Origin of the sequence: Fructobacillus cardui, assembly GCF_963580785.1 — a bacterium.
Classification (GTDB): domain Bacteria; phylum Bacillota; class Bacilli; order Lactobacillales; family Lactobacillaceae; genus Fructobacillus; species Fructobacillus cardui.
The window spans coordinates 55530-112415 of the sequence record NZ_CAUZLS010000002.1 but is presented as its reverse complement, the minus strand read 5'-3'; the positions used below and the strand labels follow the sequence as shown (position 1 = coordinate 112415).

The window sequence follows — 56886 nt, the reverse complement described above, 5'->3', positions numbered from 1 at the left end:
GTAATTGCTGTAAATTACCATTGTGATAAAAAACAAAGCACAACGCTAATTCAGCATCCCCAGTTTGTTCATAATCACAGTAAACAAGATTCTCTTGCCCTGGCTGATAGTCACCCGGAAAAGTTTTAAGCGTTCCAATTTGCTGGTAATCATCGCCAAAATCGCCGCTAATCGCGGTTGAAAATCGGCCCGACCGTTTAAGCTGCCAGCAATAATTTTTGACCGGCAAAAATTGCGTTTCAGAGAAACGAGTTGGAAAACCTGCTTGTCCCAAATACAAATCGCGAAAAATTCGATTAGCCACCTCTTCTGGCTTTTTTTCATGAAAGTAAAAAGCACCACGATCATCTAAAGCCTGCTTCAACTCCCAATTGAAACCAACGGCATTTCCCAAATAAATAACTCGATAAGCTGGCCACTCCCTGATTTGACGTGCCAAAACAGTCGAATCAATCACGGAATCGGTCAACAAAACATATGTATAAGCTAAAAAACTGGGATCTTGTTGCCGAGCCAACAAGAAAGGCAAGTCCCAGCTAGCAGTATAATGCCAGTCCAAATTTTCGTTTTGAACCTGTTCAGTCCAATCTATTTCTCCAATTTGTAAAATTGACATCTGGGCCATCGCGATCCTCCTTCAAAAGTTATTCAATACTTAGTTGACCTTCATCGATTCAACCAAGCTAGTCCCGTTCAACTCAATTACCTTCTGACAGATAACTTTTTATTTAAAATCAGCGTAACTCAAGCCGCCACTTAGCAGCCAAAGCGTCACTAGCATAGTCCGATTGAACCTTTATCAAGGAATCCTGAACTCCCTGCCAATTTTGCTGATCAAAGAGCCAATTCAAACTAGTAACAATATCGCTTACACTTTGAATATGCTTCGTCTCTGATGCCTGGTAAGCCGTTTGGGTTTTAGTCAGAGAAGGCAGGCCGTGCGCCAAAGCTTGCGCCTGAAGTGACAAATCGACCTCATCGGCCAAATCAATAACAGCCGATGCGGTTTGCAGATACTCCTGCCGCTTTTTAGGCGCCTGCCAATCAAGTAGAACAAACTGGGCAGGTAATGTCTCTAATCGTTCGAAAGGCAACGTTTGGCTCTGCGCCAATTGACCTAATTTTTCGGTTAACAATTGCTGAAAGCCAACTTGCCACATGTCATTTTCAACAATAATTACTAAATCTTCATGCTCAATTGCTAAGTCGAAAAGTGTGGTAAAGATATGGTTGGCATAATCAACTGAAAGCGAACCCAAGCGCCAGTAGCAAACAAAGTGCTTTTTCGGTACAGCATTCTTAGTCGCCAAATCAACTGCAAAAGGACCTAGTACAATTGGTTGGTGGGCTAGGTTGAAAGCTGATGAAAGTGGCACTTGCCCCGTTATAGTCTGGAAAGATAAAAGATCATTTGGACGTAATTCCTGACTAATTTCAGCCCCATAAAAGGGATAGTCCAAGACTAGGACTCGCTTATCTTCTTGAATTTGCTGGGCAATTGCCAGGTTTTCTACCGAAGGTTCTACCAAAAGTGTTTGATCTGAAAGCAATTGAATATGTAAAACCACCAGGTGTTCAATCAGGGCGCCCATCTCAGCAAAAGTTTGCTCAGAACCATCCGGTAACAGCGCCTGGACCTGACCAGTCTGACAGTTTTCAGTTGCAACCACCGCGCCGCTTTGACTAAGATAGTCAATCGTCTTCAATGATTCCTCTTGGTAAGTCAATACTCGCGAAACAAAACCCCGATCATCAATCGTGAGTTGTTGCGCCACTTGACCGTTTTGAAGCAAATCAATTCGATCAATCAAATCTGCTTTGGGATAAGTAAAATAAATTGTCGCGTAGTGGGCTAAATCAACCAAGACCACAATTCGATCGTACATACGAACAAATTCAGCATTCTTTGGCCAAGTAAAATCAGTTAAATCAAGTGGCTGACGATCCTTTTGTGTCACTTGCTGCAACTCGTCATAAGCAGACCAATACTGAATGGCTTCAATCTGAGCCTGACCAAGCCAGGTCCTCAATCGTGGCAAGTAATTGGCAAAAATAACCGTCACCTGGTCTTCGGCACGCAAAAAGAGCTTGGTCAAAGCCAGACTACTATCAACCTCGTTTTTTGAGTTCGAATTTTCTTGCCAGGTTGGCAATAAGGATATGTTCAAGGCTTCTCTCCTTTATCAACCTTAAGCTAACAGTTCAACCTTATCTAAGGGTAGCCCTGCCTTCTTTAGTTTTTCTCGGTCAATTTCCGCCACCAATACACGGCTAACAGCATGATTTTGATTCGTTAGGACCATGACTAAATCAGGCCAGACATTCCCCTGGTCATCCAAAACACCCTGTGGGAGGGCCAAAGTGGTCCCAGTAGGTGCCAAAACCAAACAACGGTCGACTGTACTAATGTGGACATCGCAGCGTCCCTGCTTTTCCATCACATGTTTTAAGTAATTCTCTGCAGAGTCATAATGACGCTGATTTTTATCGAGGACAAAGTTACGCATCCCTTGAAAATAAAAGTCTTGGCAAACCATCTGATCAAAGCCAACGTAAAAATCAGATTGGAGCAGTTGACCGTTACTGAAATATTGTTTGGCAAACAACCGGCCATTGCGTTGGTAAATATCTTTGCGGTCCGCTTGACCGCCTTCATTTTGCCAAGTCACTGCTTGCACGAGGCGGTTGGAATTAGCAAACCAGCGTACGTCAGCCACCAAGTGACCCGCTACGGAAATACTCTTCGTCCAGTCCTTATTGACGACCAATTGACCCTGGTTAGGAACTTTTAAATCATAAAACCAGACGCCCTCACCATCTGCTTGATCGGCTAGATAGCTTTGGCTACAAAGATCAAAAACTTGGTGTAACTCCAAGCCAAGATCACGGGCAATTTGAACAGCATCTTCATGAGGGGTTGCTAGCCAAAGTTCATCCAATTCACCAGCTAGCACCTGATTAATTTGCCAAGCAACCGCCTGCTGGTTTCGTTCATCAAAACTATTAATTAATGCAACTTTCATGATAGTTCATCCTCCAGTTGTGCCCATTTTTCAGCAACATTTTCTGTCAAAAATGGCCGGCAAGAAGCGATTGCACCAGCCGAAAGCCAATCATAGTCCTGGAAACAAGACAAAATGGCATCCGCAAGCTGGGCCACATTGTTTTTCCGGTCAGCATCGGTTGTCAAAAAATCAGCCAAATAACCATTTTCCCCAGGATGAATCAATTCCTTGGCGCCAAAGTTATTCGCATAACTAGCGACTGGCAGCCCCTGGCTCAAGGCTTCCAGATAAGTCAGGCCAAATCCTTCCGAGTATGATGCGGAAACAAAAACATCATGACGTTGCAAATCCTTGGTCACATGCTGAGACAAACCAGCTAAGACAACTCGATTGGTCAAACCAAGCTCCTTAATTTGCTTGGCTAATTTTTGATCCTCTGCTCCGGCGCCATAGATGGTCAAATTGACGTCATAACCACGCCCCACAAGAACTTGAACAGCGTCAATAATTTGATCAATGTGCTTTTCTTCGTGCAAACGAGAGGCTGTTACCAAATTTAATTTTTGATTTTTTCTGGTCTTTGCATGGCCAAGTTTTGTGACCCCACCAACAGGAATGGCATAGATCTTATCAAGGTTTTTCTCTGCCGTATAACCTTGCAAATCAGCCTTTAGACCAGCTTTTTGTGCCTTGGTTGCCACAACAACCGCATCATACTGGTCTAAATGATCCAGTGTGTACTGATAAAAATTATTAAAAAGAATGTGCCCGTTCTCTTCGCTCACCTTATGGTTCGCATGGACCATGCCAACAATTTTCTGCGTAGAACCAGCTGCCTTTTGTCGAACCAAAGTTTCATCGTAGAACGTGCCCCGGTCAACAAAGTACGTATTTTGTCCGAAATGTGCTGCCAATTGATCTAAGAAAAAGGTCACTAATTCATCAAAGGTCAAGAAATAGTAATTTTCCCCCAAGAAATTAGTCAGATGAATGTCCTGCATGATTTTTTCACCTGGACCCTGTCGATATGACCACTCAATCTGATGTGTGCCCTTCGTCAAAGAAACATGGGCATCATCAACGATATAAATATTTTTTTCTGTACTAAAAATCTTATCGCGTAAACGGCGAATTTGGTAATTACCAGAGCTTTGAGCCGTGATAATCCGTTGCGTATCGGTTTGATCAATTAGAATCTTTTCATGACTGTTTTGCACTTCGTCTGCGGGCAAGCCATTATCCAAGTAATCCAAAGGGTCAGCGGCTAACAAAAAATCATAAAGGCCAATAACCTGATTTTCCGGCAAATGCCATTCACGCATATGAATATGCAAATCCTGGAGTAAATCAGTAAAGACAATTTTGAATGGTAATTGTCGATCTAAGAAGCATTGAGATCGATAAAACTGAGCATGTTCGACGCCCGAATTTCCGTGACCCATACCTTGGTTAAGAAAAAAATTCATAAACACTTATACCGCTTTCATTCAGATTTTTGTTGAAATAATGGCAAGAAAGGGCTAACCAAGGACTCGGTTACCCCTTTAAAACGATGATTAACGCTGTGCCAAAGCTTGAGCTGCTGTGATGATGGCTACCTTGACCACGTCATTCTTAGAAGCACCTCTGGAAAGATCTGAAACTGGCTTGGCCAGTCCTTGCAAAATTGGGCCAATCGCCTCAAATCCGCCCAAACGTTGGGCAATTTTATAGCCGATATTGCCCGCCTCCAAGCTTGGAAAGACAAAGACGTTCGCCTGACCAGCCACCGTCGAACCGGGTGCCTTGGCATTGGCCACCTTTTCAACAACGGCTGCGTCAAATTGCAAATCGCCATCAATTTGGTCAGCTAATTCCGGTGCCAATTCCTTGGCTAATTTTGTAGCTTCCTGAACCTTTTCAACTTGGTCACCCCTAGCAGAACCCTTCGTTGAAAACGAAAGCATCGCCACCTTTGGATTGATACCAAAAATTTTAGCAGTACGAGCTGATTGAACAGCGATTTGAGCCATCGTTTCGGCATCAATCTCGATGTTAATCGCGCAGTCAGCAAAGACAAAACGCTGGTCGCCCTTCTGCATAATAAAGGCACCAGAAATTCGTCGAGAACCAGGCGCTGTCTTAATTAATTGGAGAGCAGGACGAACCGTATCACCAGTTGGATGCACTGCCCCAGAAACCATCCCCTCAGCGGCACCCATTTGGACAAGCATCGTGCCGAAGTAGTTGTCATCTTGAAGCCACTTTTCAGCTGTTTTTTCGTCTGTTTTACCCTTACGGCGCTCGACTAGGGCCTGAATCATCTTAACGCGTTGATCTGTTGGAACGGTTTTGATATCAACAATTTCAACCTGATTTAAACTCAATTGAAGCTTTTTTGAAAGGGCAACGATCGCCTCTTTTTCGCCCAAAACAATTGGGCTGACCAAGTCCTCTTGGGCCAACTCAACAGCGGCTGTCAAAACCCGTTCATCCGTTCCTTCGGGAAAGACAAGGCGGATTTTTTGACCCTTAATTTCTGTTTTAAACTGATCGAAAAGTGACATATTTGCGCTCCCTTTTTACTCGTTAGTCTTTTCTAAAGTATACCAAAGTTTCTTTCTTTTATTAGCCCTTTACGGTCAAATTTCAAACTTATTTCAACCAGTTAACAGGGACTTCTTGGTGCCTTTCTAAAAAGGCATTGGCCTTGGAAAATGGTTTAGAACCAAAGAAGCCCCGATAAGCGGCCAATGGGCTTGGGTGTGGCGCCATTAAAATCAGATGCCTTTCAGTATCGATTAGCCGCGCCTTTTGCTGGGCCGGCTTCCCCCACAAAATGAAAACCTTTAGCCGTTGATCAGCGCTAGCCGCCTTAATCGCTGCATCTGAGAGTTCTTCCCAGCCTTGTTTTTGGTGGCTATTAGCTTGACCAGCAGCCACAGTGAACACCGTGTTAAGCAACAAAACACCCTGACTTGCCCATGTCGTTAAATCATGACTGGGTCGCACGCTGCCAATATCACTGGCTAACTCCTTTAAAATATTGCGCAGTGATGGCGGAGCTGGTAGAAAATCAGGCACCGAAAAGGCCAGGCCTTGGGCCTGATTTTCGCCATGATAAGGATCTTGACCTAGAATAACTACTTTCGTTTGCGCTAACGGAGTTTTCTCAAAAGCCAGAAAAACGTTTTCGCGCTTGGGGTAAACTGGTTTTTGGGGATCTTGATAAACTTCATTTAAAAATGATTCGGCCTGCTGTTGATAGCCCGCGGGCAAAAAAGGTGCTAAAGCCTGATCCCAGTCAGTTTTGGTCAAAGAAAAATCAACCATGGTGTATACTACTCCTAATAAGACATTTCACTAACACTGTACCAAAGAAAAACACAAGAGAAAACGCTACCAGACACGTTTTTACCCAATCTTAAGGACTCTTTATGCTCAGTCGAGAAAAACTACTTAATTTAAAAAAACAATACATGACCGATTCACAGTCACTAGCCAAAATCGATGTGGTGATTCAAACTCTTGCTGCCCTCGATCACCAACAGCTACCACTTCACCGTCTCCCCAACCTACTAGAAGATGTCAAGTCCTTAAGTCGCCATCCAGAACGACTCCTTCTCGATGATGCATTAGCAGAGCTAAGAGAAACACTGATTGTCAACTATGGGCTCTGGTTTTTACCAAACACAGATTGGGTCAAGGATTTAGCCCGCTTCGCCGGCCCCAGACCGATTGTTGAGCTAATGGCCGGTAATGCCGCACTATCCGCTGCACTAGAAGCACAAGGACATGTTGTGAAAGCCGTTGATAACCTTGATTGGAGCGGACAAGATAATGAACGTCCTGTCCCCTGGACAACCGTCAGCAAACAAGCTGCCCTAACGGCTGTAAAAGAGAGCTTACGTAAAGCCGATGATCCAAATTCTCAACCAATTTTTGTGATGGCTTGGGCACCAGATACTAACGACGATGACTGGCAAATTTTACAATACCTTCGGAGCCAATCCCAACCTTTTCACTTAATTGTCATTGGTGAAAAAAATGGTGCCACCAATTCAAAGCAATTCTGGCAGGAGGCTGATTTGGAATTAAATGATGTTTTAAATCAGCATTATCAGGCCTTTGACATGATTCAAGATGCCGTTTATCTGGTGCATTGATAGTCAAGCAAGATACAATTTGATTGATTCTAACAAAAAAGAAGGCTCTCGCCTTCTTTTTTTATCGACCTAATTTTAGAGACGGCCAATCTGATTTTTATAAAATTGGTGCTAGTAACCTAGCGACATACTGTTTAAAGACCAGCCAACGGCCCTGTTGGGCAAAACTGGTCACCGTCTGCTCACTGGAAACAGTTAAATCATGCTTAAAAACATGGGCAAGATGATGAGCTAAGTCAGAATCGTATAGAAAGGCATTCACTTCAAAATTTAGCTTAAAAGAGCGAAAATCCAAATTGGCCGAACCAACAGAAGCCAAATGATCATCGACTACCATCGTCTTGGCGTGCAAGAAACCATTTTGATAATAATAAATCTTAATTCCATACTTGGCTAACTGCGCAGCGTAATACTGAGTGGCTCGATAGACAAAGGCATGGTCAGGCATGCAAGGCACCATAATCCGAACATCAACGCCCGAATTAGCGGCAATTCGCAAAGCATCAAAAGTTGAATCATCCGGAATTAAATAGGGCGTTTGAATCCAACAGCGCTTTTTGGCCAATTGAATTAAGCGGATATAGCCCATCTTAATCTGTTCGTCATCCGTTTCAGGACCGGAAGTAACAATTTGTAAATTCGATTTACCCTGCAAAGCCAATTGCAATGGTGGAAAGTAACGGTCTGACGTTACCGCCATCGGTCTCTTGGGTTCAGAAGCGTTCCAATCCAACAGAAAATGAGCTTGGAGTGAGTAAACTCCGGAACCCGTCATCCGTAAATGCGTATCACGCCAATGGCCAAATTTTTTATCACGGCCAAGATACTGGTCACCAATATTAAAACCACCAACATAGCCAATTTGGCCATCAATCACCACGATTTTACGGTGATCACGAAAGTTTAACTGAAAATCAACCAGCGTCAGTCGACGCTTCAAGAATGGCGTAGCGTGACCGCCAGCATCTCGTAACGGTGCAAAGAACCGCTTGGTTGTACCAAAGGAACCCAAGGCATCGTAAATGACGTGCACCTCAACGCCAGCTTGAGCCCGCTCGACTAAAATGTCTCTGATTTCATGCCCTAACTGATCACTATAAAAAGTATAAAACTCAAGATTAATACTTTCCTGTGCTTGCTTCAGATCCTCTTTTAAGCGGCCAAAAAAATCCAAACCCGAAGTAAAGACTTTAACCTGATTTTTTGTCGCCAAGGACGTCTGATTAATATTTTGAAACAGCGTGACCAAAGAACGAGCCTGAACTAAGGAGGCTTGCGTTTCGTTCACATGTGTCACAAGGCCTTCCCTTTTACCGCGTTCATCAGCATCTTGAATCAAATCGGCGATTTTTTCATTCATCGCTGAAGTATCTTGCCCTTGATAGGCAAAAAGCCGGCGCTGTGACAGCTTCCGGCCCGCAAAAGAATAAATAATAAAACCAAGGACTGGAATTAAAATCAGCACTAAGATCCACGCCCAAGTAGCGGCGATATCTCGTGGCTCACGAAAAACCGTGATAACGGCCACGGTCGTGTTAATAATTAAAAGTACTACTAGTGTTGTTAGCATCTGCTTCCCTTTATTTCACCCTGTGAAAGTCCGGTTTTGTACCAGGTGCTAGTCCTTAGTATTCCATCAAAGCAACAAACGGTACTTCGCCGGCTTCCATAATCTTCTCTCGACCGTGGAGGTCCTCTAATTCAATAATAAAGGCTACTCCGGCCACCACGCCACCTAATTCTTCCACAATCTTGCGGGTAGCATTGATGGTGCCACCAGTTGCCAAAAGGTCATCGACAATCAAGACCCGTTGACCAGGTTGAATGGCATCCTCATGAATCTCCAACTCATTGACACCGCCATACTCCAATGTGTAAGATGCTGAAACAGCCTTACGGGGTAACTTACCAGACTTACGTGCTGGCACAAAACCAATACCCATGGCATAGGCTAATGGCGAACCAACGATGAAGCCACGTGATTCTGGCCCAGCAATCAAGTCGACATCCAAGTCTTTGGCAAAATCAACGATTTGGTCAATTGCTTGCTTATAAGCAGGCCCATCACCCATCAATGGTGAGATATCACGGAAAGAAACACCAGGTTCTGGATAATCTTCCACTGTGGCAACATAATCATGTAAATCAATTTTACTCATTTTTATTTCCTCAAGCCGGGTTCATTAACCGGCAAAATACCGCTGGTACGTGACAGAGTTTGCCAAGGACTTTTTACTGGTACTTGGTAAACACAAAATAGTCCCTGCATTCATTTTAACAAAACCGAGGTCCAAAAAGACCTGAATCATTAATTTAAATTGCTTTTCTTGCATTGAAAGTTCGGATAATACAACTTCCAAATGCCCGATAATGTCCAATTTTTGGTGTCCATACAAATATTTATATAATCTGGCAAAGTCTTGGCTACTCGTTTGACCGATTGCCTGCGCCAATGTTGTAGATGAATTTTTAACCGCAGCTTCTGCGGTCTGTGCCGTTTGGACCACTTGCTTTTTAACCTGACGAACGACTGGCTCCATTGACGTAGGCTGATTTTGCTCTACTTCGACAAAGGCCAAATCTTCCAGCATTAATTGCAGCCTAGTTTTGCCAGCAAAGGTGTTCACCCCAACCTTGCCCGCTAGGGTCGCCTGTGTTTTTTCTTGGGCTTCTTTTACCAAATCAGGCTGATTGAAGGCTAAGGCCTCGACAAAGCCCCGCCCGCCACGAATATTAAGCTTTAGATGCTGATTAAGCGCCCCCATCGATTGAACCGATTCTAGTGGCACATCCTCAACAGCAATAACGGGCTGTGGATTGCCCTGGCCAAATGGTTCAAGCAAAGCTAATTGCTGGTAAAAATCAGGTGTCAAAATCCGTGGCTGCACAACCAAGTTAACGGCTAACTTTTGATCGGCAAATTGCAGGTTAGCCCCATCTTGTTGAACCAAGTTTTGGACCACCGGCAATTCATCCGGCGTCATACTAACTCCTAAGGCACCGGCATGACCACCAAAACTAGTGAAGTAGTCAGCATAGGCCTGCAAGAAGGCGTGCAAATCAAAGTCCCCAAAGGAACGTCCAGAACCCTTATAAACGCCGTCAACGAGCGAAAGAATCACCACGGGTTTTTTCACTAATTCAGCCAAGCGGGCAGCAACAATGCCAAGAATTCCTTGATGCCAATTTTGGCCAGCAATCAGCAAGATGTTGGCCTTCTGATTTTTTGGGTCTAGGGCCTGCTCTTTTGCCTGATCAAAGACGGTATCCACTAAGGTCCGACGCTCATCATTGAGCTGTTCCACTTCCTTAGCAATCGCCTTGGCTCGCTCTGGGTCCTTCGTTAACAAGAGTTCTAAGCCTAGCTGACCATCGGCCATTCGACCAATCGCGTTTAACCGTGGCGCAATTTTAAAGCCAATCGTTTCGGCTAAAATTGCTTGCCCCTTGGCGTGCTTCGCGCTCTTTAATAGGGCAGCTAGACCGGGTCTGGGATTTTCCTCAATCTGTTTAAGACCCCAGGTCACAAAGGCCCGATTTTCATCGGTCAGGGAGACCACATCGGCCACCGCACCCATCGCAACCAAATCCAAAAATTCCACTGGTAAGTCTTTCAATGATTCGGCCGGTTGTCCATCGGCTAAGATTGCCTGAGCAACCTTAAAAGCAACCCCCGCTCCTGATAAATCAGAAAAAGGATAGCTTCCCTCTGGATGGCGTGGATGGATGATGGCATAAGCATCGGGCAGAGTCTCCGGTAAAGCGTGGTGGTCAGTCACGACCACATCAACACCAGCACCTTGCGCCCAAGCAATCGCCTCATGGCCACTGACGCCGTTATCAACCGTGATAATCAAGCTCGCACCAGTTTCTTCAACCAAGCGTTGGTAAGTCGTTAAATTGGGTCCATAACCATCTTCAAAACGGTTTGGAATGTAGGGTGTTACCTCTGCACCAAGCGAGGTCAGCGTTTCCACCATAATCGCGGTACTCGTAATACCATCGACGTCATAATCACCGTAAACCAAAATTGGTTCGGCAGTAAACACTGCTTCTTGAATCCGATCCACCGCCTTTTCCATATCGAAAAATTCGCTTGGGTCGTGAATACTTTGAAAATCAGGATGCAAAAAGGCCTGCGCCTCTTTCACATCCTTGATGCCTTTTTGCACCAAAAAACCTGCTGTAACTGGATTTAAATGTAATTGTTCCTGTAACCGTTGGCTACTCATTTGATCTGGTTGATCTAACAACCGCCAATTACTTGGTACCATGCTGCTCCTTCTTGAATGGGACATCAACAACGTCGAAGTCACGGGCAACATAGGTATTTGGGAACAAATGCTTCACATCGCTAATGAACTTCTTTAATAATGGGCCAATATACCGGGCAGAAATGTGGACCAAGACTAATTTACCAACATGACTGTCGAGCGCTAGGTGGGCCGCATCACGGGAAGTTGAATGTCCATGTGCCCGTGCTAATTTACTTTCTTCCTTACTTTGACCATAGGTTGATTCGTGAACCAAGACGTCTGCACCCTGCGCCAAAATCTTTGCTTGGTCATTTGGGAGAGTGTCCAAAATAAAGGTCACGACGCGTCCCGGTTGTGCTGGGCCAAGGTAATCCTGACCATTAATTACACGACCATCGTCAAGGGTCACCGTTTCACCGGCCTTCAAGCGACCATAGACAGGACCTGCTGGAATTTGATCAGCCTTTACCTTATCAATCAGCAATTCTCCTGGATGAGCCTTTTCTTCCACCCGAAAACCCCAGGCCTCAATCCGGTGCTTCAAAGGAGCCGCTACCACACGGAAGGTATCATCTTCAAAAATCGTCCCCACCTCAATTTCCACATAGTGAACTGGGTAAGACAAGTGCGTATCTGAAACCCGCAAAGCCGTTTGCACAAAAGACTTCAAGCCTTTAGGACCATAAATCGTCAGTGGTTCACTTTTATCAGCGCCCTGGAAAGACCGTGAGGACAATAAACCAGGCAAACCAAAAATATGGTCGCCATGCAAATGGGAAATAAAAATTTTTTCAATCTTCCGTGGGCGAATCGTGGTTTTCAAAATCTGGTGTTGGGTTGCTTCCCCAACATCAAAAAGCCAGACAGCATTGCGCTCATCAAGTAGCTTCAAAGCAATGCTGGCCACATTGCGAAATTTAGATGGTTGGCCCGAGCCAGTTCCTAAAAATTCCAGTTCCATCGGTCTTGTCCTTTATCCTGTATTCGATCTACCGATGTTTACTAGTACAAATTAATCGTCTGCTAATTCACTTTTAATATCATCCAATAGGTCGCGTTCTTCATTTGTAAATACCCGATTTTCTAATAAATCAGGTCGACGTAAGTACGTCTTTTTTAGCGCTTCTTTTAACCGCCATTCAGCGATTTTACCGTGGTTTCCAGAAGTTAAGACATCTGGTACGGTTAATCCACGAAAGTCTGCTGGTCGCGTGTATTGTGGGTATTCCAGCAAGCCATCAGCAAAGGAATCACCTTCTGCCGATTCAGCATTGCCCAAAACATGAGGCAAAAAGCGAACCGTTGCATCAATCATGACCATCGAGGCCAGTTCCCCACCAGTTAAAACATAATCACCCAGTGAAAGTTCTTCGTCTACCAATGTCTTGATTCGCTCATCATATCCCTCATAATGACCGGCAATAAAAGTTAAGTGGTCATAGTTGGCCAATCGTTTCGCATCCGTGTGGTCAAACTTCTTACCAGCCGGATCCAACAAGATGACATGCCCCGCACTTTTTTCAGGGCTATTTTTCTTGACGGCCTCTAAGGCATCAAAAATCGGTTGGGGCGTGAGCAACATGCCAGCCCCACCACCGAAGGGATAGTCATCAACATTGTTATGTTTGTTTGTCGTATAATCACGAAAATCAGTCACAGCAAAGTCAAGGTCACCACGATCGATTGCTTTACCGATAATTGACTGACGCATTGGTGCAAACATATCTGGAAAAAGGCTTAAAACATCAATCTTCATCGTCCAATAGTCCTTCCAAGACATCAATGGTAATCACCTTATCAGCCACATTGACCTCTTTTACGACATCATCGATCATCGGAATTAAGCCATCTTTGCCCTTGGGACGTTTCATAATCCAAACGTCGTTGGCACCAGTCGTCATAATTTCCTTGATTTCACCCAAAGTCTGCCCATCTAAGTCGACAACGGTGCAGCCAATGATTTCGTTGTAGTAATATTCACCATCATCAAGGTCATCCCGGTCTTCTTCATCAACGAAGACATCCTGGCCCTTAAAAATTTCAACTTGGTTAATATTATCAACACCCTCAAAGGTGACCAACCACATACCCTTATGAACGCGGGCCTTTGCAATCATTTCCTTGACGTATTGCCCCTTGTCCAAACGGTAAATCGCTTGCCCCTTTTGAAAGCGGTCGTCAGCAAAGTCCGTAATGGCTTTGATTTTCAACTCACCACGAATGCCATGTGTATTGACAATCGTTCCAATTTTAAAGTAATTTTTTGTTTCCATACTCTCTATTATAGCAAAGCTTTGCTTATCTTAGCCTGTTCAAAAAGAAAAAAACTACCAAATGAACTTTGGTAGTTTCCACTTTATAAACCAGTTTGTCTTAAACCAATTCCAACAAGTCAGCCTTCTTAGCTGATGCTGGGTAGTCGATACCTTGGGCGTCCAAGTATGCCTTGATTTCGGCAACCTTGTTCTTAGCCGTTGGCTTTTCAGAAGAAGCAGCTGCTTCTTCCTTAGCTGCTGGCTTAGCAGCAGCTGACTTCTTTGCCTTAGCAGGCTTTTCAGAAGCTGCAGCAGCCTTTTGTTCAGCATACTTAGCCATGATGCCAGCCTTTGACAACAAGTTACGAGCTGTGTCAGATGGTTGTGCACCATTTGCCAACCAAGCCAAAATCTTAGCTTCGTCCAACTGTACTTCTGCTGGAACAGCGATTGGGTTATAAGTTCCCACTGTTTCGATAAAACGACCATCACGTGGTGAACGTGAGTCAGCGATAACAACGCGGTAGAATGGACGCTTCTTAGCACCCATCCGCTTCAAGCGAATTTTAACTGCCATAATGTAATTCCTCCGTATTTCTTTACTTGTCTATTATGCCAAATAATAAAAGCGATGTCAAGTATTTTTACTTGACATCGTTTTTTAAATCAAAATAACTGATTTTTAAGCTTCAAAACCTTCTGCTAAGGCAGCTGGGTAATACTTGCGAACCAATGCAGCTTCAGCCTTTGACAATTCTGGAAAGGCCTCATCGACTCCCAAATCTTCGTGATAGCGACGGTCACGTGGTGACAAACCGCCGCGAGCCTTTTCAACTAAGACAGGAACGTCATCAAAGCTTGGCACAGCATCTGTTGCGTCTTCACGATCCTTCAAGTCCAATTGTGAGACCATCAAAATCAAACGAAAGTCTAAGTTCAAATCAGACAAAACGCTCTTCTGATCAGCCGTCAAGTACAGCGTCATAGCTGCTTCGGCATTCTTACCAACCAAGCCAGCTGTTCGGGCGGCTTCGATTGCCTTGTTGGCCGCCGAACGCAACGCAAAGACCGTTTCCCACTTAACCATCATGTCAGCATTTTCTGGCAATTCCTCTACAGTTGGCATGTCTTGCAAGTAAGCGTACTTCGTGTTGGTATGTGGAATATATGACCATATTTCTTCAGCCGTGTGTGGCAAAACTGGCAACATCAACTTCGTTAAAGCCGTCAAAATTTCGTAGAAGACTGATTGCATTGAACGACGCAAGGCAGAATCCGGTGCTTCAACATAAACAACGTCCTTGGCGATATCCAAATAGAAGGCAGACAAGTCCACGTTAATAAAGTTAATCAAACGTGAGTAGATTTCATTGAGACGGTAGTTGTCATAACTATCCTTCAAATCAGCGACCAAGTTGTTCAACAAGACCGTTGCATATTGGTCATGAGCAGCACGGTCTGCAAAGGCAACCTTGTCAGTATCGTAATCAAAGTCAGATGTGTTGGCCAACAAGAAACGCATGGTATTACGGATCTTGCGGTAAGAATCAGCAACTTGCTTCAAAATTTCATCTGAAACTGGCATATCTTGGGACGTATCAACTGAGATAGTCCACAAACGCAAAATTTCAACACCAAACTTGTTACCAACATCCAATGGTGAAATCGTGTTTCCCAATGACTTGGACATCTTGTTACCCTTACCATCCAAAGTAAAGCCTTGTGATAGCAAGTTCTTGTAAGGTGCCTGCCCCGTTACGGCCACAGAAGTAATCAATGAAGAGTTAAACCAACCACGGTACTGGTCAGAACCTTCCAAATACAAATCAGCAGGGTAATCCAATTGAGGGCGTTGACGCATCACCCCATTCCAAGAAGAACCGGAATCGAACCAAACATCCATGATGTCCTCTTCCTTCTTGAATTGGCCATTTGGTGAATGTTCGTTCGTATAACCTTCTGGCAATAAGTCCTTGGCTTCACGTTCAAACCAAACGTTTGAACCGTGCTTTTCAACCAATTGCGCAACGTGCTCAATAATGTCAGCATCCAAAATGGCTGTTCCATCCTCTGCATAGAAGATTGGCAATGGCACGCCCCAAACACGTTGACGAGAGATAACCCAGTCACCACGACCAGCAATCATGTTGTGCAAACGCTTTTGACCCCATGCTGGGAAGAAATTAACCTCATCAATTTGGTCCAAAATATCCTGACGGAAATTGTCAATTGACGCAAACCATTGTGGCACAGCTCGCCAAATAATTGGCTTCTTTGTTCGCCAGTCAAATGGGTATGAGTGGGTAATCTTTTCCTTCGCCAAGAACAACCCGGCATCCGTCAACTTCGTGATCACCGTTCCAGTAACATCATCATAGAACCGACCTTCAAAATCAGGACCCGCATTCTTAGTCATGTTTCCCTTTTCGTCAACCGTCACCACAACATCTAAGCCATATTCCTTTGAGACGTTGTAATCATCTTCACCAAAGCCAGGCGCCGTGTGGACCAAACCAGTTCCAGAATCCAAAGTAACGTGGTCCGCATTCATAACCACTTCTTCGGCATCGGCATCCCATGGATGGTAAGCCGTAATTTTATCCAAGTCTTGGCCCTTATATGAATCCAATACTTCATAATCTTCCCAACCAAACTTTGGTGCAACCGTTTCCAACAATTCCTTAGCCACAACATACTTCTTATCTTGACCAGCTGGCTTCACCAAAACATAGTCAAAATCAGGACCTAAGGTAATTCCACGTGAAGCGGTAACCGTAAATGGCGTCGTGGTCCAAACAACCAAGTAAGTATCACCATCCAAAATGCCTTTACCATCCTTCACACGGTTGGCATAGAACAATGAAGTTGACTTGATATCGTGGTATTCAATTTCGGCTTCAGCCAAAGCTGATTCAGATGACCATGACCAATAAACCGGCTTAGCTCCTTGGAAGATGAAACCCTTTTTAGCCATCGTACCAAAGACACGCAACTGTGCTGCTTCAAATTCAGGCTGCAAAGTAATGTATGGGTGGTCCCAATCGGCCATAATCCCCAAACGCTTAAAGTCATTGCGCTGCTTATCAACTTGCTCCAACGCAAAATCCTTAGCCAAGTTACGCCATTCGCTCTTTGGCATTGACTTCCGGTCGTGACCGGCCTTTGTCAATTGCTGCTCAATTGGCAAACCGTGCGTATCCCATCCAGGAACATAAGGTGCATAATAGCCGTTCATGTTCTTGTAACGGACAATAATATCCTTAGTAATCTTATTTAAGGCGTGACCCAAATGAATGTTTCCATTGGCATAGGGAGGGCCATCGTGCAAGTTAAAGTGTGGCTTTTGCTCGTTTTGTGCCAGTCGTTGTTCATAGAGGTTGTCATCGTACCAGCCTTGTTGCCGTTCTGGCTCCGTTGTTGGCAAAGAGCCTCGCATCGGAAATGCTGTTTTTCCTAAATTCAATGTGTCTTTATACTTCATAAGAGACTCCTTTCAATAAACGAAAAAACGTCCTGTGCCCCAAAATTTGGGACAACAGGACGTTTTTTACGTGGTACCACCTATTTTCCGCTGACTAATGGTCAACGCTCTAACTGGCGATAACGGACCAAGCCGTCAAACTTACTCTTAGTTCAGTTTGATGAAGGGTAAGGGATGTAAAAAAGCTGAGGGAATGACCATCTTACACCGGACATGGCTCGCTAACACTATCAACTTTTTTAAACTGGCTTACACCGTTAATCAATCATTTTTACTTTGGTTGCCCATTTTCAGGGAAAACGACCACCGTTGGATCTGCAACTTCCTCTTCAACCTCAACCTTTTCACTTTCAGCAGGCTTTTCTTCCCCTTCACTAGGTTCGATTGGGCCCTTAGCAAAACTTGGAACTTCTTTAATATCGGTTGGCAACGGCTTTTCTTCAGTACCATCTTGACTAGCAGCATCCGTTGGTGCCGGTACTGATGCTTCCGAAACAGGCTTCAACCAATGGTTCGTTTCACCCAAAACCTTTTCCGACAATTCAGAAGCAGGCAACTTATTAACTGCCTGTGACAATTGCCCCTGCTCAAGCAAGGCCTTTTGTTGGTCAATCAATGACAGGAATGATTGGCGGAAACTATCAACTCGCTGACGCAAGCGATTTTGCTCGTCAATCAAATCAACATTTTCTTGAGCCAAGCGGGCGGATTCTGCTTCAGCTTTTTGACGGGCGTCATCAACAATTTGCTTAGCTTCATCTTGGGCGTGGGTCAATTGTGATTTTACTTCAGATTCCGTCTCAGAGCGCAAACGTGAGGCAGCGCTTTGGGCGAACATGATTGATTCATTCACTTGATCACGTTCACCTTCGAGCTCATCAATACGGTTTTGTTGCTGACGGTTTTGTTGCTGTAATTTCTCAAAATCAGCCAATAAGGTACGATAATCATTATTGACTTCATCCAAGAAAGAATCAACTTCGCGCGCCACATATGCCCGTGAGCCCTTTCGGGTGAATTCATGGTTTAAAATCTCATCTGGTGTTAGTGCCATCTTATCTCTCTGCCTCCCGAATTCATCTCATCGATGAATAATATTAAAAACTGCTTTGATTTTATCCTTTTTGCTCTGCCCTGACAAGCTTTCTAAGCAAATTCTTCCATATTTTCTCACTGAAATCACATCTTTTAGAGAAATTTGCCGGTCTACCTGGTCACTAACAGTCCAATTAACTTGCACAGAGCCACTGGTAACTAAATCTTGTGCCTTTGCACGCGCAAGGTTGAATGACGCTGCTACAACCACATCAAGGCGCAATGAGTTGACTAACAAGAATTGGTCTTTTCCATCTTCTTCCTTTTGAAAAGCGCGGTCGAAGCTAATTTCTTGCCAGTCAGTCTTAACCTTACCAATGCGACCAATCTCTTGACGAATAAATCCGGCTAATAGCTGATCAACCGCTAATTGAACCAGTCCCTCATCTTCTTTGACGACAATATCGCCAAAGCCTGACCGGTCAAGCCCCTTATGCACCAATGCACCTAAGATATCCTTGTGACGCAAACTGACGAACTTGACCGGAAAGGCCAATTCTAACAAGACCAGTTGAAAATCACTTTCCTTAATCTCATAAAAATCAGGTGCAATCACAACTCGTTTCGACTCAACTTGGTCAAAAATGCCGTCTGCCACCATTTTTAGGCCTGCACGCTGATTCACTAACGTTTGCACAATATAGCGCTGACGTGGGTTTAAAAACTTGGTTAAAACCAATCGATAGTCGATTTCTGCCTGATTTACCCAGTCGAGGGCTTGCTTCACAAAATCGCCCTCACTTTCGTGAAAGTGCTGGGCGATGGCCTGCTGATTACTCATTTAAAAGAACCATGCCAAGGCGTATTGCGCCAATTCTAAGACGATAAAGGCGATTAATGGTCGTAGATCTAAGATACCAATTGGCTTGATAAAAGAGAACCAGGACAAATAAGGGGTCACAATCTTGCCTAATTCACGGCCAAACCAGGTGTTATAAGCACCAGGAAACCATGACATCAAAACATAGACAATCAGTGCATAAGAATAAATCTTAAGCAGCCACGCAATAATCGTGACTAGTAGTAGTCCAAACATAAATATTAATACCGACCTTGATTATCAAGGTTTTCACTCATGGAGCCTGCTACTTCATATGTTGATGGTGTCAACAAGAAAATTTTCTCACCAACTCGTTCCATCGAACCCGAAACAGCATAGACAGCTCCGCCGATATAGTCTAAGATTCGCATTGCTTGTTCCTCTTCCAATTGAGAAAAGTTAACAATCACAGCATCACCTTCAATCACTTGACTGGCGATTGCTCGTGAATCAGCGTAAACCTTTGGTTCAAAAAGAGCAATACGACCTTGCGCTACCCCAGCAGCTCCAGCTTGGCCCTGATTTTTAAAAGCAGTCATCTGCTTGTTTGCTGCAGGCTTTTGCTTTTGAACAGGTTGTTGCTCAGGAGCCTCTTCGTAGCCCTCTTCTTCATAGTAATCATCATCGCCCGAAAAAAGACGCTTAATCCCATCAAATGCCATCGCTCAATCCTCCTTATCGTTTCTTGAAGAATGGTGGCTTATCATCATCTTCGTTTGACAAGTCTAAATCAATACTTTGGTTAACCGGCTCAACGGGATCAAAAGCTTTCTTTTGAACACCATCGAATTGACCAGTTTGGTTACTTGGCCTTTTGCTAGTCGTGATATCCCAATTTTCAAAAGGATCATCCTTACCAGGCACGTTCTGATTTAAAGACTGGTCTTGACCAGTTCGAGCAAAAAGACCATTTTGAGCTGACTCGTTTGCTGGTTTTTCTTGTTGAACGGAACGCTTTAGAGGTTGAACACCGCCAGCCTGTAAGCCGGTAGCAATCACCGTGATTCGAATTGAATCGCCCAAATCTTCGTCCACAGAGGTTCCGAAGATAACGTTCACATCGCGGCCAGCCTCTTGGTTAATCACATCAGCAGCAGTCTGCGCTTCATACAGTGACAAATCAGGACCACCAGTGATGTTCAACAAGACATCTTCAGCACCAGACATATCCACTTCCAGCAATGGTGAGGAAATGGCTGCCTTGGTTGCATCACTTGCACGTGACTCACCATTGGCAACCCCAACACCCATCAAAGCTGGTCCGGCGTTTTGCATAACAGTCTTCACGTCGGCAAAATCCAAGTTAATGAAACCAGGATTGGTAATCAATTCTGAAATACCACGAACGCCCTGGGCAACAACGTCATCGACAATCTTGAAGGCTTCAGACAGTGGTGTCTTCAAGTCGATACGGTCCTTTAGCTTTTCGTTCGTGATCACAATCAAAGAATCAACGGATTCAGACAAGGCTTGTAAACCTTCAACCGCATACTTTGACCGCTTTGGCCCTTCCCATGAGAAAGGACGAGTAACAACAGCGACCGTCAAGGCCCCCATTTCTTTAGCTGCCTTAGCGACGATTGGAGCAGCACCATTTCCGGTTCCACCACCCATTCCGGCTGTCACAACAACCATATCGGCGCCCTCTAAGGCTGATTTAATTTCTTCTTCAGATTCTTCGGCCGCCTTAGCACCACGCTCAGGGTTTGAACCGGCACCAAGTCCACCTGTTAATTTAGGCCCAATTTGAACCTTTTGACGAGCCTTTGATTTATCTAAGGCCTGGACATCAGTATTGGCAACAATAAAGTCAACCCCTTGGATGCCTTCGTCAATCATATGGTTGACCGCATTAGATCCACCACCACCAACACCAATGACCTTGATGATAGCGCCGGCTTGATCCTGCGTTTCGTCGATTGTAAAATCCATGAAAGTTACTCCTTTGGGAATGTTTTATTCGTTGTCGTCTGGTTCTGCAAACAAGGAGGCGAGCGTCGACTTTACTCGTGAAAATACTCCTGGTTTCTTTTCAGCTGGATCGAGGTAAACCCCTTCCTCGCCTTGTGCTTCAATTACATCGGTCTCACCATCGTCAACCAAGTGATAATGACTAGCCTGGTCCTTTGTCGCTTCTTCAACCTGCTGTCCCATCAGCACCGCCTTGATTTCCAAGGCTAAGTTACTTTGGAAAGCCTGATGAGAGGCATAGGCAAGGGCACGGGCGAAGCTAGGATGGCGCAAGCCAATTTGTGTTGGCTGCGCAACCTGAACATTTGAACCAAAATGTTCTTGAGCCTTAGCAAGGACCCCAGGTGTTGCTGCGTTTCCGCCAGTTATGAGAAAACCACCAGGTAGTTCTTCAGCACCAATGGCTTGTAATTGCTGGTCTAGACGATCAAAAATTTGGTCGTAACGCGCTGCCATAATTTCAGACAAATACTGCTCGTCAACCGCCTTTTTCTCCGTTAAGCCTACGGCATTCACATAGAATTGCTGTTTAGCCGATGCCTGGTAAGGGTCGGCTGACCCGTACTTTTTCTTAACAGATTCAGCCTCATCCACACTAATACCAAGGACAGTCGAGATGTCCTTAGTTACCTGGATACCACCCTCGTAGTCCACGGTCATATACTTTACCTTGTGATCATGGACAACAGAAGCAGTTGACTGACCACCAGCTAAGTCAATTAGAATAGCACCAAAGTCCTGTTCAGCATCATTTAGAAAAGCTGGTGCCAAAGCAATTGGTGCTAACACCAGCGACTGCATTTGTAGGCCAGCCTTCTTGACAGCAGTCTTCATCGTATCAACGACTTTACTTGGTGCCAAGTAAGCTAACCCTTGGACCTCTAAGCGAACACCAATCATATCGGTTGGGTCCTTAATACCATCAAAACCATCGACAATAAATTCGTTCGGTAAGAATTCAACAACCGTTTGGTCTTGAACTGAAAGCGAATCGAGAGCCTGGTGTGTCACATTGACAACATCTTGGTTTGTAATTTGTTTATTTTGATTTTCAATCGAAACAAGGCCGGTCACCGTTTGGATATCCATATGGTTAGCTGGTAAACCAACAACCACCTCGTTAATCTCAATATTTGCCTTTGCGGCAGCCTGTGAGACTGCTTGTGAAATGGCCTCAGCCGTTTGGTTGATGTCAACAATCACGCCACGGCGTAAACCAGCACCAGGGGCACTGCCCGTAGCAATGACGTTGAAGCGACCATTTTCGCTTTGGGCAACGACCACTTTGACCATGGTTGTCCCGATATCTAATCCAACTATCACGCCATCTTGGGTCATGTAAATTTCCCCTCTTTTAATAAAAATTTAGAAACTAAACCTAAAAATAATCTTATCATATTCTACCTTAGTCTGGTAGGGCTTAGAGCCAATTTATGAGCAAGTTTTTTCCATTATGAACCGTTATACGGATATGAGTATGATCCATACTGCAAATCAACAACTCCAGTCGAAGACATTTGCGCCACAATCCCAGCATAATAGCGCATTTTATCAGCCAATGTATTCTGGCTGGCATAAACTGTGTTGCCATCATTCATTGACAAGACTAGTTTATCGCTATTATTTGTATCCGGCGCAAATTTAATCTCACCGATATCCTGGCGGATTGTTTTGTCCAAGGAAGAAACTGCCCTAGCAACCTTTTTAATCCGTGTTACAGAGGAAAAGCCGCTATAGACTGGTCCCTGACCATCTACTTGGCTGATTTTACTCTGATTTCCAGCTGAATCAAGTTGATACCATTGGTCACCCTTCTTTAGAAAACCAGCATTAATTTTTTCTCCTGCTTCAATTGAAACCGTACTTTTCGTTAATGAAATCTTCACCTGCGAAACCTTATTGTTACTTTTTTTTAGTTTTCGTTCTAAAAACGTTTCTTGAAAGAAAACTTGGTAACGGTAATCACCTGGCTTAATTCCCACTTCTTTTTCAATTACTTCAGTTGGGATGTTACCAGCATCAACATTCACAGTCGTAATCTTTACCCAAGGTTGCCAAATCATTAAAATGACTGCGATGCTTGCCAAAAAAGCCAGAGCCGTAGCGGTACTGGTCTGCTCGGGGTGCATTCGCATTGTCATTTTAATTTTTTGCAAGGCAATTACTCCTAGTCTTTGATGACTGATTTAATCAAACGGTAGAACCGATCACCGGCATCGGTAATTCCAACAGCTGATGACTGAGCCTGCATGGCTTTTGCCTGTTGGTCATCCAGCAGCAAAGCATCGGCAGCCTTGATCAAAGATTCACCATTAAAATCAGGTTCCTTAATCGACAAAGCAGCACCCGCTTCTACCAAGGCACTCGCGTTTTTACTTTGGTGGTCACCCGTCACAAATGGTGAAGGTACTAAGATTGCTGGCAGACCCAGTGCCGTTAGTTCGGCAATGGATGTAGCCCCTGCTCGCGATACCAAGACATCCGCCTTTTTCATCACGGCCGGCATGTTATCAATATAAGGCAAGACCTTAATATGGTCGCCAAGTGTTAGACCACGTTCTTGTAACAAGCGGTTAAAGTTATCGATTCGCTTTGGTCCTGCAACCAAAACAACCTGGTAAGGACGATCATTGAATGTTGAAATAGCATCAAGAGTTGCCAGGTTAATGGCCGGTGCACCTTGTGACCCACCAAAAATCAACAACGTCTTTTTGTCATCTTCTAACCCATAGCTCGTCCATGAAAAATCAGACTGGAGGTTCGCTACTTCCTGGGCTCTTGGATTACCTATCACTTCAGTCTTATCGGCTGGGAACTGGTCCTTGGCTGCTTCAAAGCCCAAGCCAATTTTTGTTGCATTTTTAGCCAAAAACTTATTGGTCACACCAGCAACTGAATTTTGTTCATGAATAACCGTTGGGATGCCCATTTGTTGTGCGGCATACAAAACAGCGCCAGAAACATAACCACCAGTCCCGACAACGACGTCGGGCTGAAAGTTTTTTAAAATTTTCTTGGCAGCAGCAGTTGCCTTCAAAAACAGGTAAACCGTCTTAAAGTTGGTTAACGAGAGCGAACGTGAAAAACCTTGGACATCCAGTTGCATAAAGGGCAAGTTCGTCTTCGGCACGATTTGCTTCTCAACTCCACGGAAAGAACCAATATACAAAAATTCTGCTTCTGGTTCCTTTTCCTCAATGATTTTAGCCAAAGCTAAGGCAGGATAAATATGGCCACCCGTTCCGCCACCTGATAACACTACTTTCATTTTTGCTCTCCTTACCCAATCTGCAAACTATTTTTTAAGGCTTGTTCGTATGCATCCCCACGAATCTCAAAATTAGGATATTGATCCCAAGAAGCGGCTGCTGGTGAAAAAAGAACGACCTCTCCAGGTTTTGCCATTTGGACAGCCAATGGTGCCGCTTCTTCAACTGATTTCACAACCGTAACCGGTAAATGCAAGGATTCAGCCAATGCCTTGACCTTATCGTGCGTTTCACCAAAGGCAATCACCTGACGAACATGCTTTAAGTCTGGGGCCAAGCGGGACAAGTCATCCCCACGGTCTAGCCCCCCAGCCAGCCAAACGACTGGCTGGTTAAAGGCCGACAAGGCCGCTTGCGTTGCTTCAATATCAGTTGCCTTCGAATCGTTATAATACAAGACGTCTTGATTTTTAAACAAGAATTCCAACCGGTGCTTAACACCCGAAAAGGTCTTCAAGACATCAATGATGCCAGCTAGGTCGGCACCTGCAACCGTTGCCGCCGCCGTTGCCGCCAAAACATTTTCCAAGTTAGGTTGACCAACAAGCTTAACGTCTTTGAAAGGCATTAGTGTTTGTCCTGCAAAAACCAAGTCATCGCCACTTTGGTGGGCATAGGCTACTTGGTCTTGATCATCAAAGAGCAGTACCTGGGCAGCAGTCTTACTTTCAATTAATGGTGTATCTGGTCCCTGGCCATTTAAAATCAGCACTTGATCAGGGCGTTGGTCTTCTGTAACGTGAATTTTAGCGGCTAAGTAAGCCAATCGCGTGTGATGAAAGTCCATATGATTGGCAAAGACATTGGTAATCACGGCAATATCAGGCTGAATCATTGGAATCCCAACTAGTTGGAAAGAAGACAATTCTAAGACGAGCGTATCATCCTTCGTCATCGAACCCACAACTTGGCAAACAGGCGTTCCGATATTACCAGCGACGACGACCTTCCCCTGCTTTGGATCCGCTTGCAACATCTTCCCCAAAAGCGTTGTCGTCGTCGTCTTCCCATTTGAACCGGTAACAACAATCAAACGGCCAGTAAAAGTCGACAAGGCAACGGCTACTTCCGTCAGAATTGGAATCTTCAACCGCTCCGCCTTTTCCAACAATGGTTGTTCGTAATGAATACCTGGATTTTTAACGACAAAATCAGTATCCTCTGCCAAAGATTCTGCTTGGTCGTTTTCAGCAAAAGAAACACCAGCAGCTTTCAAGGCTTTGACATCAGCATCTTCCTCAATTTGGTCGCAATTGGCAACCGTAACCTGCGCACCAAGTTCAACCAGTCGTTTAGCAGCAGCCTTCCCTGATTTGGCCCAACCTAACACTAATACCTTTTTATTTTTAAAATCTAACTCTGCCATACCCTACTCCTTTTTCTGACACACACAGTGCTGATTTTTTATGTACAGTGGTTAACGTTATCAACCACTTTTAAATGTTAGTAAAAAATGAAAACGGCCAAAATGGCTAGGACCAATCCAACTGACCAAAAGGCAATGTCGATCTGCCACTCTGACCAACCAAACTTTTCAAAAGAATGGTGAATCGGTGCCATTGGGAAGACTCGTTTATGGAAGAAGTGATAAGAAAATGTCTGAATAATGACGGACAAAGTTTCAATCACGAAGACTAGTCCAATAATTAACAGGGAGATGACGGCGTGCAACAAAATGGATTCAACTGCCAGTCCAGCTCCCAAAGCAAGAGAACCCGTATCGCCCATAAAAATCTTGGCCTTTGGTAAATTGAATATCAAAAAACCAACTAACGTCCCAATCAAAATCAGGTTAAAGGAAACCATCGCCCAGTTAGCGGCCCAATAGGCCATGACGGCGTAGGCACCATAAGCAATCACGGCTAAGCCACCCAGAAGACCGTCGAGGCCATCGGTCAGGTTAGTAGCGTTTGACCAACCAACTAACCAGAACCAGATAAAGATGACATAGAAATAGCCCAGATAAACGACGCCAACAACCGGCAAATTAATGACGGCTGGCACCTTTAAGGCCCAAAGCAAAAACATTACGACAACGGCCGATAGCGTTTGCGCTGCTAATTTTGGCTTAAAAGCAAAGCCATCATCGGCATGTTTCAGTAGTTTCAAAACATCATCGACTGCACCAATCAAGGCAAATGAACCAATCGCTACTGAAAGGGTCAAAACCGTTGTGAAAGCGGTTGAATTTTCATAAGTTCTTGGCAAACAAAAAGCAACGATGATTGCCACCAAGACGAAAACAGCCCCTCCCAATGAGGGCGTACCGGCTTTTTGCTGGTGATCTGGACCCAAGACCCGAATCACGGCCTGTTCCTTACTTTGTTTCAATTTTTTGATCACCATCGGCATCAAAAGTGCTGTGATAGCCATTCCTAAGAGGAATTCTAGTACAACTGACATTACGTTCTCTCCTTAAAGTTGACGCTAATTTTACTTTGACCGGTTACCGCTGTGCCGGCTGTCACGCTTTGCTTTTCTCCATAACCAGACCCAGTTAAGGACATCTTGACCTTTGCTAAGTAGCCCCAAGTCAAAACATCGTTTTTGGTCCAGGAACTAAAATCAGGAACAGTGACTGAACCACTTGCTGTCACAAAGACGCGCTGTCCCTTAATAGCATCCTGATTGCCCTTGATTGATTGCGCTGAAATGGTGCCACTTGAGCCCAAAGTTGTTACAGATAGCCCTGCATTTTGCAGTGCCTGCTCCGCTTGACTAATCGACAAGCCTTTCACGTCTGGAACTGTCACCTGATTGGTCTTCGACTTAACACTATCATCCCCATCGTTTAGGGCCTGAAGTATCACTGGTCGAAAGACATTATTCAATGTAATTTGAATATTGGCGTCCGGGAAAACCTGCGGCTGGCGAACTGCTATATACATAATATACTTTGGATTTTGCTCCGGCACAATTGCCATCACCGAATGAATATCATTTGTTAACCCATCCAGGTACTTTCCATTCTCGGAAATCTGCGCAGTTCCAGTCTTAGCAGCGACCTGGTAACCAACATCAGACAAACTATATTGTTTAGCCGTTCCATCATCCGCATTCACAACCCCAGCCATCAAAGACAAAACTTGCTTGGCTGTACTTGCTGAAATTGGATTGGCGACCTGAGTGGTCTTGCCCTGGTAAATAACTTTTCCCGTCTCCGGATTTGTCACTCGGTCAACCAGGTAAGGTTTGATTTCCTTGCCCCCGTTGGCAATGGCCGTATATGCTTGAAGTAGCTGAGCAGGGGTTACCCGAATAGCCTGGCCATACGCCGTGTTGGCCTGATCAATCGGCTGTTCAAAGGACATCGATCCGGATTCTTCGTTGGGCAAATCCATTCCGGTCTTCTTTAGGAAGCGGAACTTGTTGATATATGATTCCCAAGTACTTGCACCAAGAGCTTGTTCAAGGTGAGCAAAACCAACGTTTGATGATCGCTCATAGGCCTGGCGATAAGTTAGAATACCCTCACCGTTACCAAAAGCATCAACAACCTTCTGGCCGTTAATATCGTAAGTTCCAGATTGGTAAGTAGCATTTGGATGCCACTTGCCTTCTTGAATAGCGGCTGCCAATGTAATGGTCTTCATGGTTGAACCTGGCTCAAAGGATCCTTGATTAATCAGGTTTTCCCAAGCGGATGAAAGTCCGTCTTGTGTATTTGGATCAAAATTTGGTCGTTGCGTAGCAGCCACAATCTTACCTGTTTTCGCTTCCATCAAAACGGCGACTGCTGATTTTGCTTTTGTACCGGCGAAAAGGACGTCCATCCGGTTTTCAAGCGTTGCTTGCAACTTTTCATTCAGCGTTAAGGTCACGTTATTGCCATTTTCAACCTGATTCTTTTTAGAAGTCTCATTCTGATTTCCAAGAGAAGTCTGAATACCATCCTTACCACGTAAGGTACTGTTTTTAAAGGCTTCAATGCCTAAAATACCGCCAAGTGTTCGCTGACCGGCAGAGTTCTGCGTTGAATTTGTTAGACCAATAATATGTGAGGCCATCCGGTTATTTGGATAATAACGGGATGGCTGGGAATTAAACTTAATGCCCGTCAAATTTAAGGCCTTAATCTTATTGTAAGTATCGACACTTAAGTTTTTTGCCTTCGGACCAAATTCGACCTGAAGCTTGTTAGAGGTCAACTGAGCATATAAGTCATCATAGCTGATGCCAAGAATGACACTCAGTTTCTGCGCGGCATCCTTCTTATCAACCACGTAGTCAGGCTTGCCTGTCTTCGTTACTTGCTTTTTATCCAAAACGGCATACATATCATAAACCGTTGAGTTGTCCGCAAGAACTTGACCATCCGAATCCAAAATTTGCCCACGAGTAGCCGGCACTGTTTCCTTTTGCATAAAGATTAGTCGAGTGGCAGCGGTTAAGTTATGGTTGTTGACTACCTTAAAACCAGCAATCTGAAAAAGGCGACCACCCATGATTAAAATAACAAAGAAAGCCCCCACAAAGAGGAGGGCACCGAAACGCTTACCGTTCCGTGTTATTTTTTTCCCGAGTTGTCGTCTTTTCTTCTGCTTCATCTGCTTACTGGTTTACATTCCGAACGTTGTTAGTACTCTGTTCCATATTAGCTGATTGGGCAACCTTTTCCAAGTTGTCACGATTCGTTTTTGATTGAATGTCACCACGATAAGAGTCGTTTTCCTCTTTCACATTGGTCACCTTCTGGGAGATCTGTTCATTTTGAGCATCAACTCGTTGCATGGTCACAGTTGTTGCCACTGTTCCCATCATCAACAGCAATACAATAGTGGCCATAAAAATAACCAAGCCACGCTCCCGTTTCGTCCAGACAGCTGCCTGGTAGCGCTTTTTGGTCCGAACTCTCTTGGCAGACGGTGTGGTAGGCTGCTCAGGTAAAGCAGTCGCCAAATCTTGGTAGCGATAAGCGTTTTGTGCCATTTTTGAACTCCTTTACTAGTATCTTTTTCAAACAAAAATCATCACATTACCTGCTGAAAGCGTTAAGAATCTTCCCGCTTCAACCGGACAATGCCTCTTAATTGTGCCGAAGCAGACCGATGATTTTCTGCTTGCTCTTCTTCACTTGGCTTAATCGCCTTACGTGTTAATAATTCATAATCTGCTTGCATTTGTTCAGGCAAGAGTGGCAAGCCACGTGGTAAATCAGGTGTGGCTGCCTTTTCACGAAACATCTGTTTAATCAAGCGGTCTTCTTGGGACTGGAATGAAATTGCTGAAATCCGTCCTTGAACAGCCAAAAGGTCTAAGGCCTGCGTCAGTGAATCCTCTAAAGCCCCTAATTCGTCGTTAACGGCCACTCTCAGAGCCTGGAAGGTCCGTTTTGCCGGATGCCCCCCATGGCGCCTAGCTGGTGCTGGAATCGCTTCTTTAATAATTTCAACCAGGTCAAAGGTGGTTTCAATTGGCTTGACTGCCCGAGCCTGTTCAATCTTACGAGCGATGGCTTTCCCAAAGCGGTCTTCCCCATAACGAGTCAAAACTCGGACCAAATCAGAAAATGGCCAGTCATTGACAATGACCTTTGCCGTTAAGTCCTGGCGACGATCCATGCGCATATCCAATGGCGCATCATGGTTATAAGAAAATCCTCGATCGCCTTGGTCAAACTGAACGGATGACACGCCCAAATCATACAAAACACCATCAACTTGGTAAACACCACGGTCATTTAAGCTTTGCTTCAATGTGCGAAAGTTCTGGTAGACCAAAACTAATTTACCATCAGCAATTTCTTGCTCATACTGCTTTTGATTATGTAAGATAGCGGTCTGATCTTGGTCAAAGGAATAAAGAGTCCCAGTGGTCAATTCCTTAAGAATTTCGCCAGTGTGACCCCCGCCCCCCAAAGTCGCATCGACGTAAATGCCGTCTGGCTTGACCGCCAGCAATGCAACCGCCTCTTTTTGGAGGACCGTTACGTGTTCAAATGCCATTTTATTGTCCTCCTGTTTAATGCTTTTCTCATCCATCAGTCTATTCGCGTTGAATAGACGACTTTAAAAATCAAAATCGACTAATCCCTCAGCAATTTCATCAAAGTTTTCAGCAGTATCCTCTGTATAGGCCTGCCAATTTTCCTTAGACCAAATTTCAAAGGAATCGCCGGCACCCGTCACAACCACTTCTTTGTCAATCTGGGCATAGTCCTTCAGGTTGCCATCAACAATGATGCGCCCCTGCTTATCAAACTCTGCTTCTTTAGCACCGGCTAAAACAAAACGCTTAAAGGCCCGAGCTTCTTTTTTCCCGATTGGCAAAGTATTTAATTGTTCCTCTAAGTTTTGCCAAACCGACATCGGCATGGCCCGTAAAGCATGTTCCATCCATCGGACAACCACGAAGGATTCACCCAATTGATTTCGAAACTTAACCGGAATGGTGAGCCGGCCCTTGGGGTCTAAATTATGTGAAGATTCCCCCATGAACATCGGCACACCCTCCTTTCTTAAAGATAACTTAACAATAATTTACCACATTCCCCCACATTCCTCCACTCTTCTTGTAATTTTTTTAAACCGCTAGTAATAAAAAAAGCTTAAACCCTAAAAAATCAGGATTTAAGCTTAGTGGGGAATTTCCCCTATCTTTGTAAAATCACAGCCAGAACACACAAGACAAGTAGCAAAATAATGCCAATAATGCCAGTCGCCTGCCAATAACGATGGCAGAAGAAAGCAAGTCGTTGGCGATGCCACAAAGCAATCGAACTCCAAATTGCCCCAATCAATAACCAAACAACTAAGACAGCTAACAAATCAGACCGATAAAAGGCTGCACCCCAGGTTAAATGTGCGAAAACAAATGCCGGAATAACAGCAAGGTCCAGGACCCCAATTTGTGGAAAAGAGCGATAAAAAAGTCGCCACAAAATAATTAAAAAGAAAGTGGCTAACCAAATGGCAGGCCAATAAAACCACGTCATAAACATTCACCTCTTCGTCAACTTTACCAAGGTCAGTTGAGAATTTCAATTTCACCCTTGCATATGTTATGATAAATTTAAATTACTCAGGAGAATGTTGCTACCAATCATGGCCAAAAAAAAAGCTAAGAAAAAAGTAAGTCAAACACCCGTTCAAAAAAATACAAACGTTGATACCGAGCTCCAAAAAGAAGTCATCCGCCAATTAGATAAACGACCAATCCCAAAGGTTGAAAAGAAACAGAAGAGTAAATTCCAGGTTTGGACTTGGATTATGTCAATCTTCATGGTTGTTGTCATGGCTGGTTCCGTCATCTACGCCGCCATCGCCGCCATTGGCCACTAAAAATTAATCAAAAAACGCCGACCAATTTCTATGGTCGGCGTTTTTATTATGTTTATTGATTTTATTCAACAGACAACAAAAATGGGTAAAGGTCCTGACCACCGTCATGAACTTCGCATTCCAAGTCCTCATCAAGCTCAGCAACCGCTTCCGTCAAAGCTTTGATATCTTTCTTCTTGGCATCCTTACCAGTAATGATCGTGACAATTTCACTATCATCGTCTAACATCTTTGCTAAAGTATCCTTGACTGTTTCCAATAACTTTTGGCCAACCACAACGATTTCGCCATCAACCATTCCAAGCCAATCACCCTTTTTAATGGTTTGGCCATTCAGAGTTGTATCACGAACCGAATGAGTAATCTGACCAGAAACAACTGTTGCCAACTGTTCAGTCATGGCTTCTTGGTTATCTGTTACCGAAGCAGCTGGATTGTAACCCAGCATTGCCGTTAGACCTTGTTGAATCGTCCGCGACTTCACCACTTCAACAGGGATATCAACCAAGTCTTTTGCCTGGTCAGCAGCCAAGAAGATATTTGAGTTGTTTGGCAAAATAATTGCCGCTTTTGCCTGTGACTTTTCAATGGCTTCGACAAAATCAGCCGTTGAAGGGTTCATCGTTTGGCCACCAGTAATCACCTGGTAAACACCCAAAGAATCAAATAATTGTGCAACACCATCACCAGCTGCTACTGCAAAGACCGCTACATCAGGTGCTGGCTTTTGTTCTTGTGCCGTTTGCTGGTTCTTTTGATCTTCTTTTTCCTGTTCATCGATTACGGCCTGCTGTTGGTCACGCATATTGTCAACCTTGACCTTGACCAATGAGCCAAATTCACCACCCCAATGAATGATTGCCCCGGGATCTTCCGTGTGAACGTGAACCTTGACAACATCTTCATCATTAATAACCAAGAGCGAATCACCCTTGTCGGCAATGAAATCGTAAAAGGTTTGGTAGTCAAATGGCTTTTCAACCGTCGTCCCCTTGCCAATCTCGACCATGACTTCCGTACAGTAACCGTACTTAATGTCTTCTGGCCGTAATGATTCATTTGCTTGGGCACCCGCATGCAACTTTGAAACCATCTGATCAAGTTCCGCGTTATCAGGCGTTTGCAGGTTCTCTTCTGAAACCGTACCCGAAATCACTTCGGCAAAGGCTGACAAAACCAAAACAAGACCCTGACCACCAGAATCGACCACACCAACTTCTTTCAAAACAGGCAAAAGGTCAGGTGTCTTATCCAATGCCACCTGGGCAGCATGAGCTACTTGATCCATCATCGTTGGTAAATCAGCACCAGCATTGGCCGCTTCATCAGCAGCCGCTGCGGATTCGCGAATCACCGTTAAGATAGTTCCTTCTGTTGGCTTCATTACTGATTTATAAGCAACTTGAGCAGCCATCATCAAGGCATCGGCCAAATCTCTGGCTGAAAGGTTATCCTTGTCAGCCAAAGAATCAGCCATGCCACGGAAGATTTGCGACAAAATCACACCAGAGTTCCCACGAGCTCCCATCAAAAGGCCCTTTGCCGTCGCCTTCGCTAAGGCCCCAACCGTTTCTTCCTGGGCATCACGCTCATATTGAGCACCTGAAGCCATTGACATGGCCATATTGGTCCCCGTATCCCCATCAGGAACAGGGAAAACGTTTAACTTGTTAATGTTCTCCGCATTCGCAGTCAACTTGGCCGCGGCGGCATTGACCATCTTGCCATAATCGGCAGCAGTGATAGTCATTATTTTTTCTGCAGTCATCTTCTTTTTAATCCTTGGTTTCAATTCCTTGGACAATCACGTTAACTTCGGGTACATGAATTCCCAAATAACTATCCAAATAATACTTGACCTTGCGTTGAACCGATGTGGAAATTTCTGCTAACTTCATGCCGTAACGCACAACGATATAAACATCCACAATAACACCAGCGTCCGTTTGCGAAACAACAACGCCTCGGCCATAATTTTCCCGATTCAAAATTTGGTTAACACCATCACGCAAAGCAGCCCGTGAAGCCATTCCAACCACACCTGGGTTGGCAATTGTGGCCCCACCAACAACCGACGCGATTACGTCGTTTTCAATTTTGATCTCGCCATTTTGAGTTTGAATCTTAATTGCCATCACGTTGTTGTGGGACAAAAAGCCCCACGTTCCTTTCTGTTTACGATAATCCTATTTTACCATGTTCTAAGAAAAGGTTCTAATTTGCCAACCGGCGGCTTCATGCCTTTTGTCATACTCTCTATTGCTGGTAAAAAATTAGTTGCCAAATGGCTAAAACCAGTTAGCACCTACTGATAATAAAAAAACCACCGTCAAGTGGTGGTTTTTAAACACGTTCGATTGAGCCGTTCTTCAATCCGGCCTTCAAAGTACGTGCCGTTAAGTAAACTTTCTTAGGTGCGGAACCGTTAATCTTAACAGTAACCTTTTGCAAGTTTGGCTTCCAGCTACGACGACTTGAATTCAAGGCGTGTGAACGTTGATTACCAAAACGGGTGCGTGCACCAGTAATTGCATCTTTTGCCATGTCTGACCCTCCTATCCGAGCCGAGGTATTGTTCATGCTCTTCTTATCAACAATACAATATTTTACCAGAATAAAAGACCTTTAGCAAGAGCAGAAATCGATTTAACCATTGGTTCCACCTCAAATTCAAAGGCAATTCGCTCTATACGAGTCTTTTACCACTGTTTATCCAGAAAATTACTTATACTAAAGTTTTTCCTAATCCAGTATAACGAATTCGAGCAATAAAGGCAAAGCAAATCGTCTGCTTTGCCTTTTTACCTGATTTACGCTGGCAATCAACAAGACTAATTTTCAATCATCTTATTCAATCTCATTCATTAGTAGAGCAAGCACTAAAAAGGAGGTGTCAGCACAATCACTGCCGCCCCCCAATTAAATTTAAAATTATGCGTACTTTTGCAAAATTTGAGCTAATTGCTCTTTGTTATGGAAACCAGTAATTCGTTCTACGGCCTGACCATCCTTTGTCACGACCAAAGTTGGAATTGCACGGATGCCAAAGTTAGCAGCCGTTTCCTTGTTTTCATCAACATCAACCTTATAAAAGTTGATATTCTTAGTAGCATCTTCATCAGACAAAGCATCTAAAACAGGTGATTGCATCTTGCACGGTCCACACCAAGTTGCCCAAAAGTCCGTAATGGCAACGCCAGTAGCGGTTTCCTTTTCGAAATTTGCGTCAGTAATTGCTGTTACAGCCATTTACTTACCTCCATCTTTGCTCTGAGTAACAATCATGATCCCACTGTCAAAAGACAAGTGGACCAATTCATTAATAAATTCATTCGATGACCACATTATAGCCTTACTTTCTGGCTGTGTCAAGGTATACTTCGCATCGATAATTTTCAAATTATCAACTAGACCCAATGGCATAAAACCGAGATATTTCATACCACCAATGTGCTTCACCACCTTTTGTCCAGGCAACAAATAGGAAACAACATTCTGCTTATCAACCAGCGCGACTCGTTCTACTAAATCTGGCAAATCGATTTCTTGTGCCAATTCGGTAAAGCCCGCCATTGCTGGAAAAGTTAAATTAGCTAAAAGATGATCCAGGCGGCCACCGGTGGCCCCGTAGACCCTGATTTCATCTGCGCCAAGACTAGCAGCGGCTTTAATCGCTAACTGCGTATCAGTAAAGTCCTTTTCGGGTGGAAAGCGGTAAACATGGTTGGCTTCCAAATGACTGATAACCGCCTCAAACTCCTCTTTTGTCAAAGAGTCAAAGTCACCCACCACCGTTTGAAAGTCCATCCCGGCTTGCATCAGGTACCAGGCGCCACGGTCAGCACCCAGCCACTGCCCCTCTTGCTCAAAAATATCGTCAGGCCAAAATTCAGTCGGACCTCCGGCTAAGATATTAATTCGCATCCATTCATCCTTTCTTTTCGAAAAAAGCCAAGCAAAAATTTGCTTAGCCCTTTTGGATTATTATTTAATAGCGAGATTGTTTTACTTAGTTAAATCCAACAACTTGGCAACCTTAGCAGCTGGATCTTTCTTATCGTAAACATATGAACCAGCAACGAAGACGTTGGCACCGGCCGCAGCCGTCAACGCAATGGTCTTTTCATTGATACCACCATCAACTTCGATATCGTAGTCCAAGCCATTGTCTTGCTTATAGGTAGACAATTCCTTAATCTTTTCGACCATTTCTGGCAAGAAGGCTTGACCACCAAAGCCAGGGTTAACCGTCATGACCAAGACCTGGTCCACCATGCCTAACACAGGAATAATTGCTGATACCGGTGTTCCAGGATTAATAACCACTTCTGCCTTCACACCAGCAGCTTTAATCATTTGCAAAACACGGTGAATATGTGGCGTTGCTTCCACGTGAACACCAATCAAATCAGCACCAGCTTCAGCCAATTCTTCAACATGGTTTTCTGGGTGGACAGCCATCAAATGGACATCCAAGAACAAATCAGTTTGTGGCCGTAATTGCTTCACCCAAGCTGGACCATAAGCCATCGATGGGACAAATGACCCGTCCATCAAATCGACGTGCAAATACTTTGCACCAGCCTTTTCCACCAAGGCGACATCTTCGCCTAACTTTGTGACATCTGCACTCAAAATTGATGGAGCAATAATTCCTGCCATGTTTTCCTCTTTTCCTCAGCGCTCAGCATTGAACGAATTCATTGTCGAACAGACAAGTGGCCTTCTTACTGACGCCATTTTTGGCTCGTCTTTTGGTAGACTGGCCGTTTCCCTTTAATAATTTGATAAAACAGTTCGTAACTATTATACCGTGCCTGTGAAATACTGCCAAGGGCAACCCCTTCTTTCACCGCACAGCCAGGTTCATTGATATGCAAACAGGTCCGAAAACGGCACTGACCGCTAACTGCTTTGATTTCAGGAAAGTAATTGCCTAATTCTTCAACCGGAAAGTCAAAAACTTCATAGGATGAAAAACCGGGTGTATCTGCGATCAAGGCCTCAAAAGCTGGTACTAAGATCAGCGAAACTTGTCGGGTCGTATGCTTCCCACGCGAAAGCGCCTTTGAAACAACACCCGTCTCCAACTGCAATTCCGGTGCCAAAGCATTGAGCAACGTTGACTTACCGGCTCCGGTTTGGCCCATTGCGACCACAACCTGATTTTTCAAAATTGGCTGAAAGGTGGTGGCGACATCTCCGTCCGAAACGATGACATCGTAGCCAATCGCACGATATTCGATTAAGGTTGCCTCAAAATTCTGCCTGGCAGTCGGTTCAAGCAAGTCCATCTTTGAAAAATAGAGGACAGGCTTCACACCAGCGGCCTCCAGTGCCACCAACTGCCGGTCCAACAAATTTTGAGAGAAGGCTGGCTCGACTACCGATGTCACCACAATTGCTAAATCAACATTAGCAATAGGCGGGCGCACCAAATCATTTTTCCGATCATGCAACGCCCAAATAAAACCCTCGCCATTTTCCGATTCAAAATCAGCAAAATCGCCGACTAAGGGGCGGTGTTTTTTTTGCCGAAATTGTCCTCGCGCTCGCGTGCGCTCGACAACCCCGTCATCCATCATAATGTCATAGTAACCGGCCAATGACCGAATAATCCGTCCTGTTTTCATACGCTTAGTATAGCATATTTTTAAAAATTCTAGTGCACACCGTCAGCCGAATCTTAACAAAAAAGAAAAAATCTAATCCTTGATGGGTCTGATCTTTAAACAAAAAAAGCCACTAAAAAGTAGCTTTTTTGTCATCACTATTAATCAAAAATCCAAATTAATGGTTATTCGACGATGATGAGGCGGAACTCGATGATGAAGATGAAGACGAGCTCGATGCATTATTATTTGAATTATTACTATTCGAACTGCTCTCCTGGCCAGAAGAAATTGTCAAGGTCACCGTCTTATCTGAAGTAATTTGCGACCCAGATGGTGTATCTTGAGCAATCACTTGACCACTTGGCTGGCTAGAATTCGTAAAGTTAAAACTAAGTTGAATTCGATTGGCGTTTGCCCAACTAATCGCATCACTTTGGTTCTTACCAACCAAGTTTGGCACTTGTACCTTACTTGGACCAGTTGAAACCGTTAAGGTAATTGTCGTTGAACTAGGATCAACAGAGGTAAAGGCCTCAACCGATTGCGAGATGACTTCCCCACTAGGAACATCAGAACTAGCTTGGCTTTTTCGCTTAACGGTGAAGCCCTGACCACTTAACTGTGCAGCTGCCTCGCCATAGCTCCAACCGCTATAATCCGCTAAGCTGACCTTATTCCCACCAGAGGAAACCACCAAAGAAACGGAAGTTCCCTTCTTTAGGTAGGCCCCTGATCCAGGTTTCGTCTTAATCACTTGACCATTAGCCACCGTCTTAGACGACACATAAGTTGGACTGGAAACCGTCAATCCAGCATTAGAAAGCTTACTTTCAGCTTGGTTTAAGGACATATTAGCAACATCTGGCATGGTAACGTAGTTACTCTCAAAATAGCTCGCACCGCCAATCCCAGCCAATAACAAGAGTAACATTACTAAGGAAACAACCCACTTTTTGGCCGACTTGTACTTAACGCCATTTTTTGACAAAACCTGACGAACAAACTTCGGCGTCCGATCAACTTTCGCGGCAATTTCTTTAACTGACATCCCCTGCTTAGCGTAATCAATAATTTGCTCAGTAACTGATTTTCCTTCTTCAGGATCCTTTAAAGTATCGGGGTCAGCTACGTAAGGTCGGTCAGATAAATCAGTATCGACTAAACGTGTTTCATCAGAGGTCTCCGGTACATAACGTTTTTCTTGAGAACGTCTTTTGGACAACGAGGTCTTGAGATCATCGGCCATATCTTCAGCCGAAAAATAACGATCTGCTGGATTTTTAGCAGTTGCCCGCAAAATAACATTTTCTAATGGCTGGGGAACCTGACTGTCAAAATCGCGCACAAAAGGCATTGGCATGTTTCCATGCTTATAAGCCACTTGTTCGGGCGTATCACCTTGATAAGGCACTCGGTTCGTCAAAAGCTCGTACAAAATAACACCCAATGCATAAATATCGGACTGGGCAGAAGCATGCTGACCGATTGGTAATTCCGGCGCCAGGTAGTGAATGGAGCCAATCACTGTGTGTACCTGAGTCAACGACTGCGATTTTTTGGCCGTCGCAATCCCAAAATCGGTAATCTTCACTTGTCCTTGTTTATCAATCAAGATATTTTGTGGTTTCAAATCACGATGAATAATACCGGCACGATGGGCAGTAGCCACCGCATCCAGAATCTGTTCCATGATATTAACTACTTCGTGATAAGGGATTGGAAAATGCGCCTGGGTATAATCCTTCAAATCCATCCCATCGACATATTCCATCACCAAATAAGAGGAACCATCAAATTCACCGGCATCATAAACCTGCACAATATGGTCATTGATTAAAGCAGTTGCTGATTTTGCCTCACGTTGAAAGCGTTCAACAGCATCCGGTTGGTCCTTGATATCCAATCGAATCATCTTCAACGTGACATCACGGTTCAAATAAGTATCAAAAGCTTGGTAGACATTAGCCATGCCGCCACCACCCAGAGGGCGCACTACTCGGTAGCGGTGATCAATCATCGTTCCTTGTTCCATTAATTTTGCCTCCCTGTTCGTTGCGGCATTTCTTGCTTATTATCTGGTATCTGACGAACATCGGCATAGGCCTTGGCCGCCATTTGCTGGTTTGGATTCGTTAAATCAGTCACCAGCAATGCTGTAATATTGTCCGGTGCCTGGCGCGCATTGGCTGCCTTCATCAGGGCCCGGATTCGTTCGGTCAAATCTAAGACAGATCCCAATGGCGGCTCATTTCCCGGACGGTGGCGTCTTGGTTGGAGCAGTTTGACTTGGTCCTCAATTGAAAGAACCTTGACCAGCCCATCGGAGGTCAAATAGAGCCAATCATCTTTTTTAGGGACAAAAGTCGTCCACTCAAGGTCAACTTTTTGATTAACCCCCAAATAGCGGGTCAAAGAATTAGCCTCAGGTAGGTTTTCATCATAAATTTGACCACTATCACGCTTGATTTCATTACGCAGGGTATGGTCAAAGGTCAACAATTCAGCACTTTCCCCCCGCAACAAATAGGCTCTGGAATCGCCAGCGTTTGCGACTAAGATTTTTCCTGGCAAGCAAGCAGCCAAAACCACAGTTGTCGCCATTTTGTTAACCCGCGGATTTTTTTGTCCAGCTAACAAAATCGCGCGGTTGGCCAAAGCAGCCTGATGCACTAGCCAGTCCTTCACGCTTTCTGGATCGGTCATATTCTTTTTTTGCCAAGCAGAACCAAGTGTTTCCACCACAATTTGACTGGCCTGCTTAGAGCCTGGATTAGAGGCAACGCCATCAGCGACAATCACTAAAGCTTCGCCCGATTGATTATAAAAGGCGCCCACTGCGTCTTGATTATCGACCCGTGTAGGGCCTTTTTCGCTGATATAAGCAATTGCCATCTTATCTAATCCTTCCTTTGAAGGGTGGCTACGAAAAAGCCATCCGTCTCGTAGTCATCCGGGTAGATTTTCAACACGTCGCCTACTCGATCATCCTTCAACTTCTTATCGGTTGGTGTCTTCAACAAGGTAAAATCAGGATTTTCAGCTAAAAAGCGTTCAATCACGCCATCGTTTTCCTGATTTAAAATCGTACAAGTACTATAAACCAAACGGCCACCAGGTGCTAAGCGCTTCGCGGTCGCATTTAAAATCGAAAGCTGTAAGTCAGCGAGGTGCAAAACATCCTCAAGTGACTTTTCATAGCGAATTTCTGGTTTACGACGCAAAAGTCCTAAGCCAGAACAAGGCGCATCGACCAAAATTCGGTCAAAGTCTTGGTCCAACTTTTCCGGCACCTGCCGAGCATCCAAAGCTTTTGCTTCAACCCGGTCAGCTAAACCAAGGCGGTTGGCATTGGCCTTAATCAACTTAACCTTGTGCTCGTGGATGTCTAAGGCCAGAACCTTGGCATTTCCAGATAAGTACTGGGCAATCTGGGTCGTCTTGCCACCGGGAGCGGCTGCGGCATCCAAAACAGAGTGAACTGACTCATCAATGTCTAGCGCCTCAACCGGCAACATGGCGGATTCATCTTGAATCGTAATCAGCCCGCCAATAAAGGCCTTGGAAGAAGCCACGTGACCACCGGTAACCACCAAGGCATCGGCAGCCACGGCGGAGTCGCGAACGGACAGTCCTTCGCCCATCAAACTGGCCTTCGTATCAGCAACCGTTGCCTTAGCCGTATTAACTCGAACAGCCTGGGCCGGTGCTTCATTCAAAGAGGCTAAAATCCTCTTGGTCTTATCTTCGCCAACTTGGTCCAATAAGGCCTTTACCAGCCAAACAGGTAACGAATACGAAATCGATAAATGTTCGATTGGGTCTGCAATTTTACTCTCATCACGAAGACCTGTACGGTCCATATTATGAAGAATTGCCGTCACAAATTTAGCTGTCCCCGCGTTTCCGAGGGTTTTAGCCACTTCAATCGTTTCGTTAAAAATCGCATGCTTCGGAATTTTGTCTAGTTTATGCCACTGGAACAATGCCGTCAAGAGTAATTCCTTAACCCAAGGTTCTAATTTTTTCCCCTTTACAAAAGGTGCCAACCAGTATTCTAGTAATAGACGATACTGAATCGTTCCATAAACCAGGGTTGTTAAGAGACCCTTATCAACCGCTTTCAGTTGATGGCTCTTAATCACCTGGTTCAACTGCAGGTTAGAATATGCACCGTTTTTAATTTTAGCTAACGTGGTAACTGCTAGCAAACGGGGATTTTGACTGTTTTTTACTTGATTAGGCATTAACTTCCTCGATGGTGACCCACTGGTCGCCCACTGTATACTTTTGACCGGCGCCATTCAAATAGGCGGCCACGGCCATGACACTCTTGCCGGCTGGCTGCAAACTTTGGATTGCTAATTGCGTTCCATCAGCGGCCGCAATCACCAGGTGTTTCTTATCTTTTTTTGTAATCACGCCCGGCTTTGCTTCTGTTGTTTCAGCTAACGGTGTCGTTTCCACGAGCTTAAAGCGTTCGCCACCAACCACGGCATGGGCTGGATGAGTTGGGTACAAGCCACGAATATGCCAGTTTAACTGTTCAGCAGTCTCTTTAGCAAAATCTAAGTTCTGCTGGTCACGACTGATGTTTGGTGAAAAACTAACCTGGTCAGGGTCTTGTGGCTCTGTTTGAGCTGTTCCCGCTGCCAATTTGGGCAAGTTAGCAAGAACCAATGGTGCTGCGACAGCGCTCAACTTATCAAACATGGTCCCCACGTTGTCAGTTGCCTCAATCGGCACCTTAACCACATCAATCACATCACCAGCGTCCATTTTCTTGACCATGTACATCAATGAAACACCCGTTTCTTGGTCACCGTTCATAATCGCGTAATGAACTGGCGCACCACCACGATACTTTGGCAGCAAGGAAGCATGGGCATTCACCGCCGCCACCTTGGCTGCCTGCAACAACTTTTCCGGCAAGAATTGCCCAAAAGCGGCCGTCACAATAAAATCAGGAGCCAGACCAATTAATTCGGCCATTTCGGCTGAACCACTGATTTTTTCCGGCTGTAAGACCGGTAAATCATGGGCTAAGGCGGCCATTTTAACCGGACTTGGTGTCAACTTTTGCTTGCGACCCTGTGGTCGGTCAGGCTGTGTGACAACAGCCAAAACATCATATTGGGGATCAGCCACTAAGGCCTCTAAAATTGGAACAGCAAATTGGGGTGTTCCCATAAAGACAACGCGATTGGTCATTAACTTCCTCACTAGTTCTGCCGATTAGAAAGTCGGCGCTTTCATTCATTATAACAAATTCAATCAAAAGACTCATTGACGCCAAGGCAGTACCAATTAAGTACCATCCAATGACACCAAAACGTCTCTGCCAAGACCGCATGAATCCTTACATAAAGGTAACTGGGTCACGCTTCACCGAAAGCTGGAAACCAGCCTCAGCCTTTTGCGAGCGATCAACCAAGTCACGCAGTAATGCATCTGCCTCATGGGGGTTCTTCAGTTTGAGCAAAATCTGGAAATAGTACCGCCCCTTTAGCTTTGCAATAGCTTGAGGCGATGGTCCAAGCATCAAAACATCCTGTGGTAATTTTTTTCGCAGCCAAAGGCCAATTTTGGCACTCTGGATGGCCACTAGATTTTCATCGGGGTGCGAACTCTGAATCTGAATTGTGTAGTAGTAGGGCGGAAATTCACCGGCATGGCGGATGGCCATTTCTTGTCGGTAAAAGCCCTCATAATCGTGGCGCTGGGCAAACGTCAGAGCGTAGTGTTTCGGATTAAACGTTTGAATCACCACTTCCCCTGCCCGGTCACCTCGACCAGCACGCCCGGCAACCTGGGTAAGCAGTTCAAAGGTTTTTTCACTGGCACGAAAATCAGGTAAGCCCAATCCCGTATCAGCATTTAAAACGCCAACCAGGGTAACATCCTCAAAGTCCAAGCCCTTGGCAACCATTTGCGTTCCCAACAAGATTTGTGCTTTTTTAGCGCCAAAATCAGCCAGGGCTTGCGCCATGGCGCCCTTCTTCTTCGTCGTATCCTGGTCCAAGCGGATTACCGGGTACTCCGGTAGAACACGGCTCAATTCTTCTTGGACCTTTTCAGTCCCAGTTCCGTAGTAGCGAATCCGCTTTGATCCACAGCTTGGACAAATATGCGGAATTGGTGCCTGAAAGTCGCAGTAATGGCACTTCAAGGTTTTCGTATCCATGTGCAGGGTCATGGCCAAGTTACAATTAGGGTCTTTTGGAACATAGCCACAGTCCCGACACATCACAAAGGAAGAAAAGCCCCGGCGGTTCAGTAGCAAAACGGCTTGTTCCCCACGGGCTAAATGATCTTTCAACTTTTCCAAAAGTTCGGTTGAAAAATTAGTATCCCCTTTTAGAACAACCGTCTGTCGCATATCAACAATCTCAACCGGTGGCAACGTGGCCGCTGCCGCTGCCCGTTTCGTTAGCGTCAGCAATTGATAAACGCCCTTTTGCGCCCGAGCTCGACTTTCCAGTGAAGGGGTTGCAGAACCCAAAACAACGGGTGCCTGATGATAGGCGCCCCGCCATAAGGCCACGTCGCGGGCAGAATAATGTGGATTTTCGCTTTGGCTATAGGAAGTTTCGTGCTCCTCATCAACGATAATCAAGCCCAGCTTAGCTAGCGGGGCAAAGACCGCTGACCGGGCACCAACCACCACCTTAACCTGGCCGGATTGAATTCGACGCCATTCATCATAGCGCTCTCCGGCCGACAGACCAGAATGCAGGACTGCAGTTGCATCCCCAAAACGGTCTGCCACTCGTTTTTGCATCTGTGGTGTCAGCGCAATTTCAGGAACTAAAAAGAGGACTTGTTCCCCCTGATCAATCGTTTTTTGCGCCGCTTGGAGGTAAACCTCAGTCTTCCCAGACCCGGTAATCCCCTCAAGCAAAAAGGTCGTCTTTTCCTTAGCCGTAATGGCTGCAGTCACGGCATCATAAGCCTTCTGCTGATCTTCGTTTAAAACCTTAACTGCTTCAACTTTGCCCGAGGCCAGTGCTCCGGGACGCCGCTTCTGCTCAACCTGGCGCTTGACCAACCAGCCGTTTTTGACACCAGTTGTCAATGTTGCTGGAGCGACATCAACTTGGGCCAACCAATCGCGCTTCGTAAAGGTTTCACCAGGGTGTTCCTGGCAAAAGGCCAACAAAGCAGCCTGACTTTTAGCTGATTTACGCAAAGTTTCTTCCGCTTGGCCCAATAGGCCCTGGTCACTGGTTACCTGATAGGCCAGTTCCGTTTTAATTCGGCCCTTATTTTCAATCACCGTTTCGATTGACAGTTGACCTGCCGCAGCTAACTGGCGGACCTGCCGCCACTCCTTCGCCGAAAAGTCCTTGGTTTTAACTAAGCGCTCCTCCTGACCGTCTAAGTAGGCCACACGGTCAGCAGGCAACAAGCCAGCTTGTGCTCGCAAACGCTTCTTGTAGGATGCCTTTAAAGCGGTTGGCAGCATCAAAGCCAAAAAAGAGACCTGGAATGAAAAATTAGTTTGCGCCAATTCCTCGGATAAGTCCAACATTTCCTGGCTGAGAACCGGATGGTCATCTAAGACCGTCAAAATATCCTTGACCTGGTCAACGGCTAAATCAGCTGGCAATTCGACACCGATTTTTAACACATAACCCAAAACCGAGCGGTAACCAAAGGCGACCAAAACACGGACACCGGGTTGCACTTCATCTTGAATCTCATCTGGAATCAAATAAGTATACGGTCGATTCGTTTGTTGGGTGGGAACATCCACCACCACCTGTGCGTACGTCAGTGCCACCGCTGGTCACCTCCTTCTTTGTTATGTTTTCAATAGCTTACTTGCAATAGATAAAGCTAGAATAAAAAAGACCCGAAACGTTCAGGGTCCTTATCTTAAACCTTGGTTAAATTAATGCCAACTTTATCTTCAATAATTTCCAAAGCCTGCATATACCGGGCATAGTAACCCGCTGGGTCATCGGGTCCACCCGGCCGATCCAAAGCCACTGCCAAATCATCATAGCCATAGTCGGCAATCACCTGCCAAAGGTGGCGATCAAATTGGGCACTTTCAATTGGATCTGCGCCGTTTAAAACAGCCACTGCTGGTGGAATAACCAAAATCAAATCGAGTTCTTCTTCTTGAATTGTATTATCAAATAGTGGTAACAATTGAGCCAAGTCATCTTTTGGTAACCACTCCCTAGCTTCCGCCATGGTCACCATCGCATCCGTATCGAAGAAGGTCAAGCCGTTATTAGCCGGTGAGTTGATCTCGGCCGAATTGGCATCATACTGGCCTTGAATAATCCGCGAATAATCCTTTAAAAGTAGTTCACTATCAAAGACATTTGATTTTTCCTGGTAAGTTCGTGAAAACTCTACCGAAAAAGGTGAGTTGGATGTTCGGGCTAAACGCCTGGTTAAAGTTGATTTACCTGTTTGCGGTGCCCCAACGACCAAAATCTTTTTAGCAAAATGGCGGCGGAAAACACGGTTAATAAAGTCCCAGTTCCCCAAGGGATCATTACGAACAGCTGTTGCCGATACCTTTAAAATGGTGCGGTCCATTAATGAGACACGGAAATGACCATCTTTTGGCAACATCTTTTCCAGCATTTCCTTATAGTCTGCTTCACCTGTATATAGCGTAATCTGCGCCTCAGGGTTGACAATATTTCGTCGAATCGTCGCCGTCAACCGGTCTGTCCACTCCTGCCAACCGTTCGGCATCTGAGGAATATCATCTTCATTGATATAATCAACCTTGATGTTGTCTTCATCATTGAAGGCCTCCCGGAGGTAACGGAACCGCTTTTCAACCGGCAAACCAATTTGATCGCCACGGTCGCCTGTGTACCCCGAAGTAATCACAACGACCCCATCATTCAGGGCTGCGGCCTTATAAATTTCGGCCTGGTGCCCAATGTGCATCGGTGCCAAGGTTCCAAAAAAGACCCCAATTCGGTCACCTGTTAAGTTTGCTTTGACTAAGTTTTTCTTGACCATCAGTCTTCCTAACATCTATCTTATCAAACACTTCACTGGAAAAATCAGCCAGTGCATATTACTTCTATTATACCAAAGATAGTCAAGGGGGTTGTTGAAAGGCAATTTACGTTTAGTCGCTATAAACACATCATGAACATTATCTTAATGGTAATTATAGCCACAAAACCAAAACCCTTCAGAAATTTTGATAGAAAAAAACCACCACTTTTTAATAAAGAAAAGAGTCAAGAAACTTGATATGCCTGATTCTTAGTATCAATGCCTACTGCTAGCTAAAAACATTACAGTTGATTATTAATCGATTGAACTAGCTGTTTAGGATTTTTTACGCCTAAAACTAAACGATTATACTTTTCATTCTGCAATTGAATAACTACGGGTATCTCGTTAGCCTTAACATTATAAAAAGTAGTTTCATTATTTTGATGAAAACTTCCACCCCAATAATTGGCAGTGTGCGTTCCGCCCACACGTAATCCCTTAGGATCCGCTAAAATACCACTGTCTAATGACGCACCGGCGACATGGGTAATGGGAAAAATTAGATGTGTTTTAAGGGTTGTCAACTTATTCAATCCCACTGGCTCTACCACGAGCTGATTCTGTTGAATATAAACGCGATTTCCCATCATTTCACCTCCGTTATTCCGCTCTCTTTTAATACAATTTGACCTAGTTTTTCCGTAACCGTTTGATAAGACTGATGATGATACCACTGATTTATGATTTCAAAAACTCGCTTACTTTGATTAGTAAGTTCAGTCATTGCAATCAAAATTAAGTGCCAGCTTTCCTCACTTTCTTTTTCAAGACTATCTGATAGAGCCGCAATGAACATCCCCTCCTTACTACCAAAGGTACTGTATAAACTACCACGCAGTAACCCCGTCGCTTGCACTAAGTCATCCAGAGAAGTCGCATTATAACCCTTTTGAATAAATACTTGCTGTATTTGTCCTATTGTTTCAACCGTATCAAATTTTTTATTTCGTCCCATGGCTGTATTATAACTCTTTTTTGACTACACAGTCAAAAATATTTACTGATTTTAAAGTTTAATTTCCACACTAAAAAAGACAGTAATGGCATGTACGCCCTTGCTATCTTTTAAATTCATTGTATCGTTTGTCTATTCCAATCAGATTTATGCGCTGACCATGTCCAAGAAAAGTTGGTGCATCCGAGTATCATCAGACAATTCTGGATGGAAGGACGTTGCCAAAATCTTGCCATGCTTAACGGCAATAATCCGGTCATCGTCAATCTTTGCCAATACTTCAACATCATCTGCTACCTGCTTCAAATAAGGAGCACGGATGAAGATGCCGGGAAATGGTTGGTCAAAACCAGCCACATCGATATCAGCTTGGAAGCTATCCTTTTGTCGGCCAAAACCGTTCCGTTCTACTTTGCCTTCAATACCAGCCAAAGCATCCGAACGGGATAAGAGTACCAAACCAGCACAAGTTCCAAAGATTGGCAATCCTGCTGCCACCTTCTCCTGAAGGGGCTTTAACAAATCAAACTTGAGCAATAGGTTCATAATTGCCGTACTCTCGCCACCAGGAATAATCAAACCATCGACCTGATTTAAGCCTTCCTCTGAGAGTACCTTTTTCCCTGTCACACCACACTGGGAAAGCATTTGGATATGCTCGTCAACAGCGCCTTGTAAATCTAAAACACCAATTACCATTTGCTTGCTCCTTTTTTCAATCAATTAGATTCCGCGAGGAGCCATCTTGTCTTCGTCGTGCAAAGTTGCCGTATCGATTCCCTTCATTGGGGCACCCAAGTTCTTTGAAACTTCGGCAATCAAGTGGTAGTCAGTTGGGTTCGCCGTCGCGGTCACAATTGCCTTGGCAAACTTAGCTGGGTTTTCTGATTTGAAAATACCAGAACCAACAAAGACCCCATCAGCACCAAGGTTCATCATCAAAGCAGCATCAGCTGGCGTTGAAATCCCACCGGCAGCAAAGTTAACCACTGGCAACTTGCCAATTTCATGGATTTCTTGAACCAAGTCCAATGGTGCCCGCAAGTCACGAGCGATGGCCATCAAATGTTCAGGCTTTTCGTTTTGAATGTGGCGAATTTGTTCGTTAACCTTTTGCATGTGGCGAACAGCTTCCACAACATCCCCCGTACCGGGTTCCCCCTTCGTCCGCAACATTGAAGCACCTTCACCGATTCGACGCAATGCTTCCCCAAGGTCACGGCAACCACAAACAAATGGCACTGTAAATTCATTCTTAGCAATGTGGAAGTTGTCATCAGCTGGCGTCAACACTTCACTTTCATCGATGTAGTCCACACCGATACTTTCCAAAACGTGTGCTTCGGCAATATGACCGATGCGAGCCTTGGCCATTACAGGGATTGAAACAGCAGCCATGATTTCTTCAATCATCGCTGGATCAGACATCCGCGCAACTCCCCCAGCAGCACGAATATCTGATGGTACTCGTTCCAAGGCCATCACAGCAACAGCGCCGGCTTCTTCTGCAATCTTTGCCTGTTCAACGTTGGCGACATCCATGATGACCCCACCCTTTTGCATCTGCGCCATACCACGCTTGACTGTTGTTGATCCAGTTTCCTTCATGACAATACATCCTCCACAATCTATTCTAATAAAATAATTAAAAAATAAATTTCCAAAATCAATAAAACCGAACTTTTGGATAGAATGATTATACCATAACGGAAATTAATCTTAATGTTATTCTCATTACACTTTCATTTAAGCAATATGGAAACATTCAGTTCTTTAAAAATGGCAAAAAGATTAAAAAACTGACCAGGAGCAGTCAAAAGCCGATTAAAATCCATGATTTAAATTGGAATAATTATTTTTTATGTAAAAATTAATTGCTCCCTTTCTATTTTTAACCGCTTTTCCAGCAATAAAGACCGAATAATAAAATCTTTCCCCTTTTTTCCTTGATTTGTTTTACAGTGAATTTAACAAAACCGTGTCAAAAGGAAAAAGCAATGAAAGTATCCACCAAAATTGATCAAAATACTCAGACACCCAATATCGTTATTTTCGCTAAGCAGAAAACGGCCGAAATTGTCTACCTAGAGCACGAAATTCAAAGCGTTATCAATCACAGTAGCCTCTTCGTCAAAGATCAAGAGGATTACCAACAAATTGAACTGCCCAGCATCGACCGTTTTTACACGGAAGCGCATGCGGTTTATTGCCAAGTCAACGGTCAGCGCTATAAAACGCAAAAACGAATTTATGAGCTAGCCGACTTTTTACCAGAAAACTTATTTATTCAAATTTCTCAATCCGAAATCATTAATCGTCACTTCATTCAACGCTTTCAACTTAGTAAAACGGGCGCCTATGAAGTTATCTTACGAGATGGTCAAACTACTTTTGCTTCAAGGCGGTACATGCGACGCATCAAAAAGGAGAATCTGTCATGAAAATCTTCAAAAGAATTTTATTAGGCGCTAGTTTAGGAATTAATATTGGCCTTTTGTCGGCTGTTTCTTTCTCATATGCCTACCAACTCCCCAACTTAATTGCCTCCGGGCCAACCTTCACCGGTCACTTTCGCCGGCCACTCACTGCTTTAGTATGTTCCATCGTTCTTTGGGGGCTCATGGGCATCCTCTTTGCGCTTTCCAGTACCATTTTTCAAAATGACCGTCTTAGTATTACCCGTCGAACAATCGAACACTTTTCGTTAACCTATGGTGGATTCACGATTTTAGCTATTTTAGCAGGCTGGTTCCCCCTCTCACTTCCATGGGTGGCCTTTTACACACTGATTTATCTACTGATTTATCTGATTATCTGGCTAATTTCCATGGCCCAAGCGAAAAAATTAGTTCATGAACTAAACAAAAAACTCCATTAAGCCCATTACCCAATAAAGGAGTTGCTCATTAAGAGCAACTCCTTTATTTTTTTCGATTAACAAACTTCGCCCATAACCAGCTGAGGACCATTAGTACCGCAAAACCAGCCACATTAACGACCAAACTATTCAGCCAGCCAAGCAAAGATTGACCGGGCGAAAATAAGTTCACTAATAAAATATAAATAATATTGAGAACGGTCACCAGAACGATTGCAACTGTTCGTGGATAAAGAATGGTGAGATCAGTTATTTTATTTTTCATGTTAAATTATTCCTTTTCTTTCCAATTCATTGTAGCGAACCAGCAATATTTTTACAAAAGAACAATAAAAAAAACGCCCATACAGGCGTTTTAACTCATTTTTCATCAGCCTTCTCACGACTTTCGTGCGATGACTTAACGAACTCTGATTGCTTTTCTAGGCGTTCATCTTGGCGCTTAGCATCTTCAACTTCGCGAGCATCTGCCGCTTCAAATTCATGCTTTTTTTCCATAACGATTTCCCCCGATTATGCTTATTGACCTTCGAATTCTTTCTTTTCGTTCTCGAATTCCTCGTTGTCGTAGCGAGCATCCTTATGCTTAGCATCTTCAACACGGGTATTTGCCTTCTCTTCATGGGCTTCAGCGGCGTGTTCTTGAGCTTGCTTATTCTTTTCCTCTTCAAAAGATTCGCGGTTCTCTTTTGAACCATCACGTAATGTTGCCATCCTTAATTCCCCCTTTTCAATATATTACGATTATAATACTATCATGACAAATTTTAAAGACAAATGTTAAAAAGATTCTAGTATTGGTTTTTTCCTGCTAAGTTCATGAAAAATCAATCCCGCTCGACCCACCAGCTTTAGCAAACCCAAATAAAAAATCAGCCACTAAAACACGGCTGATTTTACATTATTTAAGAAGCATGCGCACTTTGTTGAGGTTTTTGCAGCAAAACCACGATCACGATTAAAAAGATTCAAAGTACTTCAACCAGGACAAGATTTTGTCCGAGAAAAAGGACTGAAAACAAAGCTGCCGTCAGTGGTTCAAACAATCCCAGAATCTGTGCAATCGTGGCTGATAGGAACTTCAGGCTATTAATATAGCACAGGCAGGCTACAACAGTGCCAACAACAACGATAAAGAGTACGTTCGCCAACTGCCAATTTATTAATTGATAAAACAAATGATCACGGAGGCTGGCCGGTAACAATGGCAAACTACCCAAAAGCATCCCCCAACCAACAACTACAGTCGTTGGATATTCTTTCAACAAGGGCTTTGGCAGTAAGCTATAGGCTACCTGACCAACACCAGACAATCAGCCCATCCCCCTCGCTGATTTGACAAACTACGACTATATCCTCCTCGAAGAAGGTCTCTTTAGTGAATCAGTCTCGGAGTTCCAAAAGATTAGGATTGAACCCAAGATGAAACTACGACTACACGATAGCTTTTCAACCATCCTAATGGTCGAACAAGGCCTAGGCTACAGCATTATGCCAATGGATGAAGAAACCGAAGCACTCTACCAGATTAAATCATTCGATATGATCCCCGCCATCAGCCGATCCATTAACCTGTTACAAAAAAATGACGGTCTGCTGACCAATGGCGCTAAAAATTTCGCCAAGTTTGTTCAAACCCATCGGGACGCCCTGTAATCGAGCGGACTCCCCTCTATTGTCTAGGAGTCAAAAAGTCTATACTGGCCTATAATAAATCAGTTTTTGAGAGGTTATGTTTATGGTAACAAAGTCACGATTTGAAGGATTTACCGATGGAATTTTGGTCATTATTTTTACCATCATGATTTTGGAATTTAAGGTACCAAATTCCAGCAATATCACAGCCATTTTAAAACAGTTTCCCTACTTTATTTCTTATAGCATTGGCTGGCTTTTCCTAGGGGAAGCCTGGTACAACCATCTCTATATCGCCAGCAAAATTCACCGGGTGACTCACAAGCTCTTCGTTATCAATGCCCTCTGGCTCTTCACCACTTCCTTTTTACCGCTAGCAACGGCTTGGATTGGTCAAGACCTTTCAGCTCGTGGGCCAGAAATTTTTTACGGCCTAGTCTTCCTGGTGTGGACTGCAGCCTTTTTACTACTGGTCTTCACAGCTATCCTGGATAATCAAAAATTAGGAAGGCTGCAAGAGGCAGAGGATCTTCGCCAAATGCGGATTGTCCGTTACTTAACCAACCCGTTTGCCATTATTTCTCAGGGTCTGGCCTGGTTGCTGATTCTCATTTTTTCCCCACAGTTTCAACTGGTCATCATGGTTTGGAAAATTCTCTTTATTGCCGGTCGAACCAACGTTGATATTGATCGACAACGCTCTCTTAATCGATAAAACACCATTAAAAAAATCAGCCTCGCATAACTTGATATGAACCCCTAATTTCAGGGTTCATATCACTACGAGACTAATTCTTATTTATAAAATTTTACTTTTTCCGACACTTTTTAACACCCCAGTCAACTAACATCGACAGGACGGTAATCACAGCTAATCCCAAGTAGAGCGATACCCAATAGGATATCGGCTCTCCAGGTGAAATCAAAGACCCAATAAAAACGAAAAAAAAATTCCAAAACTGCGACAAAGAAGGTCGCAAAAGTTCGACGATAGTGCATGACGAGTGTCTGCATCTGCTTTCTCCCCGGGGGTCTGCCCACCTGCTCAAAGTCTCGGGTGAAACTTTTTCTAAGGACAGCATACCAGAAAAAATTAGAAATGAAATGATAAATTCAAAAATTTTATCGCTTAATAGCAAATTTTCCTCAATAAATATTAAAAAATAATAAACAAGTGCCTTTTAATTTCTTTTTATTAGAAAAATATGAAATTAAATGATACAATTACTTCTAGAGAAGTATAGAATAGTGTCTTATGACAATTAGGGGAGAATTAAAATGGCAAGTGAAAAGTCCGCATTTATCTTTGTTTCAATGCTCGTAATTTTAGCACAGGCGATTATCGTCAAATTTAGTTTAAATACCTGGGTGCAATTTATCATCCCCTTTGCCTACTCCATAATTTTTGTAATCTGCTTTTTATTCGTTTTCAAAAGCGATAACCTAATTGCCTTTGTCACACTTTTGTTAGCAGGCAATATTACCCTCATGGCAACTGCCAACCACACAACATCAATTTATTAAATATTCCAAATCAGAATAATCTTAATTCTGCCAAATAGCAGACAAAAAGGTCGAAACAATCTTGTTTCGACCTTTTTATTGTGGATAAACTAAGTGAAATTTTTCCAGGACAATTTGTGCCTGATTTTCTCGAAACACTTTGCCCTCTTCGTGGTAGGCGGCAGTGAAAAAATCATGGTGTACATGGCGCCAATAGGCTAATGAGCGGTCCCCCTCGCCCTCTTCATAGGCATGTTGAGCGTTAACATCTAGGTACTGTTCAATTGTGACCGCATCGTTTTTAATAATGCCAACAGGTTGATTTTGCTCATCCAAAATAACATCGTAGGCACCAAAAGCAGGTAAGGGCTCTTCTGCTTCGTACAAATCATACGCACTCGCAGTGGCAGTCTTAACGCCTTTAAGGACTAACTGGGCGAGTTCATTAGCTGCGACACCAAATTGAAAACTAGATTGCAATTCGGCCCCCAACGGAATCACGCCATCGTCTTTAGCCTGTTGAAAAAATGCTGCTGGCGTCATTTGCCGTCCCTCTTCTAATCTTAAAATTTAAACATTCTTGTCCTCATTGTACCAGAAAAAACCGGCCCGTTGTCCCCAAAAGATCAATGATGGCACCTAGGACTAGCCTAAAAGTATCCCTTCCTTCAATGCTACAATAATGACGAAAAATTAGAGGAGGATGCCAATGCTTAGTTACAAGCGCCAAATCGAAATCAAAAAAAGTGCCGAGAAAGCCCATCAAACAATCATGGGCCCAAACGTCGACAATGAAAATCTTGCTACCTATTTTAAATCAGCTGGCCTAGCCGTAATCAATGCCGATTTATCAGATTTAGCGGCCACTGCTTACACCCTGTATAACATGGACAAAGATCAGCCACAGATTGTCGTTGAAAATGCCTTAAACCACCGCGACTGGATTTACATGCTTGCAAAGGAACTTGGCCAACTCATTTTAGGATGGGATTACCAGGTTAACCAAGATAATCCTCAGGTGATTGAACGGGTTCGTCAAGAGTCTAACCAAGTCGACGACATTGATATTTTAGATTATCCCTTTTCGGATGGTTCCTGCCAACTCTCGACAAGCAATCCAACCGAAGCAGAAGCTGATTTATTTGCAGAATATTTCTTAGTCCCTGATGCTACCGCCCAGCCAATCCTACAAGATCTCGATTGGCAAACTTTATCCATGGCCCGATTAATCCAAAAATTCTCATTAATCTACTTTATCAATGATCATATTGCTCGCAATCGTCTAACAACTTTAATCCAGGAGGTTTCCCAAAGCAAATGACCCAAAGTAAGAAAAGTAAATTAAAGGAAAAAATTATTACCCCAGTGGTCGTCCCCTTTGACGACCAGACTCTGTTTGCACAAGATCAAGCGGAATCCTTGCGCAGCCACGTTATTAACAATGGCACCGCTTCGGCCATCCAGGGACAGTTAGTGAAGGAACTTAAATCAAAAGCCGCCATTCGCCGTTGGCTAATCATTTCCATTAGTCTTTACTTTGCACTAGTGACGGTCGCCATTCTAGGCATTACCATCTTTTTAGCGGACATTGTTGCCATTAAGGTGCAAAGTTACCTGATTACCGGCCTCTTTACCAACCTCATCGGCCTTCTGGTCATCATTTACCGCTATGCCTTCGCCGATACTTCAAAACTCATTCATGACCTGTGGACGTTAACTAGGTAAGCCAATGATAAATTAGCAGTTGTCACACAACTAAAAATTACTGAAACGCTATTTTTACGTCTAAACAGAGAACTAACAAAACCAAAATGATAAATTAATTGGCCACAATCGAACGAGACAATAGCCCCTGCCCCTGATATCATACTTTCGACTTAATCATACCCACTAAAAAAGATGCACGGAATATTTTCCCGTACACCTAATAAAATTGGCTTCGATGAGCTATTTTTAAATCGCTAAGTTCACTTCATTTTCAGAATAAAGAACTGCCTCGCCGCTTAGCTTAGTCCGCTTACCCTCATAATCGCAGTGAAGGACGCCTGACCGTGGTGAAGCCTGGTAAGCAGTCAATTGGTGCTTACCTAGTCGTTCTGACCAGTATGGGGCGATATGACAGTGACCGCTACCACAGACAGGATCTTCGTTAATCCCTAACTTAGGCGCAAATGACCGTGATACACAATCATATTCATCATCCACGATGGCTGTAGCATGTTGGGCCATCCCATCTAATTTTTTCAGCTTTTCTATATCAGGATTCATTGCAGCAATTGCTGTTCCTTGTGGGAAAACACAGACCAAATCACGTCCAAGATAGGCAGCATCTGGTCGGGCACCGTAGGCTTCCGTCATGGCTTCAGTTACAGGAATTGCCTTCAAATCGTAAGTTGGGAAGTCCATCTCATACAGGTCACCCTTCTTTGTGACCGTCAAATCACCACTCATGGTGTTGAAAACCACTGACTCTTCATCTTTTGGAGCCGCCTTTTGAAAGACTAAGAAACCGGTAGCCAAGGTAGCATGACCACAAAGGTCAATCTCACCGGCTGGTGAGAACCACCGTAAATCATAGTGGTTGTCATCTTTTTTAACAGCAAAAGCTGTTTCAGAAAGCTTATTTTCCATTGCAATATTTTGCATCATTTCATCACTTGGGAAATGATCAACGAAGAGGACTGCCGCCGGATTACCCTTAAAAATCTCACTTGCAAACGCGTCGACAACATAACTTTTTACCATGGTTGCTTCCTTTCCAAACACAATTAAAATTTCTTTAATTTGCACCATTCTACCACGGTCAAATTGATTTAACAGACATCACCTCAGCTTTCCTGACATCAATTAATTATGTGTTCGAACTCCTGACATCCAAGCCTTTCCGTCACTTAACCTAAAAACAGATATCCATATCTTTTATTTTTTGCTTACAAACCAGCCAATCATCCCGACTAAAGCAAATAAAATCCAATAATAGCGTGCCAAAAACTCCCAACCATTATTAATCGGCCGATATTGCCACTCGCGCCAACGATGGTTTTCGTGCCAGTCTTTGTCAGCTTCATCTTCCTCAAAAAACTTTTTGGCACGGTCTTTCACTGCGCCGGTTAACGTTGATGATTGTTGCTGGCCAAATAGAACCTCTTCAACCGGAACCTGAAAGTAATCAGCAACTGATTGAATCTTAGCCAAATCAGGTGTGACCTCACCAGTTTCCCACTTTGAAATTGTTTGTCTGGTGACATACAATTCGTTTGCTAAGCTTTCTTGAGATAAATTATGTTCTTTTCTTAAAGATAGTAAGTTCTCGTTAAAGGTAAATTCCATTGCGTCTCTCTCTTTCATTTCCATTAACTTCAGTATACTAATTTACCAAGAAAGCACTAGCAAAAGCGATTAGGATTTGCGCAATTTTAACGGGCACCTCGTCAATTACCAAGCGCAACCCTTCATATGAAAGGCTTTTGCCGTTAATTGAGCACAAAAAGGTTCTCCATGTTCATCAAAAAAACGCCGCCCCTCAGGGTAGCGTTTTTCTGTCAAACGAGTAAGAACGTTATGATCAACTTTGATTAATTTTTATGATGCAATTTCTTTCAAAACATTCTGTAGATCGTCTCCATGATGCATCATAAAGTCTGTCATTGTGCCATCAAAGTCAACTCTTTGATGGGCAATATGCGT

The 56886-nt window shown here is 44.1% G+C and carries 63 protein-coding genes (2 of these 63 running past the window's edge); 9 read left to right on the top strand and 54 right to left on the bottom strand.

Going from position 1 to position 56886, the window contains the following annotated elements:
* The 6 genes from asp2 to AABI20_RS02695 form a co-directional block, all read right to left on the bottom strand.
* A protein-coding gene (gene asp2 / locus AABI20_RS02720) for an accessory Sec system protein Asp2 (protein WP_047974371.1) crosses the window boundary here: on the bottom strand, positions 1-625 show its beginning. Its footprint begins 914 nt before the window's first position; the window shows 625 of its 1539 coding nt (coding positions 1-625); the start codon lies at positions 623-625; its stop codon lies off the left edge, out of view.
* Positions 626-734: 109 nt separating this feature from the next.
* Positions 735-2168 (bottom strand): accessory Sec system glycosyltransferase Asp1, encoded by a 1434-nt coding sequence (gene asp1, locus AABI20_RS02715; RefSeq protein WP_053068896.1) that lies wholly within the window; start codon positions 2166-2168, stop codon positions 735-737.
* A gap of 21 nt (positions 2169-2189) precedes the next feature.
* Positions 2190-3023 (bottom strand): hypothetical protein, encoded by an 834-nt coding sequence (locus AABI20_RS02710; protein WP_047974370.1) that lies wholly within the window; start codon positions 3021-3023, stop codon positions 2190-2192.
* Complete coding sequence (locus AABI20_RS02705; RefSeq protein ID WP_338346706.1) at positions 3020-4471, bottom strand: glycosyltransferase; 1452 nt, start codon at positions 4469-4471, stop codon at positions 3020-3022. The genes AABI20_RS02710 and AABI20_RS02705 overlap by 4 nt, the downstream gene beginning before the upstream one ends.
* A gap of 90 nt (positions 4472-4561) precedes the next feature.
* The gene (gene pta / locus AABI20_RS02700; protein ID WP_338346705.1) at positions 4562-5551 is read right to left on the bottom strand and encodes a phosphate acetyltransferase; all 990 of its coding nucleotides are present in this window, start codon (positions 5549-5551) and stop codon (positions 4562-4564) included.
* Positions 5552-5639: 88 nt separating this feature from the next.
* The gene (locus AABI20_RS02695) at positions 5640-6317 is read right to left on the bottom strand and encodes a uracil-DNA glycosylase (protein ID WP_288846389.1); all 678 of its coding nucleotides are present in this window, start codon (positions 6315-6317) and stop codon (positions 5640-5642) included.
* A gap of 146 nt (positions 6318-6463) precedes the next feature.
* Between AABI20_RS02695 and AABI20_RS02690 the strand changes: the two genes are divergently transcribed.
* On the top strand, positions 6464-7150 hold the full coding sequence (locus tag AABI20_RS02690; protein ID WP_288846391.1) for an SAM-dependent methyltransferase: 687 nt from the start codon (positions 6464-6466) through the stop codon (positions 7148-7150).
* Positions 7151-7247: 97 nt separating this feature from the next.
* On the opposite strand, the gene cls is transcribed toward AABI20_RS02690, so the two are convergent.
* The 23 genes from cls to AABI20_RS02575 all read right to left on the bottom strand — a co-directional run bounded on the left by cls (position 7248) and on the right by AABI20_RS02575 (position 31231).
* On the bottom strand, positions 7248-8720 hold the full coding sequence (cls, locus tag AABI20_RS02685; RefSeq protein ID WP_288846392.1) for a cardiolipin synthase: 1473 nt from the start codon (positions 8718-8720) through the stop codon (positions 7248-7250).
* A gap of 55 nt (positions 8721-8775) precedes the next feature.
* Positions 8776-9309: an adenine phosphoribosyltransferase gene (locus AABI20_RS02680; protein WP_047974364.1), complete on the bottom strand. Its 534-nt coding sequence runs from the start codon at positions 9307-9309 to the stop codon at positions 8776-8778.
* A gap of 24 nt (positions 9310-9333) precedes the next feature.
* Positions 9334-11424 (bottom strand): single-stranded-DNA-specific exonuclease RecJ, encoded by a 2091-nt coding sequence (recJ, locus tag AABI20_RS02675; RefSeq protein ID WP_338346704.1) that lies wholly within the window; start codon positions 11422-11424, stop codon positions 9334-9336.
* Entirely contained in the window at positions 11411-12367 is a 957-nt protein-coding gene (rnz, locus tag AABI20_RS02670; protein ID WP_047974362.1) for a ribonuclease Z, read from the bottom strand. Before rnz ends, recJ begins: the two co-directional genes overlap by 14 nt.
* 51 nt (positions 12368-12418) lie before the next feature.
* Positions 12419-13162: a tRNA (guanosine(37)-N1)-methyltransferase TrmD gene (gene trmD / locus AABI20_RS02665; RefSeq protein WP_047974361.1), complete on the bottom strand. Its 744-nt coding sequence runs from the start codon at positions 13160-13162 to the stop codon at positions 12419-12421.
* A complete protein-coding gene (gene rimM / locus AABI20_RS02660; RefSeq protein WP_047974360.1) occupies positions 13152-13679 on the bottom strand; it encodes a ribosome maturation factor RimM in 528 nt (175 codons plus the stop codon). The genes trmD and rimM overlap by 11 nt, the downstream gene beginning before the upstream one ends.
* Positions 13680-13779: 100 nt before the next feature.
* The gene (gene rpsP / locus AABI20_RS02655) at positions 13780-14238 is read right to left on the bottom strand and encodes a 30S ribosomal protein S16 (protein WP_288846395.1); all 459 of its coding nucleotides are present in this window, start codon (positions 14236-14238) and stop codon (positions 13780-13782) included.
* A gap of 105 nt (positions 14239-14343) precedes the next feature.
* The gene (gene ileS, locus AABI20_RS02650; protein ID WP_047974358.1) at positions 14344-17142 is read right to left on the bottom strand and encodes an isoleucine--tRNA ligase; all 2799 of its coding nucleotides are present in this window, start codon (positions 17140-17142) and stop codon (positions 14344-14346) included.
* Positions 17143-17413: 271 nt separating this feature from the next.
* The gene (locus tag AABI20_RS02645; protein WP_288846398.1) at positions 17414-18196 is read right to left on the bottom strand and encodes a DivIVA domain-containing protein; all 783 of its coding nucleotides are present in this window, start codon (positions 18194-18196) and stop codon (positions 17414-17416) included.
* A gap of 27 nt (positions 18197-18223) precedes the next feature.
* The gene (locus AABI20_RS02640) at positions 18224-19018 is read right to left on the bottom strand and encodes a YlmH family RNA-binding protein (RefSeq protein WP_338345813.1); all 795 of its coding nucleotides are present in this window, start codon (positions 19016-19018) and stop codon (positions 18224-18226) included.
* On the bottom strand, positions 19019-19273 hold the full coding sequence (locus tag AABI20_RS02635) for a YggT family protein (RefSeq protein ID WP_338346703.1): 255 nt from the start codon (positions 19271-19273) through the stop codon (positions 19019-19021).
* 5 nt (positions 19274-19278) lie between these two features.
* Positions 19279-19719, bottom strand: a complete 441-nt coding sequence (locus tag AABI20_RS02630) for a cell division protein SepF (protein ID WP_047974354.1) — start codon at positions 19717-19719, stop codon at positions 19279-19281.
* Positions 19720-19732: 13 nt separating this feature from the next.
* A complete protein-coding gene (gene ftsZ / locus AABI20_RS02625; RefSeq protein WP_047974353.1) occupies positions 19733-20989 on the bottom strand; it encodes a cell division protein FtsZ in 1257 nt (418 codons plus the stop codon).
* A 24-nt stretch (positions 20990-21013) separates the two neighbouring features.
* The gene (gene ftsA, locus AABI20_RS02620; RefSeq protein WP_047974352.1) at positions 21014-22366 is read right to left on the bottom strand and encodes a cell division protein FtsA; all 1353 of its coding nucleotides are present in this window, start codon (positions 22364-22366) and stop codon (positions 21014-21016) included.
* Positions 22367-22479: 113 nt separating this feature from the next.
* Positions 22480-23184, bottom strand: coding sequence for a hypothetical protein (locus tag AABI20_RS02615; protein ID WP_053068894.1), 705 nt, complete (start codon positions 23182-23184; stop codon positions 22480-22482).
* An 11-nt stretch (positions 23185-23195) separates the two neighbouring features.
* A complete protein-coding gene (gene murG, locus AABI20_RS02610; protein WP_288846403.1) occupies positions 23196-24296 on the bottom strand; it encodes an undecaprenyldiphospho-muramoylpentapeptide beta-N-acetylglucosaminyltransferase in 1101 nt (366 codons plus the stop codon).
* Between the two features lie 11 nt (positions 24297-24307).
* Entirely contained in the window at positions 24308-25663 is a 1356-nt protein-coding gene (gene murD, locus AABI20_RS02605; protein ID WP_047974350.1) for a UDP-N-acetylmuramoyl-L-alanine--D-glutamate ligase, read from the bottom strand.
* A gap of 77 nt (positions 25664-25740) precedes the next feature.
* Positions 25741-26700 (bottom strand): phospho-N-acetylmuramoyl-pentapeptide-transferase, encoded by a 960-nt coding sequence (mraY, locus tag AABI20_RS02600; protein ID WP_338346702.1) that lies wholly within the window; start codon positions 26698-26700, stop codon positions 25741-25743.
* Positions 26700-28844 carry a peptidoglycan D,D-transpeptidase FtsI family protein gene (locus AABI20_RS02595; protein ID WP_047974348.1) on the bottom strand — a complete coding sequence of 715 codons (2145 nt, stop codon included), beginning with the start codon at positions 28842-28844 and terminating at the stop codon, positions 26700-26702. The genes mraY and AABI20_RS02595 overlap by 1 nt, the downstream gene beginning before the upstream one ends.
* 4 nt (positions 28845-28848) lie before the next feature.
* Positions 28849-29226 (bottom strand): hypothetical protein, encoded by a 378-nt coding sequence (locus AABI20_RS02590; protein ID WP_047974347.1) that lies wholly within the window; start codon positions 29224-29226, stop codon positions 28849-28851.
* Positions 29227-29288: 62 nt separating this feature from the next.
* Positions 29289-30242 (bottom strand): 16S rRNA (cytosine(1402)-N(4))-methyltransferase RsmH, encoded by a 954-nt coding sequence (rsmH, locus tag AABI20_RS02585; protein WP_047974346.1) that lies wholly within the window; start codon positions 30240-30242, stop codon positions 29289-29291.
* Between the two features lie 63 nt (positions 30243-30305).
* Complete coding sequence (mraZ, locus tag AABI20_RS02580) at positions 30306-30737, bottom strand: division/cell wall cluster transcriptional repressor MraZ (RefSeq protein ID WP_047974345.1); 432 nt, start codon at positions 30735-30737, stop codon at positions 30306-30308.
* A 152-nt stretch (positions 30738-30889) separates the two neighbouring features.
* Complete coding sequence (locus AABI20_RS02575; RefSeq protein ID WP_338346699.1) at positions 30890-31231, bottom strand: hypothetical protein; 342 nt, start codon at positions 31229-31231, stop codon at positions 30890-30892.
* Positions 31232-31325: 94 nt separating this feature from the next.
* On the opposite strand from AABI20_RS02575, the gene AABI20_RS02570 reads away from it, so the two are divergent.
* On the top strand, positions 31326-31577 hold the full coding sequence (locus AABI20_RS02570) for a DUF4044 domain-containing protein (protein ID WP_338346698.1): 252 nt from the start codon (positions 31326-31328) through the stop codon (positions 31575-31577).
* A 61-nt stretch (positions 31578-31638) separates the two neighbouring features.
* Here the strand turns inward: AABI20_RS02570 and AABI20_RS02565 are convergent, their stop codons facing one another.
* The 17 genes from AABI20_RS02565 to pdxS form a co-directional block, all read right to left on the bottom strand.
* A complete protein-coding gene (locus AABI20_RS02565) occupies positions 31639-33345 on the bottom strand; it encodes a DAK2 domain-containing protein (protein ID WP_288846407.1) in 1707 nt (568 codons plus the stop codon).
* Positions 33346-33352: 7 nt separating this feature from the next.
* Positions 33353-33712, bottom strand: coding sequence for an Asp23/Gls24 family envelope stress response protein (locus AABI20_RS02560; RefSeq protein WP_047974342.1), 360 nt, complete (start codon positions 33710-33712; stop codon positions 33353-33355).
* Between the two features lie 208 nt (positions 33713-33920).
* Entirely contained in the window at positions 33921-34121 is a 201-nt protein-coding gene (gene rpmB / locus AABI20_RS02555) for a 50S ribosomal protein L28 (RefSeq protein ID WP_047974341.1), read from the bottom strand.
* A gap of 387 nt (positions 34122-34508) precedes the next feature.
* Positions 34509-34826: a thioredoxin gene (gene trxA / locus AABI20_RS02550; protein ID WP_047974340.1), complete on the bottom strand. Its 318-nt coding sequence runs from the start codon at positions 34824-34826 to the stop codon at positions 34509-34511.
* On the bottom strand, positions 34827-35501 hold the full coding sequence (locus tag AABI20_RS02545; RefSeq protein ID WP_047974339.1) for a thiamine diphosphokinase: 675 nt from the start codon (positions 35499-35501) through the stop codon (positions 34827-34829).
* An 81-nt stretch (positions 35502-35582) separates the two neighbouring features.
* A complete protein-coding gene (gene rpe / locus AABI20_RS02540) occupies positions 35583-36239 on the bottom strand; it encodes a ribulose-phosphate 3-epimerase (RefSeq protein ID WP_047974338.1) in 657 nt (218 codons plus the stop codon).
* Positions 36240-36304: 65 nt separating this feature from the next.
* The gene (rsgA, locus tag AABI20_RS02535) at positions 36305-37210 is read right to left on the bottom strand and encodes a ribosome small subunit-dependent GTPase A (protein ID WP_047974337.1); all 906 of its coding nucleotides are present in this window, start codon (positions 37208-37210) and stop codon (positions 36305-36307) included.
* A 157-nt stretch (positions 37211-37367) separates the two neighbouring features.
* Entirely contained in the window at positions 37368-39224 is a 1857-nt protein-coding gene (gene pknB / locus AABI20_RS02530) for a Stk1 family PASTA domain-containing Ser/Thr kinase (protein WP_338346697.1), read from the bottom strand.
* A complete protein-coding gene (locus tag AABI20_RS02525) occupies positions 39224-40084 on the bottom strand; it encodes a PP2C family protein-serine/threonine phosphatase (RefSeq protein ID WP_053068892.1) in 861 nt (286 codons plus the stop codon). Before AABI20_RS02525 ends, pknB begins: the two co-directional genes overlap by 1 nt.
* A 5-nt stretch (positions 40085-40089) precedes the next feature.
* On the bottom strand, positions 40090-41436 hold the full coding sequence (gene rsmB / locus AABI20_RS02520) for a 16S rRNA (cytosine(967)-C(5))-methyltransferase RsmB (protein ID WP_288846411.1): 1347 nt from the start codon (positions 41434-41436) through the stop codon (positions 40090-40092).
* Positions 41429-42400: a methionyl-tRNA formyltransferase gene (gene fmt / locus AABI20_RS02515; RefSeq protein WP_338346696.1), complete on the bottom strand. Its 972-nt coding sequence runs from the start codon at positions 42398-42400 to the stop codon at positions 41429-41431. The genes rsmB and fmt overlap by 8 nt, the downstream gene beginning before the upstream one ends.
* A gap of 148 nt (positions 42401-42548) precedes the next feature.
* Positions 42549-44972: a primosomal protein N' gene (gene priA, locus AABI20_RS02510; protein ID WP_338346695.1), complete on the bottom strand. Its 2424-nt coding sequence runs from the start codon at positions 44970-44972 to the stop codon at positions 42549-42551.
* A 95-nt stretch (positions 44973-45067) separates the two neighbouring features.
* Positions 45068-46183 carry an AAA family ATPase gene (locus tag AABI20_RS02505; RefSeq protein WP_082131868.1) on the bottom strand — a complete coding sequence of 372 codons (1116 nt, stop codon included), beginning with the start codon at positions 46181-46183 and terminating at the stop codon, positions 45068-45070.
* A gap of 284 nt (positions 46184-46467) precedes the next feature.
* Complete coding sequence (locus AABI20_RS02500; protein ID WP_047975563.1) at positions 46468-46815, bottom strand: hypothetical protein; 348 nt, start codon at positions 46813-46815, stop codon at positions 46468-46470.
* Positions 46815-47183: a TetR/AcrR family transcriptional regulator gene (locus AABI20_RS02495; RefSeq protein WP_047975562.1), complete on the bottom strand. Its 369-nt coding sequence runs from the start codon at positions 47181-47183 to the stop codon at positions 46815-46817. The genes AABI20_RS02500 and AABI20_RS02495 overlap by 1 nt, the downstream gene beginning before the upstream one ends.
* Before the next feature lie 147 nt (positions 47184-47330).
* Entirely contained in the window at positions 47331-47882 is a 552-nt protein-coding gene (gene pdxT / locus AABI20_RS02490) for a pyridoxal 5'-phosphate synthase glutaminase subunit PdxT (RefSeq protein ID WP_338346694.1), read from the bottom strand.
* Positions 47883-47906: 24 nt separating this feature from the next.
* Entirely contained in the window at positions 47907-48791 is an 885-nt protein-coding gene (gene pdxS / locus AABI20_RS02485; protein ID WP_047975560.1) for a pyridoxal 5'-phosphate synthase lyase subunit PdxS, read from the bottom strand.
* Positions 48792-49180: 389 nt separating this feature from the next.
* Here pdxS and AABI20_RS02480 point away from each other — a divergent pair, with 389 nt between their 5' ends.
* Complete coding sequence (locus AABI20_RS02480) at positions 49181-49624, top strand: LytTR family DNA-binding domain-containing protein (RefSeq protein ID WP_288846416.1); 444 nt, start codon at positions 49181-49183, stop codon at positions 49622-49624.
* Positions 49621-50061, top strand: a complete 441-nt coding sequence (locus tag AABI20_RS02475) for a DUF3021 domain-containing protein (RefSeq protein WP_288846417.1) — start codon at positions 49621-49623, stop codon at positions 50059-50061. The genes AABI20_RS02480 and AABI20_RS02475 overlap by 4 nt, the downstream gene beginning before the upstream one ends.
* Before the next feature lie 43 nt (positions 50062-50104).
* On the opposite strand, the gene AABI20_RS02470 is transcribed toward AABI20_RS02475, so the two are convergent.
* The 4 genes from AABI20_RS02470 to AABI20_RS02455 all read right to left on the bottom strand — a co-directional run bounded on the left by AABI20_RS02470 (position 50105) and on the right by AABI20_RS02455 (position 51374).
* Positions 50105-50326, bottom strand: a complete 222-nt coding sequence (locus AABI20_RS02470; RefSeq protein ID WP_288846419.1) for a hypothetical protein — start codon at positions 50324-50326, stop codon at positions 50105-50107.
* A gap of 95 nt (positions 50327-50421) precedes the next feature.
* Entirely contained in the window at positions 50422-50559 is a 138-nt protein-coding gene (locus AABI20_RS02465; RefSeq protein ID WP_158531852.1) for a hypothetical protein, read from the bottom strand.
* 21 nt (positions 50560-50580) lie between these two features.
* A complete protein-coding gene (locus AABI20_RS02460) occupies positions 50581-50775 on the bottom strand; it encodes a hypothetical protein (RefSeq protein ID WP_047975557.1) in 195 nt (64 codons plus the stop codon).
* A 254-nt stretch (positions 50776-51029) separates the two neighbouring features.
* Entirely contained in the window at positions 51030-51374 is a 345-nt protein-coding gene (locus tag AABI20_RS02455; protein ID WP_288846421.1) for an EamA family transporter, read from the bottom strand.
* Between the two features lie 22 nt (positions 51375-51396).
* On the opposite strand from AABI20_RS02455, the gene AABI20_RS02450 reads away from it, so the two are divergent.
* From AABI20_RS02450 to AABI20_RS02440, 3 genes are all read left to right on the top strand, one after another.
* Complete coding sequence (locus AABI20_RS02450; RefSeq protein WP_288846422.1) at positions 51397-51717, top strand: type 2 periplasmic-binding domain-containing protein; 321 nt, start codon at positions 51397-51399, stop codon at positions 51715-51717.
* 82 nt (positions 51718-51799) lie between these two features.
* Complete coding sequence (locus AABI20_RS02445; protein ID WP_338346692.1) at positions 51800-52411, top strand: TMEM175 family protein; 612 nt, start codon at positions 51800-51802, stop codon at positions 52409-52411.
* Between the two features lie 563 nt (positions 52412-52974).
* On the top strand, positions 52975-53220 hold the full coding sequence (locus tag AABI20_RS02440) for a hypothetical protein (protein WP_047975553.1): 246 nt from the start codon (positions 52975-52977) through the stop codon (positions 53218-53220).
* 75 nt (positions 53221-53295) lie between these two features.
* On the opposite strand, the gene AABI20_RS02435 is transcribed toward AABI20_RS02440, so the two are convergent.
* Complete coding sequence (locus tag AABI20_RS02435; RefSeq protein ID WP_047975552.1) at positions 53296-53742, bottom strand: ASCH domain-containing protein; 447 nt, start codon at positions 53740-53742, stop codon at positions 53296-53298.
* A gap of 166 nt (positions 53743-53908) precedes the next feature.
* Between AABI20_RS02435 and AABI20_RS02430 the strand changes: the two genes are divergently transcribed.
* A complete protein-coding gene (locus AABI20_RS02430) occupies positions 53909-54520 on the top strand; it encodes a hypothetical protein (protein ID WP_338345844.1) in 612 nt (203 codons plus the stop codon).
* Positions 54517-54924: a hypothetical protein gene (locus AABI20_RS02425; protein WP_338346691.1), complete on the top strand. Its 408-nt coding sequence runs from the start codon at positions 54517-54519 to the stop codon at positions 54922-54924. Before AABI20_RS02430 ends, AABI20_RS02425 begins: the two co-directional genes overlap by 4 nt.
* Before the next feature lie 228 nt (positions 54925-55152).
* Here the strand turns inward: AABI20_RS02425 and AABI20_RS02420 are convergent, their stop codons facing one another.
* The 3 genes from AABI20_RS02420 to AABI20_RS02410 form a co-directional block, all read right to left on the bottom strand.
* The gene (locus AABI20_RS02420; RefSeq protein WP_047975564.1) at positions 55153-55944 is read right to left on the bottom strand and encodes a PhzF family phenazine biosynthesis protein; all 792 of its coding nucleotides are present in this window, start codon (positions 55942-55944) and stop codon (positions 55153-55155) included.
* A 174-nt stretch (positions 55945-56118) separates the two neighbouring features.
* Positions 56119-56529: a helix-turn-helix transcriptional regulator gene (locus AABI20_RS02415; protein ID WP_047975549.1), complete on the bottom strand. Its 411-nt coding sequence runs from the start codon at positions 56527-56529 to the stop codon at positions 56119-56121.
* A 252-nt stretch (positions 56530-56781) separates the two neighbouring features.
* A protein-coding gene (locus AABI20_RS02410) for an ATP-binding cassette domain-containing protein (RefSeq protein ID WP_338346689.1) crosses the window boundary here: on the bottom strand, positions 56782-56886 show its end. It continues 558 nt past the right edge of the window; 105 of the gene's 663 nt are visible here — the last part of the coding sequence; its start codon lies beyond the right edge, outside the window; it ends in the stop codon at positions 56782-56784.

Coding starts and splice junctions, on each gene's coding strand:
- rsmB (WP_288846411.1), bottom strand. CDS start 41,436: ATGCCTAATCAAGTAAAAAACAGTCAAAATCCCCGTTTGCTAGCAGTT.
- AABI20_RS02545 (WP_047974339.1), bottom strand. CDS start 35,501: ATGCGAATTAATATCTTAGCCGGAGGTCCGACTGAATTTTGGCCTGAC.
- AABI20_RS02645 (WP_288846398.1), bottom strand. CDS start 18,196: ATGGCACTAACACCAGATGAGATTTTAAACCATGAATTCACCCGAAAG.
- ileS (WP_047974358.1), bottom strand. CDS start 17,142: ATGAAGTATAAAGACACATTGAATTTAGGAAAAACAGCATTTCCGATG.
- AABI20_RS02425 (WP_338346691.1), top strand. CDS start 54,517: ATGACCCAAAGTAAGAAAAGTAAATTAAAGGAAAAAATTATTACCCCA.
- AABI20_RS02630 (WP_047974354.1), bottom strand. CDS start 19,719: ATGGCATTTGATGGGATTAAGCGTCTTTTTTCGGGCGATGATGATTAC.
- murG (WP_288846403.1), bottom strand. CDS start 24,296: ATGAAAGTAGTGTTATCAGGTGGCGGAACGGGTGGCCATATTTATCCT.
- AABI20_RS02640 (WP_338345813.1), bottom strand. CDS start 19,018: ATGAGTAATCAGCAGGCCATCGCCCAGCACTTTCACGAAAGTGAGGGC.
- AABI20_RS02705 (WP_338346706.1), bottom strand. CDS start 4,471: ATGAATTTTTTTCTTAACCAAGGTATGGGTCACGGAAATTCGGGCGTC.
- rimM (WP_047974360.1), bottom strand. CDS start 13,679: ATGGAAACAAAAAATTACTTTAAAATTGGAACGATTGTCAATACACAT.
- AABI20_RS02680 (WP_047974364.1), bottom strand. CDS start 9,309: ATGAGTAAAATTGATTTACATGATTATGTTGCCACAGTGGAAGATTAT.
- AABI20_RS02445 (WP_338346692.1), top strand. CDS start 51,800: ATGGTAACAAAGTCACGATTTGAAGGATTTACCGATGGAATTTTGGTC.
- AABI20_RS02465 (WP_158531852.1), bottom strand. CDS start 50,559: ATGGAAAAAAAGCATGAATTTGAAGCGGCAGATGCTCGCGAAGTTGAA.
- fmt (WP_338346696.1), bottom strand. CDS start 42,400: ATGACCAATCGCGTTGTCTTTATGGGAACACCCCAATTTGCTGTTCCA.
- murD (WP_047974350.1), bottom strand. CDS start 25,663: ATGGCAGAGTTAGATTTTAAAAATAAAAAGGTATTAGTGTTAGGTTGG.
- recJ (WP_338346704.1), bottom strand. CDS start 11,424: ATGGTACCAAGTAATTGGCGGTTGTTAGATCAACCAGATCAAATGAGT.
- AABI20_RS02575 (WP_338346699.1), bottom strand. CDS start 31,231: ATGACGTGGTTTTATTGGCCTGCCATTTGGTTAGCCACTTTCTTTTTA.
- AABI20_RS02505 (WP_082131868.1), bottom strand. CDS start 46,183: ATGGTCAAGAAAAACTTAGTCAAAGCAAACTTAACAGGTGACCGAATT.
- pdxT (WP_338346694.1), bottom strand. CDS start 47,882: ATGGTAATTGGTGTTTTAGATTTACAAGGCGCTGTTGACGAGCATATC.
- AABI20_RS02710 (WP_047974370.1), bottom strand. CDS start 3,023: ATGAAAGTTGCATTAATTAATAGTTTTGATGAACGAAACCAGCAGGCG.
- AABI20_RS02590 (WP_047974347.1), bottom strand. CDS start 29,226: ATGGCACAAAACGCTTATCGCTACCAAGATTTGGCGACTGCTTTACCT.
- AABI20_RS02495 (WP_047975562.1), bottom strand. CDS start 47,183: ATGGGACGAAATAAAAAATTTGATACGGTTGAAACAATAGGACAAATA.
- pdxS (WP_047975560.1), bottom strand. CDS start 48,791: ATGAAGGAAACTGGATCAACAACAGTCAAGCGTGGTATGGCGCAGATG.
- pta (WP_338346705.1), bottom strand. CDS start 5,551: ATGTCACTTTTCGATCAGTTTAAAACAGAAATTAAGGGTCAAAAAATC.
- AABI20_RS02570 (WP_338346698.1), top strand. CDS start 31,326: ATGTTGCTACCAATCATGGCCAAAAAAAAAGCTAAGAAAAAAGTAAGT.
- rsgA (WP_047974337.1), bottom strand. CDS start 37,210: ATGAAAACAGGACGGATTATTCGGTCATTGGCCGGTTACTATGACATT.
- AABI20_RS02635 (WP_338346703.1), bottom strand. CDS start 19,273: ATGTTTGGACTACTACTAGTCACGATTATTGCGTGGCTGCTTAAGATT.
- AABI20_RS02525 (WP_053068892.1), bottom strand. CDS start 40,084: ATGGCAATTGCTTATATCAGCGAAAAAGGCCCTACACGGGTCGATAAT.
- AABI20_RS02435 (WP_047975552.1), bottom strand. CDS start 53,742: ATGACGCCAGCAGCATTTTTTCAACAGGCTAAAGACGATGGCGTGATT.
- AABI20_RS02595 (WP_047974348.1), bottom strand. CDS start 28,844: ATGAAGCAGAAGAAAAGACGACAACTCGGGAAAAAAATAACACGGAAC.
- cls (WP_288846392.1), bottom strand. CDS start 8,720: ATGCTAACAACACTAGTAGTACTTTTAATTATTAACACGACCGTGGCC.
- rnz (WP_047974362.1), bottom strand. CDS start 12,367: ATGGAACTGGAATTTTTAGGAACTGGCTCGGGCCAACCATCTAAATTT.
- AABI20_RS02460 (WP_047975557.1), bottom strand. CDS start 50,775: ATGGCAACATTACGTGATGGTTCAAAAGAGAACCGCGAATCTTTTGAA.
- mraY (WP_338346702.1), bottom strand. CDS start 26,700: ATGTCAGTTGTACTAGAATTCCTCTTAGGAATGGCTATCACAGCACTT.
- rsmH (WP_047974346.1), bottom strand. CDS start 30,242: ATGGCATTTGAACACGTAACGGTCCTCCAAAAAGAGGCGGTTGCATTG.
- trmD (WP_047974361.1), bottom strand. CDS start 13,162: ATGAAGATTGATGTTTTAAGCCTTTTTCCAGATATGTTTGCACCAATG.
- ftsZ (WP_047974353.1), bottom strand. CDS start 20,989: ATGGATTTTACAATCGACGAAACGCAGGATCAAGCCGGCGCTATCATC.
- AABI20_RS02475 (WP_288846417.1), top strand. CDS start 49,621: ATGAAAATCTTCAAAAGAATTTTATTAGGCGCTAGTTTAGGAATTAAT.
- rpmB (WP_047974341.1), bottom strand. CDS start 34,121: ATGGCAAAAGATGCAATTACTGGTGCACGCACCCGTTTTGGTAATCAA.
- AABI20_RS02420 (WP_047975564.1), bottom strand. CDS start 55,944: ATGGTAAAAAGTTATGTTGTCGACGCGTTTGCAAGTGAGATTTTTAAG.
- AABI20_RS02695 (WP_288846389.1), bottom strand. CDS start 6,317: ATGGTTGATTTTTCTTTGACCAAAACTGACTGGGATCAGGCTTTAGCA.
- AABI20_RS02560 (WP_047974342.1), bottom strand. CDS start 33,712: ATGGCAATTAAGATTCAAACTCAAAATGGCGAGATCAAAATTGAAAAC.
- AABI20_RS02565 (WP_288846407.1), bottom strand. CDS start 33,345: ATGACTGCAGAAAAAATAATGACTATCACTGCTGCCGATTATGGCAAG.
- rpe (WP_047974338.1), bottom strand. CDS start 36,239: ATGGCAGGAATTATTGCTCCATCAATTTTGAGTGCAGATGTCACAAAG.
- AABI20_RS02440 (WP_047975553.1), top strand. CDS start 52,975: ATGGCAAGTGAAAAGTCCGCATTTATCTTTGTTTCAATGCTCGTAATT.
- AABI20_RS02500 (WP_047975563.1), bottom strand. CDS start 46,815: ATGGGAAATCGCGTTTATATTCAACAGAATCAGCTCGTGGTAGAGCCA.
- trxA (WP_047974340.1), bottom strand. CDS start 34,826: ATGGCTGTAACAGCAATTACTGACGCAAATTTCGAAAAGGAAACCGCT.
- rpsP (WP_288846395.1), bottom strand. CDS start 14,238: ATGGCAGTTAAAATTCGCTTGAAGCGGATGGGTGCTAAGAAGCGTCCA.
- AABI20_RS02690 (WP_288846391.1), top strand. CDS start 6,464: ATGACCGATTCACAGTCACTAGCCAAAATCGATGTGGTGATTCAAACT.
- AABI20_RS02470 (WP_288846419.1), bottom strand. CDS start 50,326: ATGAAAAATAAAATAACTGATCTCACCATTCTTTATCCACGAACAGTT.
- AABI20_RS02415 (WP_047975549.1), bottom strand. CDS start 56,529: ATGGAATTTACCTTTAACGAGAACTTACTATCTTTAAGAAAAGAACAT.
- ftsA (WP_047974352.1), bottom strand. CDS start 22,366: ATGACCCAAGATGGCGTGATAGTTGGATTAGATATCGGGACAACCATG.
- AABI20_RS02430 (WP_338345844.1), top strand. CDS start 53,909: ATGCTTAGTTACAAGCGCCAAATCGAAATCAAAAAAAGTGCCGAGAAA.
- mraZ (WP_047974345.1), bottom strand. CDS start 30,737: ATGTTCATGGGGGAATCTTCACATAATTTAGACCCCAAGGGCCGGCTC.
- pknB (WP_338346697.1), bottom strand. CDS start 39,224: ATGGAACAAGGAACGATGATTGATCACCGCTACCGAGTAGTGCGCCCT.
- AABI20_RS02480 (WP_288846416.1), top strand. CDS start 49,181: ATGAAAGTATCCACCAAAATTGATCAAAATACTCAGACACCCAATATC.